The organism is Weissella confusa (genome assembly GCA_041871065.1).
In the GTDB taxonomy this organism is placed as follows: Bacteria; Bacillota; Bacilli; order Lactobacillales; family Lactobacillaceae; genus Weissella; species Weissella confusa_A.
The window spans coordinates 22,501-80,171 of record CP168942.1 but is presented as its reverse complement, the minus strand read 5'-3'; the positions used below and the strand labels follow the sequence as shown (position 1 = coordinate 80,171).

The 57,671-nt window shown below is 45.2% G+C and carries 45 protein-coding genes (1 of these 45 running past the window's edge); 8 read left to right on the top strand and 37 right to left on the bottom strand.

What is annotated here, in order from left to right:
* Positions 1 to 89: 89 nt before the first annotated feature.
* From ACAW68_00315 to ACAW68_00255, 13 genes are all read right to left on the bottom strand, one after another.
* Positions 90 to 464 (bottom strand): septum formation initiator family protein, encoded by a 375-nt coding sequence (locus ACAW68_00315; GenBank protein ID XGA16068.1) that lies wholly within the window; start codon positions 462 to 464, stop codon positions 90 to 92.
* Between the two features lie 263 nt (positions 465 to 727).
* On the bottom strand, positions 728 to 979 hold the full coding sequence (locus ACAW68_00310; protein ID XGA16067.1) for an RNA-binding S4 domain-containing protein: 252 nt from the start codon (positions 977 to 979) through the stop codon (positions 728 to 730).
* Positions 979 to 2,568, bottom strand: coding sequence for a polysaccharide biosynthesis protein (locus tag ACAW68_00305; protein XGA16066.1), 1,590 nt, complete (start codon positions 2,566 to 2,568; stop codon positions 979 to 981). Before ACAW68_00305 ends, ACAW68_00310 begins: the two co-directional genes overlap by 1 nt.
* Entirely contained in the window at positions 2,561 to 6,073 is a 3,513-nt protein-coding gene (gene mfd, locus ACAW68_00300; protein ID XGA16065.1) for a transcription-repair coupling factor, read from the bottom strand. The genes ACAW68_00305 and mfd overlap by 8 nt, the downstream gene beginning before the upstream one ends.
* A 10-nt stretch (positions 6,074 to 6,083) precedes the next feature.
* Entirely contained in the window at positions 6,084 to 6,650 is a 567-nt protein-coding gene (pth, locus tag ACAW68_00295) for an aminoacyl-tRNA hydrolase (GenBank protein XGA16064.1), read from the bottom strand.
* A gap of 235 nt (positions 6,651 to 6,885) precedes the next feature.
* Positions 6,886 to 7,695 carry a TraX family protein gene (locus tag ACAW68_00290; GenBank protein ID XGA16063.1) on the bottom strand — a complete coding sequence of 270 codons (810 nt, stop codon included), beginning with the start codon at positions 7,693 to 7,695 and terminating at the stop codon, positions 6,886 to 6,888.
* 186 nt (positions 7,696 to 7,881) lie between these two features.
* On the bottom strand, positions 7,882 to 9,564 hold the full coding sequence (locus ACAW68_00285) for a glycoside hydrolase family 13 protein (protein XGA16062.1): 1,683 nt from the start codon (positions 9,562 to 9,564) through the stop codon (positions 7,882 to 7,884).
* Between the two features lie 12 nt (positions 9,565 to 9,576).
* Entirely contained in the window at positions 9,577 to 11,988 is a 2,412-nt protein-coding gene (locus tag ACAW68_00280; GenBank protein XGA16061.1) for a glycogen/starch/alpha-glucan phosphorylase, read from the bottom strand.
* 19 nt (positions 11,989 to 12,007) lie between these two features.
* Positions 12,008 to 13,438: a glycogen synthase GlgA gene (gene glgA, locus ACAW68_00275; GenBank protein XGA16060.1), complete on the bottom strand. Its 1,431-nt coding sequence runs from the start codon at positions 13,436 to 13,438 to the stop codon at positions 12,008 to 12,010.
* Entirely contained in the window at positions 13,438 to 14,562 is a 1,125-nt protein-coding gene (gene glgD / locus ACAW68_00270; protein ID XGA16059.1) for a glucose-1-phosphate adenylyltransferase subunit GlgD, read from the bottom strand. Before glgD ends, glgA begins: the two co-directional genes overlap by 1 nt.
* The gene (locus ACAW68_00265; protein XGA16058.1) at positions 14,555 to 15,718 is read right to left on the bottom strand and encodes a glucose-1-phosphate adenylyltransferase; all 1,164 of its coding nucleotides are present in this window, start codon (positions 15,716 to 15,718) and stop codon (positions 14,555 to 14,557) included. The genes glgD and ACAW68_00265 overlap by 8 nt, the downstream gene beginning before the upstream one ends.
* Positions 15,708 to 17,603, bottom strand: a complete 1,896-nt coding sequence (gene glgB / locus ACAW68_00260) for a 1,4-alpha-glucan branching protein GlgB (GenBank protein XGA16057.1) — start codon at positions 17,601 to 17,603, stop codon at positions 15,708 to 15,710. Before glgB ends, ACAW68_00265 begins: the two co-directional genes overlap by 11 nt.
* Before the next feature lie 257 nt (positions 17,604 to 17,860).
* Positions 17,861 to 20,611 (bottom strand): YhgE/Pip family protein, encoded by a 2,751-nt coding sequence (locus tag ACAW68_00255; protein XGA16056.1) that lies wholly within the window; start codon positions 20,609 to 20,611, stop codon positions 17,861 to 17,863.
* Positions 20,612 to 20,742: 131 nt separating this feature from the next.
* Between ACAW68_00255 and ACAW68_00250 the strand changes: the two genes are divergently transcribed.
* Positions 20,743 to 21,345 carry a TetR/AcrR family transcriptional regulator gene (locus ACAW68_00250; protein ID XGA16055.1) on the top strand — a complete coding sequence of 201 codons (603 nt, stop codon included), beginning with the start codon at positions 20,743 to 20,745 and terminating at the stop codon, positions 21,343 to 21,345.
* Positions 21,346 to 21,393: 48 nt separating this feature from the next.
* On the opposite strand, the gene cbpA is transcribed toward ACAW68_00250, so the two are convergent.
* The 9 genes from cbpA to ACAW68_00205 all read right to left on the bottom strand — a co-directional run bounded on the left by cbpA (position 21,394) and on the right by ACAW68_00205 (position 33,395).
* A complete protein-coding gene (gene cbpA, locus ACAW68_00245; GenBank protein ID XGA16054.1) occupies positions 21,394 to 22,038 on the bottom strand; it encodes a cyclic di-AMP binding protein CbpA in 645 nt (214 codons plus the stop codon).
* A 189-nt stretch (positions 22,039 to 22,227) separates the two neighbouring features.
* Complete coding sequence (locus ACAW68_00240; GenBank protein XGA16053.1) at positions 22,228 to 23,325, bottom strand: DUF871 domain-containing protein; 1,098 nt, start codon at positions 23,323 to 23,325, stop codon at positions 22,228 to 22,230.
* A 3-nt stretch (positions 23,326 to 23,328) separates the two neighbouring features.
* On the bottom strand, positions 23,329 to 24,663 hold the full coding sequence (locus ACAW68_00235; protein ID XGA16052.1) for a PTS sugar transporter subunit IIC: 1,335 nt from the start codon (positions 24,661 to 24,663) through the stop codon (positions 23,329 to 23,331).
* A 125-nt stretch (positions 24,664 to 24,788) separates the two neighbouring features.
* Positions 24,789 to 26,171, bottom strand: coding sequence for an MFS transporter (locus ACAW68_00230; GenBank protein ID XGA16051.1), 1,383 nt, complete (start codon positions 26,169 to 26,171; stop codon positions 24,789 to 24,791).
* Between the two features lie 126 nt (positions 26,172 to 26,297).
* Positions 26,298 to 26,792, bottom strand: a complete 495-nt coding sequence (locus ACAW68_00225; GenBank protein XGA16050.1) for a LysM domain-containing protein — start codon at positions 26,790 to 26,792, stop codon at positions 26,298 to 26,300.
* A gap of 170 nt (positions 26,793 to 26,962) precedes the next feature.
* The gene (gene xylB, locus ACAW68_00220; protein XGA16049.1) at positions 26,963 to 28,471 is read right to left on the bottom strand and encodes a xylulokinase; all 1,509 of its coding nucleotides are present in this window, start codon (positions 28,469 to 28,471) and stop codon (positions 26,963 to 26,965) included.
* A 271-nt stretch (positions 28,472 to 28,742) separates the two neighbouring features.
* Positions 28,743 to 30,128 (bottom strand): xylose isomerase, encoded by a 1,386-nt coding sequence (xylA, locus tag ACAW68_00215; GenBank protein ID XGA16048.1) that lies wholly within the window; start codon positions 30,126 to 30,128, stop codon positions 28,743 to 28,745.
* A 266-nt stretch (positions 30,129 to 30,394) separates the two neighbouring features.
* A complete protein-coding gene (locus tag ACAW68_00210) occupies positions 30,395 to 31,612 on the bottom strand; it encodes an ROK family protein (protein ID XGA16047.1) in 1,218 nt (405 codons plus the stop codon).
* A 316-nt stretch (positions 31,613 to 31,928) separates the two neighbouring features.
* Positions 31,929 to 33,395 carry an MFS transporter gene (locus ACAW68_00205; protein ID XGA16046.1) on the bottom strand — a complete coding sequence of 489 codons (1,467 nt, stop codon included), beginning with the start codon at positions 33,393 to 33,395 and terminating at the stop codon, positions 31,929 to 31,931.
* 680 nt (positions 33,396 to 34,075) lie between these two features.
* Here ACAW68_00205 and ACAW68_00200 point away from each other — a divergent pair.
* The 5 genes from ACAW68_00200 to ACAW68_00180 all read left to right on the top strand — a co-directional run bounded on the left by ACAW68_00200 (position 34,076) and on the right by ACAW68_00180 (position 39,938).
* A complete protein-coding gene (locus ACAW68_00200) occupies positions 34,076 to 35,764 on the top strand; it encodes a glycoside hydrolase family 43 protein (GenBank protein XGA16045.1) in 1,689 nt (562 codons plus the stop codon).
* A gap of 248 nt (positions 35,765 to 36,012) precedes the next feature.
* Positions 36,013 to 37,398 carry a sugar porter family MFS transporter gene (locus ACAW68_00195; GenBank protein ID XGA16044.1) on the top strand — a complete coding sequence of 462 codons (1,386 nt, stop codon included), beginning with the start codon at positions 36,013 to 36,015 and terminating at the stop codon, positions 37,396 to 37,398.
* Positions 37,399 to 37,488: 90 nt separating this feature from the next.
* Positions 37,489 to 38,379: a YihY/virulence factor BrkB family protein gene (locus ACAW68_00190; GenBank protein XGA16043.1), complete on the top strand. Its 891-nt coding sequence runs from the start codon at positions 37,489 to 37,491 to the stop codon at positions 38,377 to 38,379.
* Positions 38,380 to 38,726: 347 nt separating this feature from the next.
* The gene (locus ACAW68_00185) at positions 38,727 to 39,491 is read left to right on the top strand and encodes a threonine/serine exporter family protein (GenBank protein ID XGA16042.1); all 765 of its coding nucleotides are present in this window, start codon (positions 38,727 to 38,729) and stop codon (positions 39,489 to 39,491) included.
* A 12-nt stretch (positions 39,492 to 39,503) separates the two neighbouring features.
* Positions 39,504 to 39,938: a threonine/serine exporter family protein gene (locus ACAW68_00180; protein ID XGA16041.1), complete on the top strand. Its 435-nt coding sequence runs from the start codon at positions 39,504 to 39,506 to the stop codon at positions 39,936 to 39,938.
* Positions 39,939 to 39,984: 46 nt separating this feature from the next.
* On the opposite strand, the gene ACAW68_00175 is transcribed toward ACAW68_00180, so the two are convergent.
* From ACAW68_00175 to ACAW68_00160, 4 genes are all read right to left on the bottom strand, one after another.
* Entirely contained in the window at positions 39,985 to 40,836 is an 852-nt protein-coding gene (locus ACAW68_00175) for an undecaprenyl-diphosphate phosphatase (GenBank protein ID XGA16040.1), read from the bottom strand.
* Between the two features lie 87 nt (positions 40,837 to 40,923).
* Complete coding sequence (locus tag ACAW68_00170) at positions 40,924 to 41,805, bottom strand: DUF4097 family beta strand repeat-containing protein (GenBank protein XGA16039.1); 882 nt, start codon at positions 41,803 to 41,805, stop codon at positions 40,924 to 40,926.
* Entirely contained in the window at positions 41,798 to 42,436 is a 639-nt protein-coding gene (locus ACAW68_00165; GenBank protein ID XGA16038.1) for a DUF1700 domain-containing protein, read from the bottom strand. Before ACAW68_00165 ends, ACAW68_00170 begins: the two co-directional genes overlap by 8 nt.
* On the bottom strand, positions 42,426 to 42,752 hold the full coding sequence (locus ACAW68_00160) for a PadR family transcriptional regulator (GenBank protein XGA16037.1): 327 nt from the start codon (positions 42,750 to 42,752) through the stop codon (positions 42,426 to 42,428). The genes ACAW68_00165 and ACAW68_00160 overlap by 11 nt, the downstream gene beginning before the upstream one ends.
* Positions 42,753 to 42,876: 124 nt before the next feature.
* Here ACAW68_00160 and ACAW68_00155 point away from each other — a divergent pair, with 124 nt between their 5' ends.
* Positions 42,877 to 43,143 carry a PspC domain-containing protein gene (locus tag ACAW68_00155; GenBank protein XGA16036.1) on the top strand — a complete coding sequence of 89 codons (267 nt, stop codon included), beginning with the start codon at positions 42,877 to 42,879 and terminating at the stop codon, positions 43,141 to 43,143.
* 57 nt (positions 43,144 to 43,200) lie between these two features.
* On the opposite strand, the gene ACAW68_00150 is transcribed toward ACAW68_00155, so the two are convergent.
* From ACAW68_00150 to ACAW68_00135, 4 genes are all read right to left on the bottom strand, one after another.
* On the bottom strand, positions 43,201 to 44,442 hold the full coding sequence (locus tag ACAW68_00150) for a NupC/NupG family nucleoside CNT transporter (GenBank protein ID XGA16035.1): 1,242 nt from the start codon (positions 44,440 to 44,442) through the stop codon (positions 43,201 to 43,203).
* 174 nt (positions 44,443 to 44,616) lie between these two features.
* The gene (locus ACAW68_00145) at positions 44,617 to 45,900 is read right to left on the bottom strand and encodes an LCP family protein (GenBank protein ID XGA16034.1); all 1,284 of its coding nucleotides are present in this window, start codon (positions 45,898 to 45,900) and stop codon (positions 44,617 to 44,619) included.
* A 203-nt stretch (positions 45,901 to 46,103) separates the two neighbouring features.
* Entirely contained in the window at positions 46,104 to 47,060 is a 957-nt protein-coding gene (locus ACAW68_00140; protein ID XGA16033.1) for a thymidylate synthase, read from the bottom strand.
* A gap of 12 nt (positions 47,061 to 47,072) precedes the next feature.
* Complete coding sequence (locus tag ACAW68_00135) at positions 47,073 to 47,558, bottom strand: deaminase (protein ID XGA16032.1); 486 nt, start codon at positions 47,556 to 47,558, stop codon at positions 47,073 to 47,075.
* Between the two features lie 420 nt (positions 47,559 to 47,978).
* Here ACAW68_00135 and ACAW68_00130 point away from each other — a divergent pair, with 420 nt between their 5' ends.
* Complete coding sequence (locus ACAW68_00130; protein ID XGA16031.1) at positions 47,979 to 48,212, top strand: Veg family protein; 234 nt, start codon at positions 47,979 to 47,981, stop codon at positions 48,210 to 48,212.
* A 42-nt stretch (positions 48,213 to 48,254) separates the two neighbouring features.
* Here the strand turns inward: ACAW68_00130 and ACAW68_00125 are convergent, their stop codons facing one another.
* From ACAW68_00125 to metG, 7 genes are all read right to left on the bottom strand, one after another.
* Complete coding sequence (locus tag ACAW68_00125; protein ID XGA16030.1) at positions 48,255 to 49,622, bottom strand: hemolysin family protein; 1,368 nt, start codon at positions 49,620 to 49,622, stop codon at positions 48,255 to 48,257.
* Positions 49,623 to 49,712: 90 nt separating this feature from the next.
* On the bottom strand, positions 49,713 to 51,074 hold the full coding sequence (locus ACAW68_00120) for a hemolysin family protein (GenBank protein XGA16029.1): 1,362 nt from the start codon (positions 51,072 to 51,074) through the stop codon (positions 49,713 to 49,715).
* Positions 51,075 to 51,130: 56 nt separating this feature from the next.
* Positions 51,131 to 52,027: a 16S rRNA (adenine(1518)-N(6)/adenine(1519)-N(6))-dimethyltransferase RsmA gene (gene rsmA / locus ACAW68_00115; protein XGA16028.1), complete on the bottom strand. Its 897-nt coding sequence runs from the start codon at positions 52,025 to 52,027 to the stop codon at positions 51,131 to 51,133.
* Complete coding sequence (rnmV, locus tag ACAW68_00110; GenBank protein ID XGA16027.1) at positions 52,028 to 52,585, bottom strand: ribonuclease M5; 558 nt, start codon at positions 52,583 to 52,585, stop codon at positions 52,028 to 52,030.
* Positions 52,585 to 53,391 carry a TatD family hydrolase gene (locus ACAW68_00105; protein XGA16026.1) on the bottom strand — a complete coding sequence of 269 codons (807 nt, stop codon included), beginning with the start codon at positions 53,389 to 53,391 and terminating at the stop codon, positions 52,585 to 52,587. The genes rnmV and ACAW68_00105 overlap by 1 nt, the downstream gene beginning before the upstream one ends.
* A gap of 114 nt (positions 53,392 to 53,505) precedes the next feature.
* Positions 53,506 to 55,659 (bottom strand): cation:proton antiporter, encoded by a 2,154-nt coding sequence (locus tag ACAW68_00100; protein XGA16025.1) that lies wholly within the window; start codon positions 55,657 to 55,659, stop codon positions 53,506 to 53,508.
* Positions 55,660 to 55,745: 86 nt separating this feature from the next.
* On the bottom strand, positions 55,746 to 57,671 hold the 3' portion of the coding sequence (gene metG, locus ACAW68_00095) for a methionine--tRNA ligase (GenBank protein XGA16024.1). It continues 69 nt past the right edge of the window; 1,926 of the gene's 1,995 nt are visible here — the last part of the coding sequence; its start codon lies beyond the right edge, outside the window — the gene reads right to left on this strand; its stop codon occupies positions 55,746 to 55,748.

Genomic DNA, 57,671 nt, shown 5'->3' with positions numbered 1-57,671 from the left:
CCGTCATTTAATCCTTGCCCCTATTATATCGCTAATCAAAAAATAAAAAGACAATCAGTCGCCTGATTGTCTCTATTTGTTGATTATCATTATTCACCTGGCAAGTTGAAGACAACTTCACCATCTTTACTGTACATGTACTTTTCGCGAATCAGCTTTTCCAAATATGAATTGTCACCCAAGTCTTTTACTTCTTGCTTGAGGTTCGCATTGGTCTTGTTAGCCTTATCAAGGTTGGCCTTTGCCGTCTCAAGACTCTGGGCAGCTGTCTCGTACTTCACGTACTGCGTATGGTAGTTGACCATTGCAAAAATCGTGACAACTAGCATCACTGCAACGAGTACAACGCGTCGACGCAAGTGCACAACTTGACTGTAACGCATCTTGCGCTCTTCAAGATTTAATTGGTTGGCGCTCTTAGCGTTCAGCGGCGTGATATTTGATTGTTTGTTAACTGCCATCATTCCGCTGACCTCCCCGAGATAATTTGAGCGGACACTCTAATATAGACCTACACCATTAACCAATTCTCCTATGCTCTTACTGTACAGTAGACACCGGATAATCTTAAGCAGGATTACCTTTCCTTAACCTTTTCGTATCAAAACCTAACGGATAGTTATCCACAAGCACCTTTCACCACATTTTTATAACATTTCCTAAAAAAAGACGCCCTATTTAGGGCGTCTTTTCGTCTTACTTAATTTTCGTCGTTACTGAAATCTTGTTAGTATGATTCTGACACGATGCTGTACATGTGTTCTGCTTGTTCCTTGCGAACAACTTCAGCCGTGCTTTCAACCTTAAGAACAGATGTCTTGTTTCCGAAGCGAATCGTCAACTCATCACCTGTCTTAACATCATTAGAAGACTTTGCTGTCTTGCCGTTGATGTCGATACGACCTTGATCCGCAATTTCCTTAGCAACCGTACGGCGCTTAATGATACGCGAAACCTTCAAATACTTATCCAAACGCATTATTTTCTTCCTCGATTTATAAACTGATAAATTTGGCGTCCCTTAGGCAAGGCGTCCCACTCTGCTTCTTCTAGTAGTGCTGTCCACCACAACATTAAAACAAAGACGATTGCGCCAACACCCACACCGACAACTGTCGTTAAAACACTGGCCAGGCGCGTTGTACCAAATAGGCTATGCCCTAGTATATACGCAAGACGGGCCAAAATGCCAACTGTGAGTAAAATTGTGATCAATTTGCCCCACCATTTCTTTGGCACCCAACTTATCCACAGGTTTTTAGGCAAGCGGACGAGCGTAAATATTAAGAATGGGAGCAATGCGCCGACCGTCGCCAATGACGCACCAGCAATACCAAAAATAGGTACCAACCAGATGTTAAGCCCTGCTTTCACTAGCATCGTTAGTAAGACAAACCCTCCTAAGCCACGTGTCTTATCAAAGCTTTGCAAAACACTGGTTGAGACAACGATCAACGTCGCTGGCACGATACTAATCGTGAACAACGCCAGTGCGTCGCTGCCTGCTGGTGAACCAAACAACAATTGATTAATTGATGGCATGATGGCCACCAAACCAACTGTCGCAACACCAGAAAGTAAAATAGAAAGTCGCATCGTCAATTGGAAATCATTCCGCAATGCTTGTTCATCATGTCGCATCACGTGCTGACGTAGCGCGGGCAACAATGATGTCCCGAGTCCAGTCGCTAAAACCATCCCCAACTGAACTAGCGGTTGTCCACGATCATAAACTCCCTTAGTGAATTCAGCTTGGTGTGCCGTTAACCCGGCTTCTTGCAACAATAGCTTCGTTGAGAACGAATCGACCAACTGTAGCAAGACTAGCAAAGCCGCTAGCATTGCTAACAACCCGCCTTCGCGCCACAAACGGCCGAACAAGTGACGCCAGCTTAATGCTTTCGACTGCTTAACCGTCTCATCAATCGGCAACGACCAAATGCGACGAAGTGATGTCGCTAGGAATAACGTTGCAGCTAAGCCAGCAATCGTTGCACCGAAAGTTGCCCACTCACCAATCCGATAGACAGACCAGCTAGCGTGCACACCCCACCATGCAACGCCAATAATAATCGCCACGCGCACAATCTGTTCAATAACTTGCGACATTGCTGTGGGTACCATGTTCAGTTGTCCTTGCGCATAACCACGACCAATCGCCAAGAATGGCATAAACCAAAACATCCAGGCAACAGCGCGCACAACTGGGTACAACTTCAAATCGCCACCCATCAACAATGACAACGGTGCCGCACCACCATACACAACCGTGAATAACACAGCACTGATGCCGACTAACGACCAGAACAAACGGCGCGCCACCAGTTGTTGATGCATTTCATCCGGTTGTTCCGTGATGATCTTTGAAATAAACAATGGCCAGCCACTCAAGGCTAGCACCATACCAATACCGTAGATTGGATAGACCTGCTGATACACATAAAAACCAGTATTACCGACTAGGTTTTGGAACGGCACGCGATACACTGCGCTCAGCACTTTGGCAATTAAGCCAGACACCGCCAAAACACCGGCACCTGCCATCAAATTCTGACTTGTTTTAGGCATTGGCAACTCCTTCTTCAGGAGCTAGCGTATTAAACACCGTCAACAAGCCTGTTAGCCATTCTTCAGCCGTTTGGTTTGGTTGAATTGGCACTTCAGCCTTCACTGGATCTGGCACAACAACCTGACCACGCACCTTGGCTAGTGCCAACGCTTGGGTAAATTGTTGCGCCGTAAACTTTGAACGGGCATCGAACGTCACAACCAAAATGTTTTGACGCTTGAAGTCACGACGAATCGTTGCAATACCAACGCGGTCAGCTGCCGCCTTAAGACGTCCAACCAACAACAAACGTTGCGCAGCTTCTGGCAATTCACCAAAGCGATCCAACAAATCATCTTCAATTTCTTCGAACTCAGCTGATGTCTTAGCCTTACGAATACGTTGATACAAATCAATCTTTTGTGGGCCATCCGCCACATAGTCAGCCGGCAAGTACGCTTCAACTTGAACATCAAGTTCGGCATCGAACGTTTGCTTACGCTTACCTTGCTTTTCGGCAACTGCTTCATTCAACATTTGCGTGTACAAATCATATCCAACCGCATTAATGAAGCCGTGCTGTGATTGACCAAGTAAGTCACCCGCACCACGAATCGACAAATCACGCATCGCAATCTTAAAGCCAGAACCCAGCTCCGTGAAATCACGAATGGCCGTCAAACGCTTTTCACTTTCTTCGTTCAATGAACGGGTTCCCGGATAGGTGAAGTAGGCATAGGCAATGTTGTTTGAACGACCAACACGGCCACGCAACTGATAAAGTTGCGCCAAGCCCATGTGATCAGCATTTTCAACAAACAACGTATTCGCATTCGGAATATCCACACCAGTTTCGATAATGGTCGTCGTCACCAGCACATCATATTCACGGTTAATGAAATCAACCAGAATTCCTTCCATTTGCGCCTCAGTCATTTGGCCGTGGATATATCCAACACGCGCATCTGGTACCAACGACTCAATCATCGCCGTGACTTGCTCGATATCTTCCACACGGTTGTGGAGATAATACGTTTGACCGCCACGTGCCATTTCTCGTTCGATCGCACTCGCCGTCACACGACCATTTTGCTCCATCACATACGTTTGAATAGGATAACGATTTGCAGGTGGCGTCTCAATGACAGACAAATCACGGACACCAACCATTGCCATGTTCAAAGTACGTGGGATTGGCGTGGCCGTTAGCGTCAAAACATCGACGTTCGTTTGCAACGCCTTCAAACGTTCCTTGTGCTTCACACCAAAGCGCTGTTCCTCATCGATAATCAAGAGTCCCAAATCACCAAACTCGATATCCTTAGACAAAATTCGGTGGGTACCGACAACCACATCAATTGTGTGATTCTTCAATCCTTCCTTCGTTTCGTCCATTTGTTTCTTCGTTTGGAAACGAGACATGATGGCCACGTTAACACCAAATCCCTCAAAACGACTCAACATTGATTCGTAGTGTTGTTGGGCCAAAATCGTCGTTGGTACCAGCATCGCAACTTGCTTACCATCGTGCACCGCCTTAAAGGCTGCACGCAAAGCAACTTCCGTCTTACCAAAACCAACATCCCCGACCAACAAGCGGTCCATCGGACGTGACTTTTCCATATCGGCCTTGATTTCCTTCGTCGAGCGAATTTGATCAGGTGTTTCTGGGTATGGGAACGCATCTTCAAAGGCACGAATGACATCATCATCTGGTGCGAAGGCATAACCTTGCTTCAATTCACGCTCGGCATATAGCTGGAGCAATTCATCCGCAATGTCTTCAACCTTCTTGGCAACCTTCGCCTTCGCCTTCTGCCATTCCGTGCCACCCAACTTATTAATCTTAGGGGCCTTCTCAGCGGCGCCGACATACTTTTGCACCAGATCCAATTGCGTGACTGGGATGAAAATCTTCGCATCCTTTTGGTAGGCAATCGTAATGTAATCCTGCTTAACGCCACGATTTTCAATCGTCTGCATGCCTTCGTAGACACCGACACCGTGGTTCACGTGAACAACATAATCACCGGGCTTTAGTTCGTTATAACTCTTAATACGTTCCGCGTTTGATAGCGTTTGACGCTTCGGAGCCTTCTTACGAACTTGCTGGAACAATTCACGCTCCGTCAACACAATCAACTTTTGCGCTGGCAATTCAAAACCAGCACTCAGTGGCATGGTCGTCACTTGGGTTCGACCGGGCGCCAAAGCATCCGGCGCCACCTCATTGATTTTGACGCCAAAATCAGCCAACGTTTGCACCAACTTAGCTTGTCGCTCGGTTGTATTCGTCAAAAAGATAATCGTTTCGCCTGACTTCTGCCAGCGCGCTACCTCACTCTTCAACATTGGCATTTGACCAAAGAACTGTTGTGCTGGACGAACCGTCAAATTCGTCAAACTTGCCTGACGCAATTGGCCAATTCCACGTTGCAATGGCGAGAAGACCAAACTAGCTTGTTGCACATCACGCGCCAAATCAGCCAGTTGCCAGCCCAAATCAGGATCTGGCAAAACACGTTGCTCAGCCATCTCATCAGTCCACCAATTTTGGTTGTCCAACGTGATTTGATCCGCATTTTCCAATGCACGTGGGTAATCATCAAACACTGCAATACCATCAGCTGGAAAATAATCTAACAAACTCACCGCATCTGGATAAAGAATATGCAAATATTGACGAATTTCTGGTAGCAAACCACCTTGGCTCATCATCGACAACAATGGACTCATCGCTTCAGTCAAATGACGCTTATCAGCACCGTCCAACTTGTCGCGGGCTTCCGTCATGGCAACTTCCAAATTCGTCGTGGCTGTTGCCAAATCGTCTGCATCAATTACCAAATCTGTCGCTGGCAAAATCGTGATGCTGTCCAAGTTTTCTAGACTACGTTGCGTTTCCGCGTCAAAACTACGCAGTGAATCCAATGCCGTGTCAAAGAAGTCCAAACGTACCGGATTGTCAGCATCCAACGGATAAATATCAACAATTGAACCACGCACAGCGAATTCACCAGGTTGTTCAACTGAACCGTTGCGCTGATAGCCCATCTGCACTAGCTTCGCCTGTAGCTCAGCCAATTCATAATCATGGTCGAAATCAAGCGTAATCGCAGCATCCGCAAAGGCCTTAACTGGTGGCAAGTATCGCATGACACCCGCAACGCCAGTCACAACCACTGCCTGCGGATCAGTTAGCAATAGGTGCAACGCTTGCACACGCGCCAATCGCGTATCCAATGACGTCACAGCCACTTCTGCAGATAACGTTTCCTCAGCCGGGAAAACCGCGACGTGTTCATCACCCAACATGGCGGCCAAATCTTCAGCTAATTGATCTGCGTGAAACTGACTATCACCAACCACAACCATTGGGCGTTGGGTTTCTTGTTGTAATGCCGCCAAATACACCGTGCGCGCGGTGCCGGAAATCCCGGTCATCAAATGACGGCCACCTTTTTTCAGCCCTGATGCGAGTTGTTGAAACTCAGCATCTTGCTGAAGTAGACCTGTAATTTCCATGCTGTACCTCTTAGTTAAACTTGTTCATCAATGTTGGCATGTCAGCCCCAGATGCGAACGCCTCAAAGATATCTAGTGACTTATCAATACCACCAAGCATCTCCGGCTCTTCGTCCTTACCGAACTTGCCCAACACAAAGTCTACAACCGCCTTTTGTACGTGAGCAGGGTGTCCAATACCGAACTTCAAACGATTGAAAGTTTGCGTGTCCAAGTGTTGCGCAATACTCTTAATGCCGTTGTGACCACCGGCTGAACCCTTTTGACGCAAGCGCAAACGGCCAAGATCCATATCCATATCATCTTGTACAACCAGCAAGTCGGCGATGTCCAAATCGTAGTAATCCATCAACGGACGAACCGCACGGCCTGAATCATTCATGTAAGTCGTTGGCTTCACCAACAAAACCTTCTCGCCATCAATACGCACATCAGCTACAAATGCATTGTGTGCCCCATCTTGCTTAAATGATGCACTGTACTTATCTGCCAACGCATCAACTGTCATAAAGCCAATGTTGTGACGCGTACGGTCGTATTCCTTACCAATGTTTCCCAAACCAACAATCATCTTCATCAGTATCATCTCCTATTTGAAACGTGCGTTAAACGCACGAAAGGGGCAGAGCCACGATGACCCTACCCTGTTAATGCCTTTATTAATCACAGCAGCTGTTGGTCTAAAACACCTGACTTCAGTCAGGCGTAAGACCAAAGACGCACCTGATAAGGGCGACTTGGTCACATCGGAGGTCAAAAACCTCCGACATTCTCAGTCTGCTTTATACAAATATTTTACCCTATTTCCCGGATTAGTGGGCAAAAAATACCGTTGAAATAATGTACAAAACAGCAATGTGCGTTGGGTAAAAGATGTAGAAGAACCACTTGTCTTTACGACCTTGCTTACCGTTGTACAACGCAAGCAAAGGTGTGGCAAAAATCATCATCCATTGGTAGTCACTAAAGCCGTGCATGGCTGATTGCCACAACAAGAACAAGCTAAAGATGACGAAAATCGTCAAACCAATCCAGCGCTTATCGCGGAAAATGTGGAAGACTAGGCCAAGCAAAATCCAACCGATACCGCCTTCAACTGTCAACGCAGTTGGGATAACACTTGAACTCAAGATAATCAAAAACATGTTTTGGCTTGCTGATGCGACGTTCAATAATGACAACGCTAGAACTGGTCCGAACACCAAGAAGGCCAATCCCAACATTCCCCATGCAAAGCGCTTTGGGTCTTGCTTAGGGTGCTTCAAACTATCCCAAGTCCACATGGCAATAATCGTCAAAAACAATGTTCCGAAAATTGAATTAATCATCACCACATGATCATTTGGCAAAGCTTGTTGCAAGACCATGATCATCACATTGGTAATCCAGAAGCCAATCAACAGATTACGCAAATAACCAACGCGACTGTGCGTGTAGTGGAACCCTTCAGCTGCCAGGAACAAGAAGATTGGCGCTACAATACGACCCAACATATTCAACCAATCTGGTGCGCCAACATAACTAAACATTTCATGTGTGTGGTCAGCGACCATCAACACAATTCCAATCATTTTAAGCGTAAAACTCGTCAACCCATACTTCTCTTGTAACTTATCAAGCATCACAATCTCTCCGTATACCTTTATTTGAACAATACTATACATTATATAGTACGTGGTGACTAGGATTTAGGCTTGCTTATTTTTTACGTTAAATGGAAATTTTCCAAAACGATTCGTGCGCTAGCACGACACTACGCACAAACACAAAAAAGAGGTGCAACGCTCAGAACGTTACACCTCTTCTAATTATTGTTGCTTAATAATAGCTAACCCAGTCTTGCGACTAAATTGCATCATTTCGTGCTGCCCATCCTTGTGGAAGGCATAAATAAGTGTATCTGAATCGATCGCGTGGCATTCAAACCAATCCGCTGATTGCCACCACGTTGGTCGTGATTGTAGCAAACGTTGGAACTTGTTGAAAATTTCACCGCGCGGCTCATCCCAAGGGAAGTAGCCACGGTTTTCCGGATCCTTGCCACCCGTCATCCCCATCTCATCACCGTAGTAAACACATGGTACACCAGGCATCGTCAGCCACAATTCAATCGCACGCTTCAGCTTCTCTTCGTCTTCACCCATTTCAGTGAACAAACGCTTTGTGTCGTATGTTCCCATGTTCGTAAACGCCCCGAAAAAGGCATTCTTTGGGTAGTTAGACTCCAATGTCATCAACACAGTCGTAAAGACACGTGCATCGATTTCTTCTAGCATGAAATCCAGAATCAGGTTTCGCAAAGGATAATGCATGGTTGCTTGCAACCCACCACCGAGCAAGTATTGACGGCGTTGGTCATAAGCAACCTTGTTCGATGCATCTTCCCAAACCTCTCCAATCAATACTTGTTCTTTACTCATCTGATCACGAATACCGGCAATGAAATCATCCGGCAATTCGTCGGCCACGTCCAAACGCCAACCGTCGACACCAAAGTTATTCCAGTGATTAATGACCGAATCCTTATCACCGTAAATAAACTTACGATAACTCGCTTCACTTTTATTAATCACGGGCAAATCCTTCACACCCCACCATGAGTTGTACTCATCTGGGAAGTCTGTGAAATCAAACCAGTGATAATACTTTGATGATGGGCCTTGATACGCCCCCGGCTCCTTAAAGTGGCCGTCCTTGTTAAAGTAGCGCGAATACTGTCCAACGTGATTAAACACACCATCCAAAATGATATGCATCCCCCGCTTGTGCGCCTCATCTAACAAAAACTTGAAGTCATCTTCATCACCCAAGATAGGATCTAGCGCCAGATAGTCTGACGTGTCATAACGGTGATTTGAATTAGCTTCAAAAATCGGGCTCAGATAGATAGCGTTACATCCCAATTCTAGAATGTAATCTAGCTTTTCTGCGATTCCTTGGAAGTTACCACCAAAGAATTCCCAACGGGCAATCTCACCTTGCTTATCACGCACATAGAATGGCGTATCACGCTTATTCGCGTAAATGAACAAATTCGGCTTCGGATTGTTGACGTGCATGTCTTTGTTTCCGTTGTTAAAACGGTCAACGAAGATGTGATAGAAGCGCGCCTCCTGATACCATTCTGGCAACTCTTCCAATTCGGCCATCACCGTAATTTGGAAGTCAGGAATTGACGCATGGTGCATACCATAAACTTCAGCTGCGCCACCCAGGTTATTTCCTTGCGCGGCCAACCAGTACTGGTTATAGCCATCGATTACTTCGAAACGATAGTAGAGCAGACCGGCATGGGCTGCTGAAATTTCAACAACCCAATTATCCTCGTCTTCTTCATGCAAATCGTACCAAGTGACCTTGCCCGTTTCGTCATCGTAAACACGCAGACGCACTTCTTCAGCATGACCTTGCGTATGCAACGTAATAGTTTCGCCAACAATAACTGCTCCAAACGGATCGCGGTTCGCGACCAAAAATGAATCAAACTCCATCGTGGTCACACCTTACTTGCTTTCTTGTTGTGCGAGCGCCTTGTGTGGAATATTCCAAATTTCATCAGCATACTCAGCAACTGTGTAGTCAGCTGAGAACTCCCCACTTGCCGCAATATTTGCCAACGCCTTACGCGTCCAAGCTGTCTTGTTTTGGTAATCTTGACCCAAACGCGTTTGCGTCGCAACGTATGAGGCATAGTCACCCAAGACAAAGTACTCGTCGTTATCACGAATCAATGAATCAAACACAGCACGTCCTTCTTCTTCGATATTCGGAATCGTACCGTCAATCAATGCATCCAAGACACGGTGCAAAACTGGGTTGTTGTCATAAATACCTTGGGCAGAATAATCGTGCTTCTCATAGTGTGAGTAAACCGTATCTGTATCCATACCAAAGGCGTAGGCGTTTTCTTCACCAGCTGCGCGAATAATTTCAATGTTAGCCCCGTCCATCGTTGCCAATTGCAAGGCACCGTTGGCCATCAACTTCATGTTTGATGTGCCAGATGCTTCCTTACCAGCTGTTGAAATCTGTTCAGACACATCAGCTGCCGGAATAATCAATTCAGCAAGCGATACCCCATAGTTTGGAATAAAGACAACTTGCATCTTTTGATTAACCGCTGCATCGTTGTTGACCATGTTGGCAACCTCATTAATCACCTTAATGATTTGCTTGGCATAGTAGTATGACGGCGCTGCCTTAGCGGCAAAGATGTGAACACGTGGCGCTACGTAAGCATTCTTGTCATGCTTCAACGCCAAGTAATCCGTCAAAATGCCGAGCAAGTGTAGCAATTGACGCTTGTAGGCGTGCAAACGCTTGATTTGTACATCAAAGATAGCATCCGTGTTCAACTCCAAGCCCATGTTACGCTTAACCCATTCGGCCAAGCGCACCTTGTTCTCGTGCTTAACGTCCTGCAACTCTGCCAAGAAGTCCTCGTCCTTTGCGAACTTGTTCAATTTGGTAATGTCCTTTGGTAATGAACGCCAACTCTCGCCAATCTTCGTATCAATCAAAGCTGACAAAGATTCGTTCGCTGCATGCATGTAACGACGGTGCGTAATACCATTCGTCTTGTTTGAGAACTTTTCAGGCCACAACGTGTAGAAATCATGCAACACCTTGTCCTTCAACAACTCACTGTGCAATGGTGCCACACCATTAATGGCGTGTGATCCAATCGCTGCCAAACGGGCCATGTGAACTTGACCGTCTTGCAATGGCGACGTACGCCAAGCGAAATCTTCCCCGTGTTCGCTAGCAACCGCCAAACGGTGACGACGATCAATTTCTTGAATCAATTGGAACAAACGTGGCAATTCCGCTTGGAATAGGCCTTGTGACCAACGTTCCAATGCTTCAGCCAACAACGTGTGGTTCGTGTAACTAACCGTACGCGTCGTGATGCCCCATGCTTCTTCCCAGCTCAAACCATGTTCATCCAGCAAGATACGCATCATTTCTGGAATCACAACCGTTGGGTGAGTGTCATTAATGTGGATGGCTACTTGGAATGGCAATGAATGTAGTGAATACCCATCTGCCAAGTGGTGCTTAATAATGTTTTGTACACCAGCTGAACTGAAGAAGTACTCTTGACGCAAGCGCAAGCGACGCCCTTCTTCATTTGAGTCATCAGGATACAATTCACCTGAAATACTTTCCAGAACACTGCGTTCAGAAACCGACACTTGCACCTCTTCTGGCACTTCTGCAGACCATAGGCGAAGCGTGTTAACGACATCATTGTTGGCCCCAATCATCCCCGTATCATAAGGCACAGCCAAAACATCAACACCGCCTTGGTAAACCGGACGCAATCCTTCAGGCGTTTCAGCCATGTAGACGCTACCGCCGTAGTGTACAACTTGTGCTTCACTGTCTTGGCGAACTTCCCAAATGTTGTCGTTCTTCAACCAATCATCTGGATATTCCACTTGGTAGCCATTCACAAAGGCTTGGCGGAACAAACCGTAACGGTAACGAATACCATTTCCGTTTCCAGCAAGCTCGATACTTGGCATGGCATCCATAAAGTCTGATGCCAAACGGCCCAAACCACCATTACCCAAACCTTGATCAACTTCCGCTTCCAACAAGGCGTTGAAATCAACACCCAAGTCTTGCATCACTTCTTCTGCTTCCGTCAACAATCCTAGGTTCAGCAGGTTCGCACGCAAATAACGACCTGGCAAAAATTCAATCGAGAAGTAGTACACCTGCTTTGCGCCGGTGTCTCGGTAGTTTTCCTTAGTACGACGCCACTTGCTAGCAATCAACTTCTTGGCCACCGTGGCCAAAGCTTGATAGCGTTGCAAATCGGTCGCATCTGCCAAACTGACTGCGAAAGTCCCCTCCAACTCGGCTAGAAAACTGTCTTTCAGCATAGTTACCTTATCGTCTTGTTGCATACACTCACCTCAATAATCTTTATAGTTGTTCATAGAGTTCGCGATAGGCGTTGGCTGATTGTGTCCAAGACACATCAACTGCCATCGCTTGTTCTTGCAAACTACGCCATGCTTCTGGCTTGTTCAAGAACGTTTGTTGCGCGTAATCCATCATCCAACCAAGGGTGCTAGCATCAAATTGCTTGAACCCGAATCCGGTTCCCTCTCCTGAAACCTCGTTATACGGCACCACTGTGTCACACAAGCCACCAACCTCGTGTACCAATGGCAACGTGCCATACAATTGCGCCATCATTTGTGAAATACCACATGGCTCAAATGCACTTGGCATTAGGAACATATCCGCTGCCGCATACATGCGTTGGGCCAAATGCACATCAAAATCAATGATGACACGTAATTGATCTGGGTAGTGCGCTGCCAAGTTCGTCAACTGGCCTTCCAGTTCAGGAATCCCTGTTCCCAAAATAACGACTTGTGCGTCGTGCGTTGCCAAGAAATATGGCAATGCTTCAGCTAGCAAATGCACACCCTTTTGTGGTGTCAAACGTGACACCATCACCATCAAAGGACCAGCTGCGTGTGGCAAGCCAAATTCGTCTTGCAACGCGTGCTTATCCTTTTCCTTACCACTCAAATCAGTTGCATCATAGTTAAATGGCAAATCTGGATCAGTGGCTGGGTTGTAACGTTCTGTATCAACCCCATTTACGATTCCTGATAGCTTACCTTCGTACATGCGCAAAACTGGATCAAGATGCTCACCAAATTCAGGTGTCTTAATCTCTTCGGCATACGTTGGACTAACTGTGTTGATACGGTCGGCAAACACCATCGCCGTCTTCAACCAGTTGCTACCATCCCCAAAGCGCGCTTCTCCACTCGCGTACAAATTCCAATCCAAATCAAAGAACGTTTGCAACGTTTCTGGCGCATAGTCACCTTGGAATTGCATGTTGTGAATCGTCAACAATGTCTTAATTTGTTGTAGCGGTTGTTGCCAGGCATAACGCGTCTTCAACAAAGCTGGAATCATTGCTGTGTGCCAGTCATTGGCGTGCAAGACATCTGGAATAAAATCGATTTCTTGCATCATTTCAATGACAGCCAGTTGGAAGAAGGCAAAACGTTCACCGTCATTCCAGTGTTCGTAAAGCTTCTTACCTGAGAAATATGATTGGTTATCGATGAAGTAGTAGATAACACCGTTCAAGCGCATCGTCTTCACGCCAGCATATTCCTCATGATTGTTAATCCACACTGTAAACCAGTGCAAATCCATCAATTGGTCGCGGTACTTTTCTGGAAAAATTTCATGGTAGTACGGTGCAACCACACGTACATCTTCACCTTGCGCATTTAGCGCGTTAGGCAAAGCACCGGCCACATCCCCGAGGCCTCCCGTTTTGTAAAACGGCACTACTTCACTTGCAGCAAACAGTACTTTCATTAGACAGTCACCTGCTTCTTGGCTGCACGCACAACTGCTTCCTTGCCAACGATAATTGGCATTTCTGGCGTACCGTGCAACACAACACCAGGCTCAATCACGGCATCCTTGTCCATGATGACATATGACAAATCAGCCCCGGCACCAATCTTGCAACCTTGCAAAACAACTGAATGACGCACCTTCGCATCTTCTGCCACTTCAACCGTTCGGAAGACAACTGAATCTGAAACAGATCCGGCAAATGTACCACCCGTTCCAAACAATGAACGGTGCACTTCAGCTGATGGCATAAAGTGCGCTGGCGCTTCATTCTTTGACTTCGTGTGCACTGGACGTTCCATCAACAAGCTGCGGTAGTTGTCAAAATCCAACAATGCCTTGTTTGCTTCGAAGTAACTCTTCACATCGTGCACTGGCAAGTGAACGCCTTCGTGCACAACCACGTTAGCGCCAAAGTCGCTCATCAATTGACGCGTCAAAGCTTGGACGTTCTTACCCGTCGCATGTTCAATTTCACGATCAGCCGCCACTTGCAAAATGTTTGAATCAACAACGCTGGCTTGCAAATAAACCAATACTTGCTCTTCAGATGAACGACGTACGTTTTCAGCCGGCTCAAAGTTACGAGCCAATCCTTCGTCAGTCAACGTCAGCACTTGCATACCAGGCACCAAATCAGCCACGTCCATCCAACGCGCAACAACCGTAACGGGTTGTGCTTGTTGTTCGTGGTTCGCCACAATCGCCTTCAAATCCAAGTTCGTCACTTCTGACGTCCCCAAGATAGCTGTGTATGGTGTCTTAGCGTGATTAATAAAGCGACGGATGTCCTTTAATAAACCACGTTCTGACTGAAATGTCATAAATAAACCACCGCCCAAGCGATCCATTTGCCATTCACGCCCCGTACGAACGTGGTCCAAAATTGATTGGCAACGGTCTGGCATGGCCATCATTGTCTTCGTAACACCCGCATTACTTGCAGCTGATAGTGGGAAATCAACCAATCGGAACTTACCACCGAATGGCACGCTTCCCAATGGACGATCAACCGTCAATTGTCCCAAAGTATGGCAGTGTGCTTCATTCAAATCGAGAATGACACTTAATTGATTACGCATTCGACAATACCCCCTCATTTACTTGCGTCTCTGCATAATATTCATCGCAACCAACAACTGCGATATCATCAGGCGTTCCAACAATCACAGCACCCGGCGCCACCACAGCACCTTCACCAACGATTGCATATGACACAGCTGCGCCTGCGCCAATCTTTGCCCCTGGCATAATCACACTGTGATCAACCACTGCATGGTCTTCTACTGTCACACCAGTTGAAATCAAACTGTGTGAGACACGACCCGCAACGTACACAGCATCCACCATCAAACTATCGTGAATTTGAGCTTCTTGTGCCACGTACATTGGGTTTTGATTCGTGCTGTGTGAGTAGATACGCCAAGCGCGGTCTGACAAGTTCAACTCATTGTCGCGTTCCAACAATTCCATGTTCGCTTGCCACAATGATTGAATCGTACCAACGTCGCGCCAGTAGTTACGGAAGGCAAAGGCGTAAACCTTTTCGTCATTTGCCAAGTAAGCTGGAATCACGTTCTTACCGAAGTCGACCATATCTTCGCCTTGCTCGTACCCTGCTACCAAGTACTCACGTAGCTTCTTCCAGTTGAAGACGTAGATTCCCATTGAAGCCAAGTTAGACTTTGGGTTAGCTGGCTTTTCTTCAAATTCCACAATCTTGTTATCGTTATCCGTATTCATGATTCCGAAACGTGATGCTTCGTCCATCGGCACTGGCATAACTGAAACCGTCAAATCAGCTCCCGTCTCCTTGTGCGCGTCAATCATGTCTGTGTAATCCATCCTGTAGATGTGGTCACCTGACAAAATCATCACGTATTCAGGATCTTGGCGGTCAATGTAACCAATGTTTTGGTAAATGGCGTGGGCCGTTCCCTCAAAGAACTTGTTACCTTCACCGTCTGAGTATGGTTGCAAAATTGATACGCCACCGTCCATCACATTTAGGCCCCAGTCTGAGCCGTTCCCAATGTGTTGGTTCAATTCGTATGGTTCATATTGTGTGATTACCCCAACCGACGTCACGTTTGAGTTCGCCAAGTTACTCAACGTAAAGTCAATAATGCGGTAGCGTCCGCCGAATGGCACTGCTGGCTTAGCCAAGTTCTTCGTCAACTTGCCTAGTCGTGTTCCTTGTCCCCCTGCGAGGATCAAAGCCGTTACTTTATCCTTCATTTTTCTTTCCCCGTGTTTGCTTCTTTTGCTTAATAATCAATGCCCCAGTTGCAGGCAAAATAACTGAAATTTCATAATGGTCACCGGCCAAGAAGGCTTCGTGCTCCGTTGGAATGTGCTTCCAAGTACCACCAAAGTCACTGTTTTCCGTGTTTAGGAGCACCTCGTACTTACCGGCCTTAGGTACGATAACGCGGTAATCATTCTTTTGTACCGGCAATGTATTCATCGCCATGATGAGTGTGTCGCTGGCCTTCTTACCACGACGCATAAACGCCATGGTGCCACGATACCCTTCGTCAGTTTGTGAGAAATCAACCCCTTCAGGTACAAAATCTTGTTCCCACAAAGCGTGTTGGTCACGATACAACTTGTTAAGTTCGGCCGTGAAGTGTTGCATGCTGCGGTTTAGACCGTCTTCTAGGTCGCGCCACTCCAACGGTTCTTCGTCACGCCATTCCAAGAATTGACCCCATTCACTACCCATGAAGCGCAACTTCTTACCTGGATGTGTCATCATCCAAACCATCATGGTGCGTAGGTTTGCGAATTGGTTATAACGGTCACCGAACATCTTGTGCATCAAACTCTTCTTACCGTGAACAACTTCATCGTGTGATAGCGGTAACGTAAATTGCTCATCAAACGTGTACATGAAGCTAAACGTTAAGTTGTTAAATGCACCTGGTCGGTAAAGGTAATCAAGTTCAAAGAAATCAAGTGTGTCATGCATCCAACCCATGTTCCACTTGAAGTCAAATCCCAGCCCCTCAGGTGATGTCACCCCAGGGTAGGCGGTCGCTTCTTCGGCGAACATCAACGCCGCTGGCACGCGATCATGAATAATCGCATTCAGCTTTTGCAAGAATGCAATTCCTGCATAGTCGTAAGCTGTGCCATCTTCGTTACGCCAGTCTTCCTTGCCCGCATCTTGGTTGATGTAGATGATGTTTGACACACCATCCACACGTAGACCGTCAAAGTGCACATCTTCTAGCCAGAACAATGCGGCTGAAATCAAGAAGCTTTGCACTTGTGACTTTCCTAAGTCAAAGTTCCAAGTTCCCCAACGCACATTTTCAGCAATCGTACGGTTACCAGACTCAAATGTTGGCGTACCGTCATAGCGATATAGCGCGTCGTAGTTCTTGATAAAATGACCTGGCACAAAGTCCAAAATCACACCGATATTGGCCTTGTGGGCTTCATCAACGAAATATTGTAAATCTTGCAAACGCCCCATTCGTGACGTTGCTGCGAAGAAACCATACGTTTGGTACCCCCACGACATATCCAACAAATGTTCCGTAATCGGCAACATCTCAATGTGGGTGTATCCCATTTCCTTAACGTACGGAATCAATTGATCCGCCAGTTCACGATATGACATGTATGACCCGTCCATGTGACGGCGCCATGATGTCATGTGCATTTCGTAGATATTAACCGGTTGGTTCAACTTGTCGCGTCGACCTTGACGACCACGATATAAGCCATCGTGCCACTTGTATGAATCCGTGTTTACAATCGCTGCAACACCGGGTTTCTTTTCGTATTCATGAGCGAATGGATCTGTGCGTAGTAACACTTCACCATCACGCGTCTTAATGGCGTATTTGTAATAGTCACCTTCGTCCAATACGTCAGTCGTAACTTCCCAAACACCCGTCTCCTCTAACGGGGTCATGGCAAAGTCGTCGTGAATCGCCCAATCACAGTGTGCCGACACTAAGTGAATTTCTTCGGCGTGCGGTGCCCAAACGCGGAAAGTTAATTCCTGTCCGTTGCGCGTCACCCCAAAAAATTTATCTGCGCGATATGACTGACCAGTATTGAACAAGTATGCAGCTTGTAAGCTTTCGTTCAGTACATGTGGTTTCAGCATAATCATGGTCCTTCTTTCTTTTCTCTGGAAAATCGTCCGTTTCAGAGATTGTCTTTTAATCATATGCTAGAGATATGAAATCCATATCTGAGAAAATATGTTATTTTTTCACACTTCCGCTCGGACAGTTGCCGAATTTGTTATTTTTTGAGCAAAGTTTTTAAAAAAATTTGAACACGCAAAAACGCCCGCTCAGCAACCTAGCTGAGCGGGCGTTTCTCAAAGTATTTAATTCGTAAGATTTTTTATATCTCGCTTTATGCCTCGGCAATATCTTGCATCATGCTGTAGTGACGACGGTGGCTAACATAGTAAATCACCATCGCAATAATTGATACGACAAAAATGCTAAATAGCACTTCAACTTGTGGCATTGCTGAGCCGCCAATCATGATTGTCTCACGCAAACCATCAACCGTATAAGTCATTGGCAAGTATGGGTGCAACCACTCAAAGAATGCATTAGACAATTGAATTGGATACGTTCCAGCTGAACCACTCAATTGGAAGACCAATAGAACCATGGCAGCAAACGCACCAGCCTTATCGAACCACATGTAGATAGCTGTTACTAACGCAGCATCCATCAATGAGATAAGTATCATAAAGCCATATGTTTGTAATGGGTGAATTGGATCTAGTCCCAAAATACTAATACTCAAACCATACAAAACAGTTGCCGCCATAACGGCGATACCGAACAACATGACCATCTTTGATCCCATCCAAGCAGCCAAAGAACTAATCTTAGTGCGTGGTGAAATCATATCAAGCATCAAGTTCAGCGCCATCATACCAACGAACATGGCAACTGAGAACATGTATGGCACCATACCAGTTCCGTTGTTAGCAACATGATCCTTTTCGGTTTGCTTTGCCGTTGCAGGGGCTGCAATTTGCTTAAACGTCTTGTTGGTTGCCTTGGTGTCGTTAACTTGCTTAGCTGCTGAACCCATCTTATCAGCCAACGTTTGGTTACCAGCTTGCACCTGTGCCAACGCTGGGCTCAATTGCTCAGCACCCGTCGTCAATTGGTTAGCTCCACCATTAAGTTGACGAGCGCCATCGGCCAATTGACCAGCACCACTGTTCAACTCACTGCGCTTGCTGTTTAGTGTATCCAAACCGGTCGTTAATTGACTTGAACCGGCCAACAATTGGCTAGCTCCGTTTGATAGGTCACCAGTCTTACCATTCAACGTGTTTAGACCATCGCTCACTTGCGTTGATCCGTTCGTCAACGCACTGACACCATTTGATAGGTCACTTGTCTTACCGTTCAACGTATTCAAACCATTATTCAATTGCGTTGCACCGGTCATCAAGGCATTCGTCCCGTTTGACAAGTCACTCGTCTTGCCGTTCAACGTATTCAAACCGTTGTTCAATTGCGTTGCGCCGCTTTGCAAATCAGTTGACTTACCAGCCAATTGGTTCAAACCTGCTGACAACTCATGCGTTTTTTCATCTAGGGTATTAATTGCACCTGGCAACGCCTTCATTTGCTCAAGTTGCGTGTTCACATCGTTCAAATCCGTGTTATTGGCTGCCTCAGCCAGTTGTGTGATTTGACTTCCGTGCGCATTATTAAACGCATTAATTTGTTCTGAAAGGGCCGCAATGTCCTTAACAATTGGCTCAATTTGCTTAGACGTTTCACTGTTGTTAACGTCTGCAGTCAATGATGCGGCAATCTTTGCCTTTTGCTCTGGCGTCACCTGTACACCAGCATCAGCAAACGCCTTATCAACATTTGCCGGCATTGCTGCGGCATCATCTGCAGTCGCCTTGTTCAAATTATCCAAGTGCGTTTGAGCAGTCTGCAACTGCGCTTGGAGTTGTTCATTCGAAGGCATATCCTTAGCGATATCTTGTAGCATCGCCACTTGCGTTTGCAACGTTGTAATCTTGCCTTCAAAATCTTGGCCCTTCAATTGTTGGTTCAATTGATCCACACCGTTAGCAAGTTGCTCACTACCAGATGCTGCTTGGTTGACGCCAGCCGTGTATTGTTGCACGCCTGATGTTAGCGTATTACCACCTGCCGCCAATTGGTTAACACCACCAACCAACGTTGGCACTTGGCTATTCAATTGACCAATACCAGCTGTTAGTTGGTTGCTACCGTTTGCTAACTGGCTAACACCACCTGCCAGTGTTGGCACTTGACTGTTTAATTGACCAAGTCCGGCCGTCACTTGATTGCTACCGTTTGCCAATTGGCTAACACCACCAACCAAAGCAGGCACTTGGCTATTCAATTGGCCAAGTCCGGCCGTTACTTGCTGGCTACCTGAATCAGCTTGTGCGACACCGTCAACGTATTGTGATAATCCTTGCGTCAACGTTTGGGCACCATCGTTGAATTGCAACGTACTTGCAGATAACGTCTGCAACCCACTCGTTAATTGATCAGAACCTGACTTGATTTGGGTTGTCCCATCAGCCAATTGCTTGTTAGCATCAGCGGCCGTACCCATCCCCTTGCCGACCTTCTTCATCTCAGCAAAAATCGTCTTAGCGTAAGTCTTCGTGACTTGCTCTGATACATTCTGGCTAATTTCCTTAGCCCCTGATTCTGACAACTTACCTGCGATGAAACTGTGACCTGAACTCGTCTCATAATCAAGCTTCATTTGCTTTGGCTCTTTGTCCAAGAGCGTCGTGGCGTCCTTAGAAAAGTCGCTTGGAATCGTGATGACTGTGTAGTACTTGCCATCCTTCAAGCCGGCCTTAGCTTCTTCTTCTGAAGGGAAATGGAAATCCATTGCCTTCGACTTGCGTAGCTCCTTTTCAAGGTCATCACCAACTGCAAGCTTCTGTCCTTCATAATTGACTGACTTATCCTTATTAACAATGGCGACTGGCAAATTCTTCACCTGACCATAAGGATCCCATAATGAGCTCAAAAAGGTTACCGCGTATATCGATGGTACGAAGAACAATACGACGATAACCAACATGAAGAACTTGTGCTTCTTCAAATATTCCCATTCTGCTTTAAACACAGTGGCTACCTCCCTTTTACATTATTGAACAACCTGTTGAATAAATAATTTACTTGTATTATATTAAGTCTTATAAAAGGTGAGTACAATACACAGTTTTGAACAGTGTGTTCAATAAGTTGGAGGGGAACATGAAACAGGCAGAACGAAATGCGCAAACACAGCAACTCATTAAAGAAGCTTTTATTCATTTAATTAATGAAAAAGGCTTTAACAGTTTAACTGTTTCAGACATCACGCGCGAAGCTGGCGTGAGTCGTGGTACCTTCTACGTCCACTACACCGACAAGTTTGAACTGCTAACTAAAATCGAAGATGAATTGATTGATAATATCGCTGCTGCTTTAACAGCCAATTTGGCTGAGCCACTTTCTAACCACACCCCTGAAGATTTCTCAGGTGCGCCTTATAAAGTGTTTAATCAAGCGCTTGGGTATGTTAATCAAGAACGCGAAACGATGCGCGCACTGCTCTCATCGAATGGCCATCCCCAATTCTTCAACCGCATTAAGGAGTTGGTCGATCACCTATTCACCCGCCAGTTAACGCAAAATCATGGTCGTTTTTCAAGCGAACTGCCTATCGATTACACCAAGGAAATCGCCCTAAACAGCATTTTGAACATCGTGCGTCACTGGCTTGATAAGGACGAGCCTGAGTCACCCGAAGAGTTGGCTGAAATCTTGATGAAGAGTCGTTTCATGGCTCCTCACGAACTAATCACATTCAACTGATATCTAGTCCAAAACAAAAGACCAGCCACAATTGGCTGGTCTTTTGTTTTACATATAATTTGATTTTGATAGGTCTTCCAACGACTCCAAGTGGAACCCCTTGCGTGACAGCACCTTGATAATCTTTGACAACGTTCCTTCATTAACTGAGTCAGGCAACGTAAATAAAATACGTACCGTACGTGGGTTGTTATCGGGATTCAACGTCATTGATGATGAAATTTGCGTATAACGCGTAATAATCTTAGCAGCCTTTTCCAAGCTACCGCGTTCACCATCCGTCACAAGCGTCAATGTGTAGCGCCCATCGTCCGTTTGCCATGAGTCAGACATCAACTTCATCATACGACTGTGCGTCATAATCCCCATGAAATGATTATCCTTATCCAAAACAGAGATGAATGGCAAATCACGAAGCGTAAAGAACATCTCAAAGAACGTCGCTTCAACGCCAACGAACTTCGTCATGTTACGCATGTAAGTTGTCACCGGCAGATTCATATCTCCGCCATCAACTTGGTGTCGGTAGATGTGCATCTTATAGATCGCACCGCGGAACAATTGACCACTCTCATCCAAGATTGGAATTGCACGGAAATTTGAGTTATTAAAGATGTCCAAGGCATCTTGCAACGTCGCATTTTCGCTGACCGTCGTCAATACGTCACGGGACTTAATTAAAGTTGCTAGCATTTGTGCCGACTCCCACTTTCTAGTTTCTAATCTAATTATAATAACACGATTACAGTACTACCGCACCTTTTTGTGGAAAGTATCACGAATTCTTCTAAAATAATGAGAATCACCTTTGAACTGGAAGTTAGTAGCCACACACCACCAACTAAAAAAGACAGCACCAAACTGGTACTGTCTTCCTATCTACTACAACTTTTCAGCCGGCTCCAATGTGAAACCGTGCCATGGTTGAATCAATGATAACAATGCCATGTCCTCGGGATGGATATGACCGACCACGTTGATGCGGCTGTCGTTTGGCAAATCGCGTAGCGCAATCTGCAACTCACCCTTGTATTGTCCATAGTCATTGTTGTCGATAATGACATCCCCACGCGTAACATCAACCGTGTTAAACGCTGGGAAATCTTCAGCCTTGTACTTCACGCGTGTTTGCGTTGAACGTAGCACATAGTCTGAACGATCACCACGATACATTTGTGGTTGGTCATACAACACTTGCTTTGAAACCTTAGATACCAAAGGTTCCTCCACAACACGTAGCCCAACCATCGTACGGTTGAACGCATCCGCTGCGGCTTGCAAATCAGCATCATCCGCAAACGCATCGGCAATCAACACGTCATCTACCAGTCCGTTGAAGCGCAATTCTTGCACTTGCGTTGCGATTGGCAAGTTACGGTGATCTTCCATTGATACCAAACCATCACTCACTGGCCATGGCCCAAATGAACCACTTGGCGCGTTAACAAACGCTGCTGTACGCAATCCGTAGTGACGGTATTGCAAAGACGTTTCTGCAAAGTAGTCACGTCCTAATCCCGTAAAGCGTTGTGGGTAAAAATTGTGTGATCCAATCAAGTTATCACGGTTAACACCAAAATCCATGATCAAATCAATGTAGTGTTGGCCACGTGACATGTTCAATTCAATCTTCAACCCGTATGGATTATGCGTCATTTGCGCTTCTTCAGCACCCGTGAAACCTAAATCCAAACGAAGTCCCCAAGCACCCATTTCAGAGAATAGGCGCAAATCCGTGTAGCTTGTTCCTAGTTGCTCGAACAATTCCGGATTGATGTCCAAAATCGTCTTCATCCCCAATTCGTTTCCGCGCATGATGACTTGCTTGTATTGATCCAACAAATCCGTCATATCTGGCGTCAACTCTAACAATGATGTGAAAATGCGGGTGTAGCCGTAGCTGGCCGCCTTTTCGATGTATGCAATGTTATCCGCCACGCTCGCACGTGATGGATACACTGAAATACCTAATTCCCCCATTGGCTAGGCCTCCGTTACCTTCTCTTGAAACGCCACTTCTTCTGGCGTTTCGTCTGCAACTTGTTGCCCTTCAAGCACTTGACGTTGACGGTCAACCAACTTGAAGAATGGGATGTATAGCAACGTATCAAGTACGAACAAAACAATTTGCAAAACCGCACCTGAGACGTGTGAACCAGTAGCCAAGAATCCAGAAATGATTGGTGGCATCGTCCAAGGAATCACAACACCAACCGTTGCGTGAACAATCCCTGTTGCCATCGTAACATATGCGATGATGGCATTGATAACTGGTACGAAAATAAATGGAATCAACAAGTAAACATTCAAAACAACTGGCGTTCCGAACATCGTTGGCTCGTTAATGTTGAACAACCCAGGTGGCGTGATCAACTTAGCCAACGTCTTAAATTCCTTACTCTTAGCCGTCAAAATCATGGCTGCAACCAAACCAATTGTTGCACCACCACCACCAAGGTAAACAAACAAATCCATAAATGGTTGCGTTACGATGTGTGGCATCGTTGCGTCCGCGTTTTGTGAGTAAACCTTAGCATTTTCGGCCATCAATCCTAGCCAGATTGGTGACATGATGGCACCGGTAACGTTACCACCGTGCACACCGATGAACCAGAACAATGACGTCACGATTGAAACAACAATCGCACCGGCCAATGAACCACCAAAGGCTGACAACGGACCACCCAATACCAATTGCAAGATTCCGTGGATTGAAGCCATTGGCGTCGCAGCCAAACCAGCGTAGATAGCACCCCAAAGCAATACGATAACCGCTCCTGGAATCAAGGCTGCAAATGAGTTTGCAACAGCAGGTGGCACGCCATCAGGCATCTTAATACGAATATCTTTCTTCATAAACCAAGCGAAGATGCTCGTTGATACCAAAGCAATCAAGATTGAGGCAAACAATCCTGCCGCTCCCATGTACGTCAACGGGAAACCTTCCCCTGCCTTCGCCATAATCGTTGGCGTTGAGATAACGTAACCAGACAAGGCAATAATACCTGCTGATACCCCATCAACCTTCAATTCTTGTGCATAACGGTAAGCAATACCAAATACCGCTACCAACCCCATCAAACCGAACGTTCCATTGGTAATCTTAACCAACCAGTCAAACGTTCCGTTATCGATTAACCAAGTCTTGAACGAATCAATTGAGAACCCATTGGCAATCAACATCGTCAAAGACCCCACAATAACCAATGGCATCGCATACGCAATTCCATCACGAACGGCATTCAATGCCTTATTGGCAGCCAATTTCGACCCAATTGGCATCAAATAACGTTCCAGCAACTCTGTCACTTTCTTCATGGTGACATCCCCCTTTTCCTTTATGCGCCCATTTTATCGAATGAAAACGGATACAAAAGGAATAAATTGTGAATATGTATCGACATAAAAAGACAGCTAACCAAATGGCTAACTGTCTTGAAAAACTATTTTCCTGTCTTTGTCTTTGTGAAACCAAAGAGCCAAATCAAACTCAAACCGGCAAATACCGTGCTGAACCAGAACAAGTGGCCCAAGCCAGTGGCGGTTTGATGAGCAATCGCTGCCGGCGTTGCGCTGGTTGTCTTAATAAACAACGCTGCAATCGCCGTTCCGACTGCACCAGCAAATTGCTGGATTGTGTTGAAAATGGCGTTCACGTCACCAGATACTTCACGTGGCACTTCGGCAACACCCGCCGTCATTGATGTATTGAACGCCAAATTACGACCCAACGTGAACAACGCGTACATGACCGTTAAACCAATTGATGTAATTGATGGTGCCATGATTGAAAAAATAACCATGACAACAAAGAAACTAATTGAACCAATCGTCAACGGCTTTGTCGCACCAGCACGATCATAAAACGCTCCGTACATTGGTGATGAGATTGATCCTAACAATGATCCCGGCATCAATACTGCACCAGCAACCATTGTCGTTGCACCCAACGTCAATTGCGCATATTGCGGAATTGCGAAGTTCACAGCTAAGTTAATCGCTTGTGACGTTGCGTAAATTAGCAACGCAAAGACCATTCCCTTGCTCTTGAACACCGACAAGTTCAACAGCTTCTTCGTTGACTTACCAGCAATCCGAATGAAGAGCACCATTGCGACAATCGCAATCACTGCCAATACAATAATCGTGGCTGAAATCTTACCAGACTCCAATTCGCCAAGCGCCAACAAGGCCGTCGTCAATGACACACCCAAAACAATGAATTGCCACCAATCAAAACTAGCCGCTTCAGCTTGGTGTTCACTTGGCAACGTGCGCCATCCCATCACCAAACTAATCAGCATAATTGGCAACACAATCACGAAGATGGCACGCCAGCCAAGCCAATAAGTCACCAAACCACCGTACACTGGGCCAAGCGCGGGCGCCAGTGACAAAATCAAGCCACCGAAGCCCATGTACTTACCGAGTTGCATTGGCGGAATACTCATCAAGATTACGTTAAAGACCAATGGCAACGCAATTCCGGTTCCAACGGCCATGATGAGTCGACCAATCAACAACGGCCAGAAACTTGGGGCAAAGATGGAAATAATATCACCGATAACAAATGAAATCATACCCAAAATAAAAATCTTGCGTGGACTCATCACCGCCTTTAGATAAGCTGATGTCGTCATCATCAAAGCCACAATCAACAAATAGGCTGTTGTTAGCCATTGCACTGTTCCCATTGGAACATTAAATTGCTTAATCAAATCCGGGAACGTCACGTTCATTGACGTTTCCGTCAAAATACCGACAAACCCTAGAATCGCAGTCGCAACAATCGACCAAACGACTCGTGGTGAAACTTTTTCTGTCATTTTCTCACTCCTTTTTTGAACACTTGTACTATTGAAGCACAAAAATAAATTCTTCGTAAGTAAAACTTTCCTTAAGTTTCAATTTCAACAAAAAAGCCCGAAGCACAAGGCTCCGAGCAATAGTTCTTAGTGGCTAACGACAATTGTTTCGCCAGCTTGCAGGGCATCCATATTAATTGATGGGTTCATTTGTTGCAACTCAGCCACTGTTAGGCCATGTTGCTTAGCAATTGAATAAGCTGTCGTTCCTTGAGGCACTGTCAATTGCGTTGCAGCACTTGTTGATGAACTCTCAGACGCTGGCTCAGCTTCACTTGATGCTTCTGCCTCACTTGTTGCAGCTGGTTCACTTGCCGTTTCGGCATAATCCTCGGCTACGGTTGATTCAGACTCAGACGCAACTTCCTCATCTGCCGTATCAACAGAGTCGTTTGGTGTTGTGCCTGCTTCATCGATAGAACTTTCTGAACTCGTTGTGGCTGTCTTCGTTGTTTCGTTATGTGAACCACCACTCACACGATCCAAAACAATTGGTGAATAGAAGCCAATAACAAACAAAACAATATATCCCAAAATAACGAGTAGCCAAAACTTGTATTGTTGCGGTTGCTTTGTTTCCATGGTGTTCATTTCCTTACTGTACTTAATTATTAATCTCAGATTATCACTTAATCTCTTCAAAAAACATCTTCCACCGTTTGCAACAATGTTTTTTTAAACAGTGTGGCGTTTTTGTGAACGACCAGCAAAAAAGGGACGATACATCGCTGTATCGTCCCTTTCTATTTTAATTACTTAGCTGAACGACGGAATGCCAACAACTCGTGTGAGATTTCAGCAGTTGCGCCGTAAACTTGCTTGTAGATAGCGTGGATTTCTGCGTAACGTGCAGCGCGATCTGCATCTGGCAAGTATTCCTTGTCAAATGAGTTCCATGCAGCAGCAGCGTCTTGAACAGTGTCGAACCAACCCAAACCAGTAGCGGCCAAGATTGCGGCACCCATTCCAGGTCCTTGCTCGTTCTTCAATGAAACAACCTTCTTGTTGAAGATGTCAGCTTGGATTTGCAACCACAATGGTGACTTAGCACCACCACCGATGGCAACAACAGTATCGAAGTCAGTACCAGCTTCTTCGTAGATATCAAAGATGTCCTTGAATGAGAAGATAATTCCTTCCAAAACTGAACGAACGAAGTCAGACTTCTTGTGCGTTCCGTCGATACCAGTCCATGAAGCACGGATGTCACCGTCAGCGTATGGTGTACGCTCACCTACCAAGTATGGCGTGAACAACAAACCGTTAGCCCCAACCGTTGACTTACCAGCTGATTCAACCATCGCCGTGAAGTCTTCATCAGCAGCAAACGTCTTCTTGAACCATGACAAAGCGTATCCAGCGGCCAAAGTAACACCCATTGAGTAGAACTTACCAGGGATAGCGTGGTTGAAGAAGTGAACCTTACCCTTGTAGTCAGCATCTGCGTTGTCTTCGTACTTCAAAACAACACCTGACGTACCGATTGATGACATCACCATGTTAGGTTGCAAAATTGCAGATCCGATGGCACCAGCAGCGTTGTCGGCTGCTCCACCAAATACCTTAGTCTCAGTCGTCAAGCCTGAGAAGGCAGCGTACTTTGGTGAGATAGTTCCAGCAAATTCTGGTCCTTCGATAATCTCAGGGAAGAATTCTGGCTTCAAACCAAAGGCTTCTTGAACTTCCTTTGACCAAGTGCGGTTAGCAACGTCCATTGCAACCGTACCAGCGGCATCAGAAATTTCCATAGCCAACTTACCAGTCATACGGTAACGCACGTAATCCTTAGGCGTTACGAATGAAGAAGCTTGTGAGAAGATTTCTGGCTCGTTTTCCTTAACCCACAAGATCTTTGGCAAAGTAAATCCTTCCAAAGCCTTGTTACGCGTGATGTCGATGAATTCTTGACCCATCTTCTCAGCGATTTCCTTAGTTTGTGGCGTAGTACGAGTATCGTTCCACAAGATTGCTGGACGCAAAACTTGGTTGTTGTCATCCAACAAAACCAAACCGTGCATTTGACCTGAGTATGAAATACCAGCAATGTCTTCAGGCTTGATGCCGTCATCCAAAATCAAACGTACGATGGCTACAGTCGTACCGTTAACCCAATCTTCTGGGTTTTGCTCGCTGTATCCTGGCTTTGGTTGTGATAGTGGGTAATCATATGATTGTTGTGCAACGATGTTTCCTTGACGATCAACAGCTGAGATCTTAACTGATGACGTTCCTAGGTCAACACCCAATACGACTTCGCTCATGTTTATGTCCTCTTTCTTTGTTATGTATACAACGAGGGCTGGGCTAATTTAATGGCCCAGCCCTCGTCGCCGTAGGGATTGGCCCTACTGTTATGTTTGTTGCAATGTGAGTGTGAGATAGGCACTCACATCGCTTTTGTTGAGATTATTTTTGAGATTTTTTGAGATTGAGAGATGCTATATCGACCATTATTTCAAAAGGAGTCGACATGGCGGTGCTAATTTTGCATTAGCGTAAGCCTTTTCTTACCAGGAACCTATTCGGTTGGGATTACTTTGAGAAAGTTGAACCCAAAACTGAGTAGATGTAGTTGTTCAACGTAGCCTTGATAGCTTCCAAACGTCCTGATTGGATCGTTGAGAAGATCTCGTCGTTCGTCTTGTTCAAGATGTAAGCTTCGAAGTCAGCGAATGAAGCCTTGTCGTTTTCGAAGTCAGCACCGATACCTGAATCGAATGATGAGTAACGCTCCTTGTAGATGTTCTCCAAGAAGTTGTCTTCGATCATCTTCATAGCAACACGGAATCCAGCAGCGTAAACGTCCATACCGGCCATGTGTGCGTAGAACAAGTCATCCATCTTGAATGAAGCACGGCGAACCTTTGAGTCAAAGTTCAAACCACCAGTTGGCAATCCACCGTTCTTGATGAACTCGTACATAACCAAAGTAGCTTCGTAGATGTCGTTAGGGAATTCGTCGATGTCCCAACCAGTTTGCTTGTCACCCATGTTGGCGTCCAATGAACCCAACATACCAGCTTCACGTGCAAAACGTGCTTCGTGCTCGTAAGTGTGACCAGCCAAGTAAGCGTGGTTACCTTCCAAGTTCAACTTGAAGTCGTTTTCCAAACCGTACGTCTTCAAGAAGGCGATAGTAGTTTGTACGTCAGTGTCGTATTGGTGAGCAGTTGGCTCCTTTGGCTTAGGCTCCAACAAGAATTGACCAGTGTAGCCAATTTCGTTAGCGTACAACTTAGCCAACTTGAAGAACTTAGCGATGTGGTCCAACTCACGCTTCGTGTCAGTGTTCAACAATGACTCGTAACCTTCACGACCACCCCAGAATACGTATGATTCTGAGTTCAAACGCTTAGCGATTTCCAATGAGTGCTTAACTTGTGCTGCTGCGTAAGCAAATACGTCAGCAAATGGCGTAGTAGCTCCACCAGCCATGAAACGCTTGTTAGTGAACAATGATGAAGTGTTCCACAACAACTTCTTGCCAGTTTCCTTCATCTTTTCTTCGATGCGGTCAACAACGGCGTCCAAGTTAGCGTTCGTCTCTGCCAAAGTGTTACCTTCAGGAGCCAAGTCACGATCGTGGAATGCGAAGTATTCAACACCCAACTTGTCCATGAACTCGAACATGTAGTCAACCTTAGCGATTGCGTGGTCCAAGTCAGTCATGTCGTCAACACCGTTAACGTCCCATGGACGCTCGGCAGTACCTTCACCAAATGGATCAACCATGCGTTGGTCCATCGTGTGCCAGTAAGCAACTGAGAACTTCATCCAGTCCTTCATCGTCTTAGTCTCACCGTTGATAGTGAAAACCTCTTCTGGGTTGTAGAAGTTGTATCCCTTTGATGCTTCAAAGTTCAATCCCTTTGCTCCGCCGATAAATTCTACCTTAGGAAAGTCGAACAATTCTGACATTATGTCATCCTCCAAAATTCTTAAATCATCTGTTTTAATCATCAAAGCCGGTTGGCTTTGGTTAGTTGGTTTAAGCAATCAACTAACTTACGAGATTTATTATAGGGTACCTATTCACAGAATGCAAGCGTTTGTATGTGATTAATTTCGCAATTCGTTCAAAAACATAACAAAAACGCCTAAACATGGGCGTTTAGGCGTTTAAAATTATAAAAACTCTAATTTTTGAATACGCTTTCATTAGCGTATTTGTGCAATTTTTACAACTAATTAGATTCGGCTGCATCTTCTTCTTCTAGCGCGAAGTTCAACTCGTAGCCCATCATATCAAGCAAAGAACGCGTTACCATGGCAACACCACCAGAAAGTGTCGCGCGATTAACTGACTTCTTAGCAAAGTACAATGGCGTTGCTGACTCAGGTTCGATCTTACGATACGTCTCTAAAAGGTAATCAAGCAACTCTGGCGTCCCCGCAATGAAGCGTGAGTGAACAAACACCGCTTCCGGCGCTGCGTACTGTGCCAAGTTATAGATTGTTCGACAGATTGCATGAACCCATTCATCAATCAATGCTTTGGCATCTGCATCGCCACCCATATATAGAGAAAGAAAATCTTCACGGGTAATTTCTTCTTGCCCTTTTAGCGCTCCCAAGCGGATTAACATCGCATCTTCAGCGTACAAATCTTCAATATGAATTGTGTTATCGAACTCACCCTTAGCAAGTTGATCATTGTTTAAGACAACTTGGCGTCCAATTTCTCCGGCTTCACCATGTAACCCTCGGAACAAGCGACCATTTTGAATAATTCCGGCTCCAATACCGTTGTGGATATTCACAACGGTAAAGTTTTGGAACGTTTCAGCTGCATCGTAGTCATGATAATCACGCAAATATACAGCAGCCAAGTTGGCTTCGTTTTCTAGTATAACGGGTACGTGTAATGCCTCTTCCAAATCCTTGGCCAAATCTTCATTTACCAATTCGGTATGGAACGGCGTGTAGCGTACCTTGTTATCCTCGACAACACCGTGAATGGCAACCCCAATTCCGATTAAGCCATGATCCGTTTGCATATCACCTAGCTGCGCAACATAAGAAAGCATCGCACGCTTGTAATCAGCATAACGCATCCCCAACACCGTCATTTGCCCACGTGAAATAACTTCACCCGTAATGCGTGCTACCAAGTAACGGAGGTGATTACGTCCCAAGTCAAATGAAACAATGTAGCCATAGTGACGATTGAAGCGAATCAGCTTTGGCTTGCGTCCACCAGCTTTCGAAACGGTTCCTTCACCTAATTCTTCTATATAACCATCTGCTTCGACATCACGATAAATTGTCGTGACGGTCGATTTATGTAAAGCAATCTGTTCTGCAATTTCGCTACGTGATGTTTGCTGGGCATTAAACAATGCTTGCAACATCAGTTTACGGTTCGTGTCGCGCATCGCATCTTGGTCTACTTTCGAAACCATTCTTTCTCCTTCTGCAACTTAAAACCCACTTTGAGTAATTCAAGATAAAACCTATTTATACCATATAGATAGGTTTTAATCGTCGTTATTTTTTTATTTTGTCTAAATTATTATACAGGTTTTTACTACCCCTCAATGAAACACCCTTTATTTTAATCGAAAAAAGTGGCTAATCTGGCAATACTTTTTGACAAATCTAAACACCTAGACAATTTTATCGGGCAACTAAACGAAAAACAGGTATAAGCCGTTGAAGACCTATACCTATTTTGATCATCCAGTTACGGTTTACCGCAACTGCTTAAATTGTCATGAATTACAATTCTGAATCAATGATGTTTGCGCGACGTGCGTCAAGCTTCTCGTTGTTTTCCTTAACTGCCATTTCAGTCAATGGGTAACGAGCCATAACGAACATTGCAACCAAAGCAAGCACGATAGGAATCCATACCATGGCAACGTTGATACCTTGTTGTGCGGCAGCCGTTTGCACCGTTGCACCTGACTTGTATCCGAATACACCGATAACAGTCATAGCGAATGAGGCAATCGTAATACCAAACTTGAAGGCCAATCCCATGATGGCGTTGATTTGTCCAGCTTCACGCTTTCCAGTTACCAACTCACCGTGGTTAACAACTTCAGGAACCAAAGCCCACATGAATCCAGTAGCTGACGTGATACCGAATTGGTGGATGAAACGAGCAACGTAGGCCAATGCCAAGTTGTCGTGCATACCCTTCCAAGTCCATACCCACAACAACAACGTTCCAACGATGAACATTCCGAAGAAGAAGTAGAAGAATCCCTTCTTTCCGAATACGTTACGGAACTTTGGCCATAGAGCTGGGAAGAAGATACCAGGGATTGAAGCGATCAAACCGATGGCACCCATCCACTCTGAGTGACCCGTGTTAAATTGAACGAACAATGAGAACACAGTGTTTTGGAAGAACATCAACAAGAATGACAAGAAGAAGAACAATGCCAAGATTTGCAATGGCTTGTTTGCCTTAAATGACAACCACAAGTCAGCAACCTTAACATCTTCTGAAGCTTCCTTAGTCGTCTTGATACGTTCCTTCGTTACGAAGTACGTGATAACCAAGGCTACGGCACCGATTGCACCGTAGATAGCCCAAGTGCGGAACCAAGCAGGTCCAGCTGAACGAGCCAAGTAGTCACCCATTTCCAACTTCAAACCGAACAATCCAGTGTCCTTCATTTCGCGGGCAGCAGGTGCAGCCATTTGAAGCAACATTGGGAACAACGTGTAAACCAACAAGTTGGCAATGTTGGCCAACATCATACGAGTTGACGTCAACTTGTCAATTTCGTCTGGGTCACGCGTCATTGAAGCGTTCAATGATCCGTAAGGAATGTTAACGAATGAGTAAATCACAGCCGTCAAAGCATATGAGATACCTGCCCACCAAGCGTTTTGGTAAGCCCATGAAGCTGGGAAGAATTGCAAGGCAGCCATAATCATCAATGGCACACCGGCAATCATCAACCAAGGACGGTACTTGTCGCCACCCTTGAACATGTGCTTGTCAACGAACGTACCAATCAATGGATCAGTAACAGCGTTAAGTGCACGAACCAAAAGGAACAATGTCGTTCCCATAAATGCAGGAAGTGCGTTGATTTGTAGCATGTAAACCGCTAGGAAACCACCAACAGTTCCGAAAACCAAGTTTTGAGCGAAATCACCAAGTCCATATCCGACACGTTCTGCGGTCGTTAACTTGGCGTACTCGTTGTTTTTGACATCAGCAGCCATAAACTCTAACCCCTTCTTAATAAAAGACAAAATAACTTCAAAATGAAATCGCATTCATTTTTCAACAAGCTAACAATAACACAGTTGGTTTTTGTGCGCAACCAACTTAGGAAAATTAGTTTTGCCATTCACATGTAACGTGTACCAAATACGGCACATCGCAACATAATAGGTTTTGAAAACGCTAACACATTAGTTCATTTTGTAACAATCTCTCCGCTGGGATTATGTAAGTGTATCGGCTCCTGAAAACAAAACTAGCCGTTATATTTGGGTCATTATTGCGGATAGATCTGTTCTATCCGTTTTCTAAGATTAATCATCGTTTCTAAGGTAACAGGATTATAATAGTTCTCATTATATAGGAAGAAAGTCTCGCATCATTATCATATCTTGCGAATAACTAGCTGCAACGCGCCTTAATTCACAGTTTGTGAAGTGTCGTTCAATATAGTTGGTTGTCTTAGCAAACTAACTGTGTTATATTATGACTACAAAGTAAATGGTAACGTTTTCACGGAGTTGTTCAGACATTAACATTACGATTAACGTCCGCTGTATAAAAGTGTCAATCAATGATTAAGACTTTTATACAGCGCATCTCACGAACTGCGTTGCTTGCCCGACTCTCACACGTATCGGGACACATACACACTATATCTCACAAGGAGCATCTCACAATGCAAATTCAAAATCCTGTATTGCCTGGATTCAACTCAGATCCATCAATCATCCGTGTTGAAGACACGTACTACATTGCAACGTCAACTTTCGAATGGTTCCCTGGTGTCCGCATTCACGCATCAAAGGACATGGTTCACTGGAACTTGGTAACGAACGTTCTTGATACTGTTGAACTTTTGGACATGAAGGGTAACCCTTCATCAGGTGGTATCTGGGCCCCAGACTTGTCATACGCAGACGGCAAGTTCTGGTTGATCTACACTGACGTTAAGATCACTGACGGTGCCTTCAAGGATATGACGAACTACTTGACGACTGCCGAGAACATCGAAGGTCCTTGGTCAGCACCTATCCGTGTTAACGGAGTTGGTTTCGACGCTTCATTGTTCCACGATGAAGACGGTCGCAAGTACTTGGTACAACAAACTTGGGATCACCGTGAATACCACCACCCATTTGATGGTATTACGTTGACTGAATTTGATACTGATACGATGAAGTTGAAGCCAGAAACGGCTCGCACGATCTTCGAAGGAACTGACGTTAAGTTGGTTGAAGGTCCTCACTTGTACAAGATCAACGGTGAATACTACCTATTCGCTGCTGAAGGTGGAACTGTCTTCACTCACCAAGAAGTTGTTGCTCGTTCAAAGAGCTTGGATGAGAAGTCATTCGTTGTTGAGCCTGATGGTCCATTCTTGACGAACTTCGACACGCCATACACTTACTTGCAAAAGCAAGGTCACGGTGCATTGGTCGACACACCAGGTGGTGAGTGGTACTACGCATCATTGACTGCTCGTCCATGGAACCACGAGACTGAGTCATCAACTGACCCACGTGGATGGTCAACTTTGGGACGTGAGACGTCAATCCAAAAGGTTGAATGGGACGAAGCTGGTTGGCCACGCGTTGTTGGTGGACACGGTGGACAAACGTTCGTTGAAGCTCCTAAGGATGCTATCTTGACTGAAGCTCCTGCTGACCACTCACAACACGATGAGTTTACTGACGCTAAGTTGGACATGAACTGGAACACGTTGCGTGTACCATTCTCAGAAGAGTTCGGTTCAACTGGTGATGGTTCATTGAAGTTGATCGGTCGCGGATCATTGGTTAACTACCACGACTTGTCATTGATTGCTCGTCGTTGGCAAGCATTCTACTTTGATGCTGAAACTAAGGTTAAGTTCAACCCATTCTCATACCAATCAATGGCTGGTTTGACGAACTACTACAACCACTCACACTGGTCATGGATCTTCATTACGAAGAACGACGAAGGTCAAAGCGTAATCGAAGTTGCCGAGAACAAGGGTGGACAACGTAACGGAACTTACACGTCATACTTGAAGGACGATGCTATCGTAATCCCTGAAGGTACTGAATACGTATGGTTCAAGACGAAGGTTCGTAAGGAATCATACACGTACGAGTACTCATTCAACGGTACTGACTGGACTGAAGTACCAGTTGTATTGGACGCCGCAGTCTTGTCAGATGACTACGTTGTACAATCATACGGTGGATTCTTCACGGGTGCTTACGTTGGTTTGGCAGCTGTCGACTACTCAGGTTACGACACTACTGCTGAATTCGACTACTTCGACTACAAGGAACTTGGCGACAAGCAACTTGAAGACGGATCATACTCATGGGAAGCTTCAGAATCACGCTTCGGCTAATATCTGAATAACCAAAACGCCTAACAGTTTTCTGTTAGGCGTTTTTTTGCGTTGCTTCGCCCTTCATCAGACATAATATGTGGCGTAATTCGCACACATTTTTGTGAAAACAATAACAAATTCACTTAACAATTCCTTTTAGTAAGCGTATAGTTGTTTATGTTGACTGAGTTGTTACCGTTTTCATAAAAAGTGAAAAACGTAACGTTAATCTAGAAATTATCCTTTAGAAAGCGAGTATGCAAATCATGCGTAAAATCTCACCTCGTTTAATTTATTTTTTCGGAGCCCTAGGTGGTCTCCTATTCGGTTATGACACTGGGGTTATCTCAGGTGCCATTCTCTATGTACAACGTACTCTTGGCCTAAACGCCTTGGAAGAAGGAATTGTGGTCTCATCAGTTTTGCTTGGTGCCATGATTGGTGCCATGTCAATCGGTCCTCTTTCAGACCGCTTTGGTCGTAAGAAGATGGTAATGGTTGCAGCCCTCATCTTCTTCATTGGATCACTAGGTTCAGCCTTTTCACCTGACTTTGGCGTTTTGGTTGCTAGCCGTGTCGTTCTTGGTGTAGCCGTTGGTGGTGCCTCAGCCCTTGTGCCAACCTACTTAGCCGAAGTTGCGCCCGCTAAAATGCGTGGATCACTAACCTCACTTAACCAATTGATGGTTATGACGGGTATTTTGATGGCTTACTTGGTTAACCTTGGCTTCTCTGGCCTAGCACACACCGTGTCATGGCGTTGGATGCTTGGCTTCGCGGCCCTACCATCAGCAATCCTCTTCATCGGTGGTATTTTCTTGCCTGAGTCACCTCGTTATCTAGGTCGCATTAAGAAGTTTGATGAAGCGTTGCAAGTTTTGAACATGCTTCGCACACCTGAAGAAGCTAAGGCTGAATTGGCCGAAATGGAAAACGCTGAAGACGTCAAGCTTGGCGGTTTCAAGGAATTGTTCTCAAAGTTCGTTCGTCCTGCATTGATTATCGGTGTCGGTATGGCTATCTTCCAACAATTCATGGGTATCAATACGGTTTTGTACTATGCCCCAACTATTTTTAAGACTATCGGCATGGGTGATAGCGCCTCACTAATGGGAACTGTCGGTCTTGGAACCGTTAACGTTTTGATTACTGCCTGGGCTGTTCGTGTAATGGAAACTCGTGGCCGCAAGGAATGGCTATTGATTGGTGGCTTCGGTATGGCCGTTTCATTGATTGCTTTGTCTATCTTAACTAGCCTATCTGTTACAGGTATCATGTCATACGTCACAATCGTCGCAATGGCCTTCTACCTCATCTTCTTCTGCGCAACTTGGGGTCCAATCATGTGGACCATGATTGGTGAAGTCTTCCCATTGTCTGTCCGTGGTGTCGGCGTTGGCTTCTCATCATTGATTAACTGGGGTGCAAACTTGCTTGTGTCATTGATGTTCCCTGTCTTGTTGGAACACTTCTCAATGCCAATTATCTTCGGTGCCTTCGCTGTTATGTGTGTGCTTGGTTCATTATTCGTAAAGCACTTCGTCTTCGAAACACGCGGCCGCTCACTTGAAGAGATTGAAAGCATGCTCCACCAAAGCGCTAAGGATTCTGCAACTGGTGCAGTTCCACACGGTGCGATGATTCAACACTAATTACAAGTAACAAAACCGGTATCAGAACTAACTGATACCGGTTTATTTTGTTAAAATAAATACTATCAGTGCCGAAAGGAGTAACCGAATTTGAAAAAAGCACTACATGCCATCTTCAATAACCGCTATGTAAAAACCATCATTGACGTTTCGATGCGTGTCGATATCGTAACGGCTAGTTCTTCGGTTGCTTACTTTGGCCTATTGTCGATTTTCCCAGCGATTATCATTATCGCAACCCTCTTGCCGTACTTCGGGCTCACAATTACAACAGCCCTTAGTTACGTACAGTGGGCCGTGCCAAAATCTGTTTACGGGTTCGTAAGACCAATCATCGAGTCAATCCTCGGCCACAACGGGGTTGGTGTATTGTCTGCATCAATTGTGATTACGCTTTGGTCACTCTCACGTGTGGTCGCCTCAATCCGTACTGCTCAAAACGGCATCTACGGCGTGCAACCAAAGAACATCGCCATCATCGACCGCTTTATTTCAATGGCGTGGATGATTTTAGTACTTGGTATTATGGGTGTCCTCATTTTGATTGCCTCAGTTGGATCGAACATCCTCGAAGCATTGCCAATCAGTAGCCACATCGTCCGCCAAATTGAGTCGGCCAAGCTACCGGTTGTCGCTACTGGTTTGTTCATTGGCGCTGCCCTCTTTAATTGGGTGTTACCGGTTAAAAAGCCTCGTTTACAATGGGCTTTGACTGGCACGACCATTCAAGTTGCCCTCGTGTTGTGGCTAACAAAGATTTTCGGGTGGTACGTGAACCTCGCTTCACAGGCCTACACTTTTTACCAAGCACTTAGTTCAGCCATTATCGTCTTGCTGTGGATCAATTTCATTGCCATGGCTGCCCTGATTGGTACAATTGTCACAGCAAGTTTGGAAGAACTTTTCCCTTCAAAACGCGATAAGAAAGCCATTTTGAAGCACTTCAGCAGAAAAATTATCCGAAATAAAGGAAAAAGTTAAGAGTTATTTATTGTATAATTCATTTTTGCGCGTTATTATAATATTTGTTAAAGAGGAAAACGTTTCCATTTAACATTTGAGACAGCAACTTACTCATATCGCCGAGTCTAACCAGCTCGGTATGTAGGTCTAACCAACCTACAACCTACTCCTTAAGAATACCTATTTACCATGGATTAACCACCTATGGTAACGATACGCCTAACCAACGTATCGTTAGGAAAAAGAGTCGTCTTCGGACTAGACTCCGAAACCGCCTATGCCTAACCAACATAGGCGGTTTTGTTTTGCGCTTTTTTCCAGTAAAATCAAGACAAGACTAAAACACTTTGGGGAAGTGCGAAACCATGAACACTTATGAACAACGCGTTTTACAGACCTGTGCGCAGGCTGGACGCATCTTACTAGAAAGCGGCGCGGAAACGCCCCGCATCGAAGAGACTGTTGAAATCATCGGCAAGACGGCCGGTGTCAACGTATCTTGCTACGTCACACTAACAGCAGTCTTCGTGTCACTGGCTGATCAACCAACCACCCAACTAACCAAAACAAAACTTGGGAGCTTTAACTTGCAAAAGGTTGATGAAATTAATCATCTCTCACGCCAATTCGTGGCTGGCGATGTTAATTTCGATGATGTCACGCGACAAGTTAACGCCATTGATGAATACGCGATTGATTTTAACTGGCCGACTAAGATTATCGGTGCCGGGTTAGTATCCGTCGCACCAATGTTGGTTTTCAAAGCAACCTGGCCTGATTTAGCCCTTGCCTTCTTCGTCGGTATTGCCGGCTATCTAGTTGCACAATACGTCGGACGCAAAGCAACTGCGACCCCTTATGCCAAGGAAGTTGCGGGTGGTTTTACAATTTCACTGTTGGCCTGGCTATTAATTGCCGCTCACCTTGGTACAAATGCGGAAAACATCATCGTAAGCTCTGTCATGCCGTTGGTTCCTGGTGCCGCGCTCACAAATTCATTACGCGAGATTATGGCCGGCCACATGATTTCTGGTACAGTGCGCGCACTAGATGCCTTATTAATCGCGGCCGCAATTGGTGGTGGTGTCGTCTTAGCCGCTACCCTCGTCCATTTTGGCACGTCATTATAGGAGGTAATCACAATGCAATTGATCATTCACTTTCTGATTAGCTTCGTTTCGACAGTTGGATTCGGCATCATCACGAACATCCCCCGGCGAGCATTACCAGTTGCTGGTTTAACTGGCGCGCTGGCCTGGAGCGGATACATCGCCTATGGTTACGTACAAAGTAGCGTCTTTATTGCCAATATGATTGCGGCAATTATTATTGGCTTACTCGGAAATATCTTCGCCGTTAAATATCGCGTACCAGTCAACATGATTTACATCCCCAGCCTAGTCTCACTAGTGCCCGGTGGTACTATCTACTTGGCGATGAAGAACTTTTCACTCGGGCATTACAGTCTCGCACAAGAAGGTGTCATCACAACCCTGACGATTGCCGTCGCGTTAGCAGTTGGCTTCGTCCTATCTGAAGTGGTGGTCCGCCAAGTAAAGCGTTATCGTCAACACTAAAAAAACGCCTTGGATTCAAAAATCCAAGGCGTTTTAGTTTACTATTTTAGTGCATTGTAAGCATGCCAGCTGCTCCCAAGGCCAAGACAACAATACCAATAACAATTCGGTAGTACCCAAAGACCTTGAAGTCATTATTCTTGATGTAGTTCATCATCACCTTAATGGCAAAGTAAGCCACAATCCATGACACGATGAATCCAACTGCCATAACACCAGCTTGTGCGCCTGTGAAGCTACCACCATCAAGGAGGTACTTACCAACCTTCAAGATTGTCACACCAAACATAACCGGAATACTCATAAAGAATGAGAACTCAGCAGCCACGAATCGTGACGCTCCCAAAATCAAGGCTCCCAAGATGGTTGCACCTGAACGTGATGTTCCAGGCACGATTGAAAGCACTTGGAACAAACCAATGAACAAGGCCATCTTGAATGTCATTGTGTTCAAATCCGTCAACCAAGCATTCTTGTTAGCCAAGTAACGCTCAACGACGATGAACAAAATACCGTAAATGATCAACATAGATGCCACAACCCAAGCGTTCAACCAGTGTGCATCCATGTAATCGTTAAGGGCCAAACCAGCCACAACGGCAGGCAAAACCCCGACGATAACCTTGAACCACAACGTCCACGTTTGCTTCTTCTCAACCGTAGACTTTGATGGTGCAAATGGGTTCAACTTGTGGAAGTACAATTGGATAACTGCGAAAATAGCACCCAATTGGATAGCGTAGTCAAACATCGCTGTAAAACTCTTCGTCCAAACTGAACCACCGGGAATGTTCATCAATGATTCAGCAATAATAATGTGCCCTGTTGATGATACTGGCAAGAATTCAGTCAATCCTTCGACAATACCGATCACAAGAGACTTCAACAAATCAAGCATATGCTGCTCCTTATTTTTAAATATCAACAGTACTACTTTACCAAACCAACCTAGAATCACCTAATCTCTTAGGGACTTCTTTACTGATTAATTGAAAATAGTATCGCCATCGGTCGTCACAACGTTCAGACGATCGGTCGCTGACTCATCGCGGCTGTAACTACCAACAAAGCGGTTGCCTTGAATCTTAATGTCGCCATTGTTAGATTGAATCTGCAAACCAGGGACTGGCATGTTCGTCACATCCAAATTACCCTCGCGCAACGTCCAGGCATTCACACCAGTCAATTGCGCGTTTTGGACGGTTAGATTACCAGAGTTCAGCTGCACAACGCCGTCATTCATCACAATATCCTTCAATTGCATATCGGTATCAGACGCAGAAACGAATGCCTTACCGAGTGTTGCTTGCTTGGCTGAGAATTGTGAATCAGCTAGATTCATCGTCGTTTCAGGCGACTTCACACCACTAAGGGTCACCAAACCGTACGTATTATTCAACGTCAAATTCTTCGTCTCAATATCATGTAGTGATGATGAACCGGAATAGTTACGAATGTGGACATACTTCATCGTCGTCTTCTTTGGCACATAAACCGTCAAAACGTGTTCAACGCGCTTATTAAACCCAACCCGGTACTTATCTTTTTGTGTCCCGGTATAACGAATGTGCAACGCCCCATCCTCATCCGTGAGGCTAAGCTGCGTGGCATCCCCAACCGTTCCCTTCACTCGATACTCATCCTTATCAGTCGCGACAACGTGAATATCTAATTCAACCGCAGTGGCGTCAATCGTCTTGATTGTATCGAATTTCTGATTAATGGCTTTCTCTTGTGGCAACACAAAATGGCCATCACGCCAAACCAAGCTGTTTTGACCACCATTGACGTAACCAATCACTGACAACATGATACCAAGGGCAGCAACGGCAAAACCGATAATGATAACGCGTAACATCTTAGGCATGCTTTGCACCTCCTTGTGGCTTACGCGTAAAGCGACGGCCGATATACTTAACAAAGTTCATCAAGGCACGGAACACCGTTCGAACAACCACAAAACCAATTGGCCAGGCGATGAATTGCAGGCCAATCCAAATCAAGCCCAAGCCACCTTGGAACAAGGCTGTCTGCCAGCTTTGTCCGGCAATCGCAAGTGCACCAACGACTTGGAAGAGACCCGTGAAGAGCAACCACAGCAAAATAATAATCACTGCCACAGCTACCAAGACAACACCGAACAAGCCCAACAAAATGGCAATAATGGCTGGAATCCAAACAACTGACGTCACCAAGCCAACAATAACCACCCACAAGAGGTTTAGTTGACGCTGAATGCGTGACTTGAATTGCTTCGTTGCCGAACTACCTTCGTCTGGCGCTTCTTGATCAGCCACATCATCGTAGCGGATTGAATAATCCACTAAGACACGGCGAGCCAATTGCTTGGGTGTACCGAACTCAGCAATTAGCTTTTCGCCACTAAGCCCCGCATCCGCTGCGTACTCACGATAAAATGCAAGGACATCATCTCGTTCATCTTCTGTCAGACCAAACAAATGTCCGCGCAGTTGTGTGAAGTAAATGTTATTCTCCATTGTCTCCCCTCTCCGCCATCATAATTTCATTAACATTACCGCTAAAGGTCCGCCACTCGTCTTGGATTCGTACCATTTCAGAGCGCCCTTCATCGGAAATTTTATAATATCGACGATTACGTCCTTCAAAAGGTTCATCGTACGTCGTCACCCAACCCTTAGACTTTAGACGTCGCAAGACTGGATACATCGTTGATTCGGAAACTGCAAAACGCTCTTGCACCTGTTTCGTCAACGCATAGCCGTATAAATCTTCATCAGAAAGCAATGCCAATACTAACCCATCCATCAAATCACTGGATAATTGCATCGCCATAATTCATTTTCCTTTACAATACTATAACTCATATAATATACTCTCAGTATAAGAAAGAATGTTAACGTTGTAAAGGCAAACGCCGTGCAACCAGTTCTAATAGCATTTCGGAGGGGTATCTATTATGGCAAAAAAGCAATTAACGAAGTCTCGTGACAAGGTCATGAGCGGTGTCCTTGGTGGTTTCGCTGAGTATTTCTCAATCGACGCCACACTACTACGTATTATCTTCGCGGCGGCTGTTGTATTCACTGGCATCTTCCCAATGGTGATTTTGTACATCATTGCGGCAGTAGTTATGCCTGAACCATCAAACTACGATCGCTACGAGTACCGCGATAATGATGATCGTAAAGACGTAACACCACACCGTTACGACGACGAAATTTAATAAAATAAAACGCCGGCTAGGACGCAAATCCTAACCGGCGTTTTTTATATAGCTATCTTACCAACTGAACAAACCAACCATTGCAGCTGACATCAATGATACCAAGATACCTGAAACCAAGATCAATGGCACATTGGCTGCGATCAAATCAGCCTTTTCGCGGTTAACCAAACTCTTGTATGATCCGATAATCATACCCAACGTACCGAAGTTTGCAAAACTCGTGACGAAGACCGTCAACACGGCACGGGCGTGAGCTGAAGCAAACATTCCTGTGTGGTGTAGCACTTCCTTTGACACTTCTCCCATGACAACGAATTCGTTTGTCACAAGCTTCGTTCCCATGTATTGGGCGATTTGGAAGGCGTCGTTTGCATTAAACCCTAGCAACCAAGCGAATGGGAACATGATGACACCGAAGATATTCTCCAATGACAACCATGGCAACGTCGTCAATGACAACAAGTTATCAATCAACGCAGCCAAACCAACGAAGGCAATAACCGTTGCGACGATAATAACTGCGACCAAACCAGCACCTTGGATAGAATCACCCAAGAAAGCAAAGAATGGTTGGCGTTGCGTCTTACCGTTATCCAATGTTTCTTCGTGGTTCAACACTGCGATAACGTCTTCTTCTTCAGACACTTCAACCGGGTTCAAAATCGTCGTCATCATAATCGCGCTCAAAATGTTCAACGGAATCGCCGTCAACACATATTGACCAGGCATCATACCGACGTATGACCCCACGATAGCTGCCGTGACCGTACTCATTGACATCATGGCAACCGTCAAATTACGCTTCGCATTCATTTGTTGCAATTGGAGCTTAGAAACGGCCAACACTTCCGTCGTTCCCAAGAACATCATCTCAACTGAGAAGAATGACTCGAACTTTGGTTGACCTGTCAAAAATGACAAACCACGACCAACCCACTTAACCAACCATGGCAAAACACCAAGGTACGTCAAAATATCAAACATTGGAATGATAACAATGATTGGCAAAACAGCTGACGTGACGAAGTTCATTGAACCTGATGCTGGCTTTACCCAGTCAGGCAACGCGAATGAAATTCCGTCAAAGGCCGCACTGGTCAACCATTGGAAACCATTAGCTGCAGCCAAGACGGCGTCTCGACCAATCGTGAAACTCGTGAAGAACCAAGCCAACAATAATTGGATGACCAAGATCACACCAACTGAACGCCAGTGGATGTGCTTGCGATCACGAGAAAATAAATATGCCACCCCTAGGAATACGAAAATTCCAAGGATGTTCATTAACAATAGCATCGCTACTCTCCTTGAGGGGTATTTATGTAAAACAACTTAACAAACTTAAGTGTATCAAAAGTAACCCCCTTGTTAAACGGTTAACCCCTGACAAAACGTCAGTTAAACGTTTAACCGTTAAAAATATACAAAAAAACACACCTACTTTTGCAAGTAGATGCGTTCTCATAATCATTATTGTGCGTATGAATAGTAGTCGGCTCCGTAAGTTCCGGTACCATCATCCGTCGTGCTGCCATATTCTGAAGTCGTATCAGACGACTCAGAAGAACTGTCATAGACATATGATGTCAAACCATTAGCCGCAATCGTAGCCGAGCTAACTTCACCACCAAACATCGTACCAGTATCAGCTGCCTTCAAGCCAAGTGACTTACGCAACACGTTTGTGACACGTTGCTTTTCGTCTGCTGTAATCAACTCTGATGAACCTGACGTCAAGTCAACACTAACACCTTGAGCGTGATCAGTCTTAATATTCTTCGCAGCACTGCTGTACTTTGAAGCAACTGTCAACATATCATCGAAGGTCAAATCCGTGTTCGTTGAATCAGAAATCGTGTTCAAGAACTTCGCGTTGATCAACTTAGTTGGGTTGCTCTTAGCCTTTTCAACGATAGCTTCAAGCACCAAACGTTGACGTTCTTGACGACCGTAGTCTCCACGCGGATCGTCGTAACGCATACGAGAGAAGGCCAACGCTGCCGCACCATTCATCTTGTGGTACGTGTGCGTCACGCCATCTTCACCAGTGTGCGTGTAAGTAGATGAACCTTCTGTAAAGCCATATAGGTTACCTGGATCTTGGTGCGCCGTGTCTGGGTTATAATCAAACGTCAATGGTGACTTAACCTCAATACCGCCCAATTCATTAACAACCTTCTCTAGGGCGCCCATATTAACAAGGGCGTAGAAGTCGATTGGCACATTCAACCAATCCTGAATCGTCTTAATCGTCGTCTTAGCTGACCCAAATTCATACGCAGAGTTCAACTTTTGTGGGAATTGACTTTCAAATCCAACCGGTGCGATAACGGAGTCACGTGGCAATGACATAACGGTTACCTTTTCCTTCTTTGGGTTAACCGTTACCAACATCAATGAATCGGTACGACCCTTATCCGTTCGTCCCAACTCACCTGTGTCAGTTCCCAATAGCAAAATTGAGAATGGCTTCCCGTCAGCCAAAACAGCTGACACGTCACGAGACTTCTTAACGCCCGCACTTTGGAAAGCACCGTTAACGGCATTTTTGGTGTTGTTATACACCGTTCCAGCAATCGCTCCGACCCCAAGTACTAGGACCGCGATAACCGCCAAGATAACATTGCGAGCGACTTTAAATTTATGACCATCTTTCGGACGCTTAGGACCGCGGGGACCACGAACTTTTTTGTGGCTATTCGCCAATCGTTCGGCCTCACGACGCGCTGTGCGTGATTGCGGCTCATTTTCCATGAGCGACTCCTCTCTTCAATCCAGTAGTGTTTAATACTGATTAATACCAATTTTTATAATTCTCAAGATATCGCAAAAACGGTATCTTTGACATTATACAAGCCTTCACCTTTAAAAAAGCTTATAGTAACTTATTTATTCTATACCAAAAAACAAGCCTAGTCAGCATTTCTTACTAACTAAGCTTGTTTCATAATCAAACATTAAACTGCAACTGGCGCCTTAATTGACTTGGCTGGCTTATAGTTTTCAACCTTAATATCATCCATCGTGTAATCAAAAATTGAGGTTACATCTGGGTTCAAAACAAGCGTTGGCAACTCAGCCATTTCACGAGAAAGTTGTTCAGTCACTTGATCAACGTGGTTTGAGTAAATGTGCGCATCCCCAAACGTGTGCACGAACTCACCGGCTTCAAGACCAGTCTGCGCAGCCACCATGTGCAACAACAATGAGTATGATGCGATGTTGAATGGCACGCCCAAGAAGATGTCAGCTGATCGTTGGTAAAGTTGCAAACTCAACTTGCCATCTGCCACGTAAAATTGGAACAACGTGTGGCACGGTGGCAAAGCTTGTGATGGCACATCTTCTGGGTTCCAAGCACTAACAATCAAACGACGTGAATTTGGGTTCGTCTTAATTTGGTTCACCACATCATCGATTTGATCAATGAAGCCACCTTGTACCTTACGCCAGTGACGCCATTGCGCCCCGTAGACGTCACCCAACTCACCATACTTATCAGCAAAGGCGTCATCTGCCAAAATGCGGTCAACGAATAGTTGGTGTTGCTCATCGTAAGCAGCCTTGAAGGCATCATCCACTAGAGCACGGCGACCGAAATCAGTCATATCAGGCCCTGTGTACTCATCAGATTCAATCCAATTCTTAAATGCCCATTCATCCCAAATGTGGTTGTTGTGCTCCAATAGGAAACGAATATTTGTATTACCTTGCAAGAACCAAAGCAATTCGCTCTTAATCAAGCCAAACGGCACACGTTTCGTCGTCAACAACGGAAAGCCTTCTGCCATATCAAAATGCAATTGACGGCCAAATACTGAGCGTGTACCAGTCCCCGTGCGATCCCCCTTCACATTACCCGTTTCCAACACTTCACGTGCCATATCCAAATATGCTTGTTCATTACGACTCATGTCATTATCCCCTTAGTTGTTTTCAGTTACGTACTTGTCAAAATTAATCATGGCGACATCTGTGGCTGTTAGTGGCACTTGTTGGAGTGCAACACCCTTAGCTTGGATTAATGATGTCGCGAACTCATCATTATTGTAGTTACGGATGTAATTAATCTTCTTAATGCCAGCTTGTAACAAAAACTTCGTGCAGTGCACGCAAGGAAAATCTGTGACGTAAATCTCAGCCCCTTCTGCCGCAATCCCCATTTTTGCTAGTTGCATCAAGGCGTTTTGCTCCGCGTGAACCGCGCGAATGCAGTGCCCATCAACAATTAAATCCCCAACTTCTGTACAGTGTGGGGTCCCAGTAACCGATCCGTTATACCCACTTGCAATAATACGGCCATCTTTAACAACAACAGCACCAACATGTAGGCGCGTACAAGTGCTTCGTGATGCTAGCATGGCCGCTTGCATCATAAAGTACGCCGGCCAACCAATTCGTTCGTCTTTCATTACTCTTCCCCGTAAATTTATTTTCGTTACTCTTATAATAACCGACAAAATCGAACGTTTCAAATCTTGATTTTTAAGTTCGTACGTGATTTCATTCTGTTTTCGCATGTTAAACGAACACATTTTTATAAAAAGACGGTAAAACGTCGCAAGTTACGAATATTCAAAATTTTAACTATCCCAAATGCGCGTAAGCCCGAAAATTAAAACAAAAAACAAATCAATGTTATTTCGAAAATGGATTTTTCACTTATCTAAACTCTCTCGTTAAAAAGAAGTGCATAATATTATTTTCCGTTGTGAATTTACATTTTTTATGATAAAATTGTAAACGACCTTAGTGTGTTTTAAAATGCACTCGTTTACGCAGCGGTTTCATTTGTCGCTGGATGTGAGGATAGCCTCACGAAAGGAGTTCTTATGCCTGCAGCATTAGCAGAAATTAAGCAACAATTAGACGATCACCTTGGTGAGCCAATTACTTTGATTACTCACGAGAGCCGTCACCGTAACATCGAGCACGAAGCCGTTGTACGTGAGACGTTCCGTTCAGTATTCGTCCTAGACTTGAAGCAAGAAGGTAACGAGTTCGACCGTGCCTCATTCAGCTACACGGATATCTTGACGGATAACATCGAGATTACTTTCGCCTAACAAACAAGCCCCGATTCGCATCAGCGGATCGGGGCTTTTCTCTTACTCTTCGATTGTCATGTCATCATCCGTTGTTGGTGCAACACGAACAACTTCAAACTCATTGATGTAGGCATCCTTGAAATCAAGCGCCGTAATTTCAAAATCAAGCACCTTGATAGTATCGCCTGCTGACGTATCAGAATTCTCATCCAAGAAGAATCCTGTCAACGTCACCATGTCAGAATCATCAAATGGGCGGATATCTACATGGAAGTAACGCTCAAAATCATACAGCGTCATCTTTCCAGAGACCTTGTAGTGCATATTACCAGCGTCATCAGCACCTAACTTTTCAACTAAGTCATCAGCAACCGCATCCATCTCATCACGCACTGAACCGAACAACTCTTCGTAAATGTCCTTATCAGTCACGATACCAGACGTACCACCATATTCATCCTTCACAATAACGATTGGCGTACGACGCGCAATCATCTTTTGCAACACATCTTGAATTGGCATGTTCTCAGGCACCGTTGGCATGTGACGGATAATCTTACGAACAGATAACGTGTCATCAATTTGGGCTTGGCGCATCAAATCATAGTTGAAGACATATCCCAAAATCTTATCCTTGTCATTGTCAGCCACAACTGGGAAACGAGAGTGCTTCGTTTCAAAGTAACGTTGCAAGGTATCGTGCACTGAATCCGTGATATCAACCACGTCCAATTGCGTACGATCAATCATAATATCAACCGCTACCTTATCATTCATCTCAAAGGCACGTTGCATAAAGACATAATCCGCATCATCAAGTTCACCACTACGAGCGGCTGTACGTGACAAACTTAGGATTTCAGCTTCTGAATAAACTTCATCCCCTTCGTTAGCTGGCTTCATCCCCATCAAACGGGTTACACCAGTTGCTGAAACGTTCAACAACCACACAAATGGGTAGAAGATAACGTGGAATAGGCGCAATGGCGTTGCAACGAACAAGGCAACCTTCACTGGGAAGTCGATGGCCACGTTCTTTGGCACCAACTCCGTGAAGACCACTTCAACATACGTTAAGAATACCAAAGCAATCACTGATGCGATGACACCAGCACTCGCCCCCGTCATTTCCTTCAAAAAGCCACCTTCAAGCAACAAGTGGGCAATTGTCTCTTCACCCATCCAACCAAGAATCAACCCGGCTAACGTAATACCAACTTGGGTCGTTGATAGATACTCATTTAGGTTTTCAACCATGTGGATAGCCGTCGCAATTTGACGTGATGGCTTTTCACGTTCTTCTTGCAACTCAACCAAGGCACTTTTACGTACCTTAACCAAGGCAAATTCAGCTGCAACAAACAATGTCGCAAGCAACAGCACTATGATGATGACAATAACCGAAATTAATAACTCACCTTCACTCAATGTTTTTCCCTACTTTCTATTTGTACAAATTCAATGACACCATTATAGCAAAAAACACCTGATATTTATCAGGTGTTCACTCGCGTATGATTAATGTTCGTCTTCTGAGTCTGATTCAGGATCTTCTTCAGGCAACGCCACAACTTCGAAATCATTGATGTAAGCATCCTTGAAATCCAAAGCTGTAATTTCAAAGTTATTAATCTTGATAGCTTCACCAACCTCAAAGTTAGGGTGCTCATCAAGGACATAACCTGTCAACGTCACCATTTCTGAATCCTCAAATGAACGGATTTCAGTCTTAAAGAATCGTTCGAAATCGTACAACGTCATCTTTCCAGAGACCTTGTAGTGCATGTTTCCTTCCTCATCTGATCCAATCTTTTGAACCAAATCATCAGAAACATCATCGATTTCGTCACGCACCGTACCAAACAACTCTTCGTAAACGTCCTTATCAGTAACGATACCTGACGTTCCACCATATTCGTCCTTAACAACAACGATTGGTGCACGGTGCTCAATCATTTCTTGCAAAACTTCCGTGATTGGTTGGTTTTCAGAAACGACTGGCAAATTACGCAAAACAGTTCGAACTGATGCATCCATACTCAAACGACCTTGGCGAACCAAATCATATGAGAAGACGTATCCCAAAATCTTGTCCTTATCGTTGTCAGCAACCACTGGCATACGTGAGAACTTTTCTTCTAGGTACAAGTTCAATGCATCTCCGATTGTGTCCGTAACATCCACAACTGTAAGTTGCGTACGGTCAATCATAATATCAACTGCAACCTTATCATTCATTGAGAAGGCACGCTTCATAAACGTTAAGTCTTCTTCGTCCAACTCACCCGCTTGGGCAGCATCCTCAGACAACGAAATGATTTCGTTTTGTGAGTAGATGTCTTCATCTGGGTGAGCATTAAATCCAAGCACCTTTGTTACACCAGCAGCCGTACGGTCAAACAACCAAATTAATGGGTAAAGTACGATGTGGAAGAACATAACTGGGCGCACGATGAACAACAATACCTTAACCGGTTGGTCGATGGCGATGTTCTTTGGCACCAAGTCAGTAAAGACGGCGTGGATAAATGTAAAGATCAAAATTGCGGCTACTGACGCAACACTGTGGGCGATAGCTGCTGGCAATAGATGTGATGAAATAATCAAGTCAGCGATGAACGCTTCACCCAACCAACCCAAAATCAATGATGTCAGCGTAATACCAACTTGTGCAGTTGATAGATACTCTGTCATGTGGTTAGTCATGTTAATCGCGTGCGTCAAGTTTGATGATGGCTTGTTACGTGCTTCTTGTAGCGCACGCAATGCTGATGGACGCACTTTAACAAGTGAGTACTCAGTCAACGTAAACAATACAGCCAACAACAAAATAACGACAATAACAACAATATTGATCATAATAGACGGACCGGAATCCATAATTGGTTTACCTCTTCTTTAATAAAAATATTTTCGTAATAAACATTATAACAGAATTAAGCGTTGTACACACCCGCATCATATAATGCGTTATGCAATTCAATGAATCGCTCCAATGACAACTTTTCAGCACGCGTACGTGGATCCAAATCGATAGCTTCAAGTGCAGCCGTCAACTTAGCTTGCATTGCTTCACCCTTACCAAAGGCCGTCGTCAAGTTGTTCCACAAAGTCTTACGACGCATGACAAAACCAATCTTGAACAACTCAAACAATTGCTTTTCATCACGTGGTTGAACCGCCAATGGCTCACGTGGCGTCAATGAAATAATCGCTGAATCAACGTTAGGATTTGGCACAAATGCTGTACGTGATACCGTAAAGGCCAACTTAGCGTTCATGCGGTATTGCACTGCCAACGTCAAAGAACCATAGTCCTTTGTACCAGGCTCAGCTGACAATCGGTCGGCAACTTCCTTTTGCATCATCACAACAATGTTGTCAAAGTGAATGCCTGATTGCAACACTTGCATCAAAATTGGTGTCGTAATGTAGTAAGGCAAGTTGGCCACCAACTTCAATGGCGCCGTTGTATCAGCAAATTGCTTGGCGAATTCCTTCTCCAAATCAACCTTCAAGATGTCGTTGTGCACAATTGTGACATTGTCATATGGCGCCATCGTGTGGTCCAATACTGGAATCAAACGGTCATCGATTTCAAAGGCAACGACTTGCTTGGCTGCACGGGCTAGTTGCTCCGTCAACGCACCAATACCAGGTCCGATTTCAACAACGTTATCCGTATCCTTTACGTCACCGGCTGCGACGATATTCTTCAAAATATTGATATCCGTCAAGAAGTTTTGGCCAAGTGACTTCTTAGTGTTGATACCAAATTGATTCATGATAGCTTGCGTGCGCACCGGCGTCGCAATATCAGGTACATCAGACATTTAATTCTCCTCATCCATCTCTTGTAAGATGGTCTTTAATTCTTCGTTTGTCACGCCAAACATGTTTAGTCGCTTCAGCAATTGCTTACCATTGACGTAGCCCAATCCCAGACGTTCTGAGACGTGTTCACGTCGTTGGGCAGCATTAGCGCCAGCCATCAATCCATAACGCACCAAATCGGTACGTGTAATGTCTGACGTCATATCAACATCGCTGGCTGTGTAAACCTTGCTAAGCGCCTGGCGAATATCATCCGCCGTGGCGTATTCGATCCCTAAACTATGATGCTTAATCTGGCGACCAGCTTCATCCTTTTTTAGAAATGCGTGCTTCGCATCAGGTACGACTGCCGTAATAAGCTTACGTAACCGTTCACCATTGAAATCCGGATCCGTAAACACAATAATTCCACGTGACTTCGCTGCACGCTGAATCGCTTGTAGCGTCGCATCTGACAACGCTGAACCATTAGTCTCAATTGTGTCCGCTTCAACAGCATGACGCAAAACCTCAGTATCAGCCTTACCTTCAACGACAATCACTTCTTGAATCTTCATTACTTATCCAAGTGCCACAAACGGTGGGCATTCGCCGTTGTAATATCAGCCAACTCGTTATACGTCATGCCAAGTTGGTCGGCAATGTTTTGAATCGTGTAGCGGACGAACATTGGCTCGTTTTGCTTACCACGCATTGGTGTTGGTGCCAAATAAGGCGCATCCGTCTCAACTAGCAAACGGTCCAATGGCACTGACTTCAACGTCTCGTGCACATCCTTGGCATTCTTGAAGGTTGCAATTCCTGAGAATGAAATGTACATACCCAAATCCAAGAATTGCTTAGCTTCTTCTGCCGTTCCAGTAAATGAGTGCATCACGCCACCAAACTCAGCAACGTTAGCATCCTTTAGCACTTCATACGTGTCAGCCGTCGCTTCTCGCGTGTGAATCGTGACTGGCTTGTGGAATTCACGAGCCAAGTCCAATTGCGCCTTAAACACCGCTTTTTGGACGTCTGGCGTTGGGTTCTCTTCCCAGTAGTAGTCCAAGCCCATTTCACCGATACCAACCACCGCTGGGTCAGCTAATTGTTCACGTAGCGTGGCCATATCTTCTGGCTTAAAGTCACCACTCTCACCGGGTTGCCAACCGACGATGGCGTGAACACCTTCAAATTCGTGGGCGATTTCAATGGCACGTTGATTACCAACTGTGTCATATCCAACCACATTCATTTCAACGACACGATATTCACGTGCGCGGGCCCAATAAGCTGCGACGTCATGCCAAAAAGCTTCGTCGTTCAAGTGCGTGTGTGTATCAAAGCTATCCGCTGGACGCTTTGTTGGATCATAAATTGCCATGATATCTCCTATTTCTAAACGTTTGTAATACTTACTATTTTATCAAAGAAAACCAGAGAATACGAATTAAGGCCTACAAAAAGAGGCCAGGATTTATTCCTGACCTCTCATTAATTAATCTTCTGCATCAGTTGCTAGTACGATTGCCTGCGCAGATGTGACTTCGTTATACAATTCATTAATCAATGCTGAACTGAAACGCTCATCACGACGTCGCTCTTGTATGAACGTCAATTCTGCACTCAATGCCCCCAACAAAATTTCCTGTTCCTCAGCCGAAGATACCTGCTGGTCTCGAATACGATCACGTTCTTGTGCCGCGACATCACGTAATGCAACTACATAACGAGGATCTTCACTTTCTGCCTCAGCCTGTGCAATGAAGTCAGCCACCGCAGGCTCGCTAATCTCAGCAATTTCTGTAAAGACTAGTTCGCGACTTGAATGATACTTTTGCGCGGCGTCATCAGGGTTTAAGTAGCCCATCTTCTTAACAGCCTTAAACTTCTTTTGCATCGCCAACGTTTGATTCAAATCATGTTGTTCGTGTTCGGTCAGTCCTCGTCGCGTTGCCTTACGTTGCAAGCGATCTATACGTCGTTGCATCTTCTGATTGATACGACGCATACGTTCTTCGGGCTTGAGTCGCCGTGAACGCATCAAACTCGTCACAACGCGCTCCAAAATGCGGAACCACATCCGCACATTGTTTGACCCACGTGCCCAGCGTGAATCAGCATTGGCCTTCACTCTACGATAATAAATCATCGTTTGTTGCGATACGATGCCGGCATTTATCGCCGCTTCAACTGCCTCATCGGTAACGCTTTGAATATCCGTTAAGGCTTTTTGCCAAATCGTGCGATCTAATTGATCACCACCATATCCCAATTGATCTTGCAATTGATCAATCACATTTCGCTTAACCGAGTTAGACACATCTAACCCTTCCACATATGACATGGCCGCATTAATCATAGCAATATGCGCTTCTGAATATTCGCTAGTGTCATACTCAGGCTTAATTTCAGGCAACATCCGTGGCAAAATCAACAATGGCGCCACCAAACTGACGATAATAACTGTCGCCGCAATCAGCAACAACATATCACGGTGCGGAAAGGCCTGACCATTATCGAGCGTCAACGGCAATGAGAATGCCATCGCCATCGTAACCGTTCCGTGAACCCCACCCAAAGCAAAAATCCAAGCATCGCGGTTTTTATGATCTTGATCAACCATTGATGACATCGGTGATTCCTGATGAACGCGTTCAATCATAATATGACGGAAGACTGCCATGACTCCGTAGATTGCCAGGCCAATTCCGATATACCCTAACCACGTCGTTAATGGTGAGTGAATATAAGTCTTAAATACGCGAACCAACGAAATACCAAGTAACACAAACACAAGTCCATTTAGGAGTTGTGACACAATCATCGTCAGCTGATTATTCAAGTTATTTAATTGCGATGACATAAACTGCGTGTGGTGCTTTTCTTCATTAGAGATGATTCCCATCACCACCACGGCAATAATACCTGACACGCCCGCGTGTTCCGCTAGTCCGTACACTAGAATAGGTGACAAGAAATAAATCATCACGTGAGCAACCGTATCATCAAACTGCACACGCAATAAATGTTGGCGAATATACAGTAACACCACGCCGGCAATCCCACCGACAACGGCGCCACCAATCGCCACGATTAGAAACTCTTCAAAACCATGGATGAATGAGAACGTGCCAGTGTTCATCCATAACAAGGCCAGCTCCAACACAACTAGACCCGTTGCATCGTTAAACAACGACTCTAAGTTCAACGCCCGTCCGATACCCTTTGGCACTTCAAGGCCATCTGTAACAGATTCTAGCGCCGTTGCATCCGTTGGCGTTACGATGGCAGCTAGCGCCAAAGCCATTGGCAGTGCCCAGCCGATTGCCCAGTGACCAAATAGCATTAGGACAACAACTGTCATAACAGCAATAGTACCTGCTAAGTTGATGATTGCTCTGAAATTCTTAGACACCAACCGCACGTTTGTTCGCTGGCCTTCATAGAATAGCAAAGGGGCAATAATCAGCATCATAAACCACTCTGGATCAAGTTCAACAACTGACTTGCTGAGCATTGGAATGGTCGCCAAGATAATACCACCTAAAATCTGCCAAAATGCCTTGGGGATTCGCGGCATTACCTGTGACAGTAAATTAGCGACAACAATTGTCAAAATCATTGGCACCAATGTGTAAAAGATTGTCATACTATCTTTCCTATCTTTTTTAATAGGTCTATTCTAACAAAAAGAGAGCAGTGTGACGTACACACTGCTCTCTTAATTTTTAGTGATTAGCCTAGTTCTGAACCAGCTTCGATTTCATCTGGCAAAATCGTCAAGATAACGTTACCGTCCTTTTCAGCAGACAACAACATACCTTCTGACATTTCACCCATCATCTTACGTGGCTTCAAGTTAGCAACAAAGGCAACCTTCTTACCAACCAAACCAGCGTATTCTGGGTACCACTTCTTGATACCTGACAAAATCGTGCGACCATCCTTAGTACCGTCGTTCAACTTGAAGCGCAACAACTTGTTTGACTTCTCAACTTCAGTCACTTCTAGGATTTCAGCAACACGCATCTCAACCTTGTCGAAGTCATCAAATTCAATCAAGTCCTTTGTAGGGACTTCAATGTATGACTTCTCAGCTTCTTCAGCAGGCTTTGCGGCACCACCCGTCATCTCATCGCGGATGTAAGCCACTTCGGCATCAACATCAACACGTGGGAAGATTGGCTCACCCTTTTCAACAACCTTACCACCCGTTGGTAGGTCTTCAAACTTCAAATCAGCAATTTGCAAGTTTGATTCTGCCAAACCAAGTTGGTGGAAGATTTGCTTAGGTGCACGCGTCAAAGCAGGTTGCAACAAGATAGCCGCAACACGCAATGCAGCAGCCAAGTGAGCCATTACAGAAGCCAACTTATCTGCTTGTGCTTCATCCTTAGCCAACGTCCATGGCGTCGTCTCATCAATGTACTTGTTAGCACGTGAGATCAACTTCCAAACTTCAGCCAAAGCATCTGCCGTACGCAAACCAGCCATGTTTTCGTTGTAAGCCTTAATAACATCATTAGCCGTTTGTACCAAGTCAGCGTCAAATTCAGTCGCACCCGTGTTAAGCGCAGGAATGACACCACCTTCGTACTTGTTGATCATTGCAACAGTACGGTTCAACAAGTTACCCAAATCGTTAGCCAAATCGTAGTTCAACTTTGAAACGAAATCTTCAGGCGTAAAGATACCATCGTTACCGTATGGCATTGCACGCAACAAGTAGTAACGAACAGCATCGATACCGTAACGATCAGCCAATGTGTCAGGGTACACAACGTTACCCTTAGACTTTGACATCTTACCATCACGCATCGTCAACCAACCGTGTCCCAACACTTGCTTAGGCAATGGCAAGCCCAAGGCGTGCAACATAATTGGCCAGTAAATCGTGTGGAAACGAACAATTTCCTTACCTACCAATTGCACATTTGCTGGCCAGAACTTATCGAACAAAGTCGTATCGTCTGAACCATATCCAAGCGCCGTAATGTAGTTTGACAAAGCGTCAATCCACACGTAAACAACGTGCTTAGGGTCAGATAGAACTGGAACACCCCACTTGAACGCCGTACGCGTTACGGCCAAGTCTTCAAGACCAGGCTTGATGAAGTTGTTAATCATCTCGTTCATACGAGACTCAGGTTGAATAAATTCTGGGTGTGACTTGTAGTAGTCCAACAACCAGTCAGCGTACTTTCCCATACGGAAGAAGTATGACTCTTCCTTAACCAACTCAACTTCGTGACCAGATGGTGCCTTACCACCGATGACGTTGCCGTCTTCGTCGCGGTAAACTTCTGCCAATTGTGACTCAGTAAAGTACTCTTCGTCATCAACTGAGTACCAACCTTCGTATTCACCCTTGTAGATGTCATCTTGATCCAAGAATTGTTGGAAGATCTTTTGGATAGCCTTCTCGTGATACTCGTCCGTCGTACGGATGAATCCGTCGTTGGTAATATCCAAGTCTGCCCACAACTTCTTGATATCTGCAGCCATGCCGTCAACGTATTGTTGTGGCGTCATGTTTAGCTTTTCAGCCTTTTGCTCAATCTTCAAACCGTGTTCGTCAGTTCCCGTCAAGAAGTAAACATCTTCATTCAACAAACGGTGGTAACGCGCAGCCGCATCAGCCAACACCGTTGTGTACGTGTT

Excerpts from the sequence above, each read along its gene's own strand:
- ACAW68_00315 (XGA16068.1), bottom strand. The coding sequence starts at position 464 with ATGATGGCAGTTAACAAACAATCAAATATCACGCCGCTGAACGCTAAG.
- ACAW68_00310 (XGA16067.1), bottom strand. The coding sequence starts at position 979 with ATGCGTTTGGATAAGTATTTGAAGGTTTCGCGTATCATTAAGCGCCGT.
- ACAW68_00305 (XGA16066.1), bottom strand. The coding sequence starts at position 2,568 with ATGCCTAAAACAAGTCAGAATTTGATGGCAGGTGCCGGTGTTTTGGCG.
- mfd (XGA16065.1), bottom strand. The coding sequence starts at position 6,073 with ATGGAAATTACAGGTCTACTTCAGCAAGATGCTGAGTTTCAACAACTC.
- pth (XGA16064.1), bottom strand. The coding sequence starts at position 6,650 with ATGAAGATGATTGTTGGTTTGGGAAACATTGGTAAGGAATACGACCGT.
- ACAW68_00290 (XGA16063.1), bottom strand. The coding sequence starts at position 7,695 with ATGCTTGATAAGTTACAAGAGAAGTATGGGTTGACGAGTTTTACGCTT.
- ACAW68_00285 (XGA16062.1), bottom strand. The coding sequence starts at position 9,564 with ATGGAGTTTGATTCATTTTTGGTCGCGAACCGCGATCCGTTTGGAGCA.
- ACAW68_00280 (XGA16061.1), bottom strand. The coding sequence starts at position 11,988 with ATGCAACAAGACGATAAGGTAACTATGCTGAAAGACAGTTTTCTAGCC.
- glgA (XGA16060.1), bottom strand. The coding sequence starts at position 13,438 with ATGAAAGTACTGTTTGCTGCAAGTGAAGTAGTGCCGTTTTACAAAACG.
- glgD (XGA16059.1), bottom strand. The coding sequence starts at position 14,562 with ATGCGTAATCAATTAAGTGTCATTCTCGATTTGAATGAAGCACACTGC.
- ACAW68_00265 (XGA16058.1), bottom strand. The coding sequence starts at position 15,718 with ATGAAGGATAAAGTAACGGCTTTGATCCTCGCAGGGGGACAAGGAACA.
- glgB (XGA16057.1), bottom strand. The coding sequence starts at position 17,603 with ATGCTGAAACCACATGTACTGAACGAAAGCTTACAAGCTGCATACTTG.
- ACAW68_00250 (XGA16055.1), top strand. The coding sequence starts at position 20,743 with ATGAAACAGGCAGAACGAAATGCGCAAACACAGCAACTCATTAAAGAA.
- cbpA (XGA16054.1), bottom strand. The coding sequence starts at position 22,038 with ATGCTAGCAACTTTAATTAAGTCCCGTGACGTATTGACGACGGTCAGC.
- ACAW68_00240 (XGA16053.1), bottom strand. The coding sequence starts at position 23,325 with ATGGGGGAATTAGGTATTTCAGTGTATCCATCACGTGCGAGCGTGGCG.
- ACAW68_00235 (XGA16052.1), bottom strand. The coding sequence starts at position 24,663 with ATGAAGAAAGTGACAGAGTTGCTGGAACGTTATTTGATGCCAATTGGG.
- ACAW68_00230 (XGA16051.1), bottom strand. The coding sequence starts at position 26,171 with ATGACAGAAAAAGTTTCACCACGAGTCGTTTGGTCGATTGTTGCGACT.
- ACAW68_00225 (XGA16050.1), bottom strand. The coding sequence starts at position 26,792 with ATGGAAACAAAGCAACCGCAACAATACAAGTTTTGGCTACTCGTTATT.
- xylB (XGA16049.1), bottom strand. The coding sequence starts at position 28,471 with ATGAGCGAAGTCGTATTGGGTGTTGACCTAGGAACGTCATCAGTTAAG.
- xylA (XGA16048.1), bottom strand. The coding sequence starts at position 30,128 with ATGTCAGAATTGTTCGACTTTCCTAAGGTAGAATTTATCGGCGGAGCA.
- ACAW68_00210 (XGA16047.1), bottom strand. The coding sequence starts at position 31,612 with ATGGTTTCGAAAGTAGACCAAGATGCGATGCGCGACACGAACCGTAAA.
- ACAW68_00205 (XGA16046.1), bottom strand. The coding sequence starts at position 33,395 with ATGGCTGCTGATGTCAAAAACAACGAGTACGCCAAGTTAACGACCGCA.
- ACAW68_00200 (XGA16045.1), top strand. The coding sequence starts at position 34,076 with ATGCAAATTCAAAATCCTGTATTGCCTGGATTCAACTCAGATCCATCA.
- ACAW68_00195 (XGA16044.1), top strand. The coding sequence starts at position 36,013 with ATGCGTAAAATCTCACCTCGTTTAATTTATTTTTTCGGAGCCCTAGGT.
- ACAW68_00185 (XGA16042.1), top strand. The coding sequence starts at position 38,727 with ATGAACACTTATGAACAACGCGTTTTACAGACCTGTGCGCAGGCTGGA.
- ACAW68_00180 (XGA16041.1), top strand. The coding sequence starts at position 39,504 with ATGCAATTGATCATTCACTTTCTGATTAGCTTCGTTTCGACAGTTGGA.
- ACAW68_00175 (XGA16040.1), bottom strand. The coding sequence starts at position 40,836 with ATGCTTGATTTGTTGAAGTCTCTTGTGATCGGTATTGTCGAAGGATTG.
- ACAW68_00170 (XGA16039.1), bottom strand. The coding sequence starts at position 41,805 with ATGCCTAAGATGTTACGCGTTATCATTATCGGTTTTGCCGTTGCTGCC.
- ACAW68_00165 (XGA16038.1), bottom strand. The coding sequence starts at position 42,436 with ATGGAGAATAACATTTACTTCACACAACTGCGCGGACATTTGTTTGGT.
- ACAW68_00160 (XGA16037.1), bottom strand. The coding sequence starts at position 42,752 with ATGGCGATGCAATTATCCAGTGATTTGATGGATGGGTTAGTATTGGCA.
- ACAW68_00155 (XGA16036.1), top strand. The coding sequence starts at position 42,877 with ATGGCAAAAAAGCAATTAACGAAGTCTCGTGACAAGGTCATGAGCGGT.
- ACAW68_00150 (XGA16035.1), bottom strand. The coding sequence starts at position 44,442 with ATGCTATTGTTAATGAACATCCTTGGAATTTTCGTATTCCTAGGGGTG.
- ACAW68_00145 (XGA16034.1), bottom strand. The coding sequence starts at position 45,900 with ATGGAAAATGAGCCGCAATCACGCACAGCGCGTCGTGAGGCCGAACGA.
- ACAW68_00140 (XGA16033.1), bottom strand. The coding sequence starts at position 47,060 with ATGAGTCGTAATGAACAAGCATATTTGGATATGGCACGTGAAGTGTTG.
- ACAW68_00135 (XGA16032.1), bottom strand. The coding sequence starts at position 47,558 with ATGAAAGACGAACGAATTGGTTGGCCGGCGTACTTTATGATGCAAGCG.
- ACAW68_00130 (XGA16031.1), top strand. The coding sequence starts at position 47,979 with ATGCCTGCAGCATTAGCAGAAATTAAGCAACAATTAGACGATCACCTT.
- ACAW68_00120 (XGA16029.1), bottom strand. The coding sequence starts at position 51,074 with ATGGATTCCGGTCCGTCTATTATGATCAATATTGTTGTTATTGTCGTT.
- rsmA (XGA16028.1), bottom strand. The coding sequence starts at position 52,027 with ATGTCTGATGTACCTGATATTGCGACGCCGGTGCGCACGCAAGCTATC.
- rnmV (XGA16027.1), bottom strand. The coding sequence starts at position 52,585 with ATGAAGATTCAAGAAGTGATTGTCGTTGAAGGTAAGGCTGATACTGAG.
- ACAW68_00105 (XGA16026.1), bottom strand. The coding sequence starts at position 53,391 with ATGGCAATTTATGATCCAACAAAGCGTCCAGCGGATAGCTTTGATACA.
- ACAW68_00100 (XGA16025.1), bottom strand. The coding sequence starts at position 55,659 with ATGACAATCTTTTACACATTGGTGCCAATGATTTTGACAATTGTTGTC.